General features: G+C 45.7%; 42 protein-coding genes and 1 pseudogene (2 of these 43 running past the window's edge). 36 read left to right on the top strand and 7 right to left on the bottom strand.

Annotated elements, in window-relative coordinates:
- From HP552_RS23460 to HP552_RS23435, 6 genes are all read left to right on the top strand, one after another.
- Positions 1 to 2,125, top strand: the 3' portion of a protein-coding gene (locus HP552_RS23460; RefSeq protein ID WP_175397805.1) for an nSTAND3 domain-containing NTPase. The gene continues 1,634 nt to the left of window position 1, outside the view; the window shows 2,125 of its 3,759 coding nt (coding positions 1,635-3,759); its start codon lies off the left edge, out of view; its stop codon occupies positions 2,123 to 2,125.
- A gap of 1,017 nt (positions 2,126 to 3,142) precedes the next feature.
- A complete protein-coding gene (locus HP552_RS23455; RefSeq protein WP_175397804.1) occupies positions 3,143 to 4,432 on the top strand; it encodes a hypothetical protein in 1,290 nt (429 codons plus the stop codon).
- 454 nt (positions 4,433 to 4,886) lie between these two features.
- Complete coding sequence (locus HP552_RS23450) at positions 4,887 to 6,410, top strand: type I restriction enzyme HsdR N-terminal domain-containing protein (RefSeq protein WP_175397803.1); 1,524 nt, start codon at positions 4,887 to 4,889, stop codon at positions 6,408 to 6,410.
- A 998-nt stretch (positions 6,411 to 7,408) separates the two neighbouring features.
- Positions 7,409 to 11,389, top strand: a complete 3,981-nt coding sequence (locus tag HP552_RS23445) for an endo-1,4-beta-xylanase (RefSeq protein WP_175397802.1) — start codon at positions 7,409 to 7,411, stop codon at positions 11,387 to 11,389.
- 331 nt (positions 11,390 to 11,720) lie between these two features.
- On the top strand, positions 11,721 to 12,620 hold the full coding sequence (gene cysD / locus HP552_RS23440) for a sulfate adenylyltransferase subunit CysD (RefSeq protein ID WP_175397801.1): 900 nt from the start codon (positions 11,721 to 11,723) through the stop codon (positions 12,618 to 12,620).
- 1 nt (position 12,621) lies between these two features.
- Entirely contained in the window at positions 12,622 to 14,295 is a 1,674-nt protein-coding gene (locus HP552_RS23435; protein ID WP_175397800.1) for a GTP-binding protein, read from the top strand.
- Between the two features lie 368 nt (positions 14,296 to 14,663).
- Here HP552_RS23435 and HP552_RS23430 read toward each other — a convergent pair whose 3' ends face one another.
- A complete protein-coding gene (locus HP552_RS23430) occupies positions 14,664 to 14,870 on the bottom strand; it encodes a DUF2536 family protein (protein WP_175397799.1) in 207 nt (68 codons plus the stop codon).
- A gap of 560 nt (positions 14,871 to 15,430) precedes the next feature.
- Between HP552_RS23430 and HP552_RS23425 the strand changes: the two genes are divergently transcribed.
- Complete coding sequence (locus tag HP552_RS23425; protein WP_175397798.1) at positions 15,431 to 16,420, top strand: tRNA dihydrouridine synthase; 990 nt, start codon at positions 15,431 to 15,433, stop codon at positions 16,418 to 16,420.
- 176 nt (positions 16,421 to 16,596) lie between these two features.
- Here the strand turns inward: HP552_RS23425 and HP552_RS23420 are convergent, their stop codons facing one another.
- On the bottom strand, positions 16,597 to 17,652 hold the full coding sequence (locus HP552_RS23420) for an ankyrin repeat domain-containing protein (RefSeq protein ID WP_175397797.1): 1,056 nt from the start codon (positions 17,650 to 17,652) through the stop codon (positions 16,597 to 16,599).
- 227 nt (positions 17,653 to 17,879) lie between these two features.
- On the opposite strand from HP552_RS23420, the gene HP552_RS23415 reads away from it, so the two are divergent.
- Positions 17,880 to 18,449, top strand: coding sequence for an SF0329 family protein (locus HP552_RS23415; RefSeq protein ID WP_175397796.1), 570 nt, complete (start codon positions 17,880 to 17,882; stop codon positions 18,447 to 18,449).
- Between the two features lie 219 nt (positions 18,450 to 18,668).
- Here the strand turns inward: HP552_RS23415 and HP552_RS35825 are convergent.
- Positions 18,669 to 18,740 (bottom strand): annotated as a pseudogene (locus HP552_RS35825) (putative holin-like toxin); the annotation flags it as partial.
- Positions 18,741 to 18,820: 80 nt separating this feature from the next.
- Between HP552_RS35825 and HP552_RS23410 the strand changes: the two are divergent.
- The 15 genes from HP552_RS23410 to HP552_RS23340 all read left to right on the top strand — a co-directional run bounded on the left by HP552_RS23410 (position 18,821) and on the right by HP552_RS23340 (position 38,259).
- The gene (locus HP552_RS23410; protein ID WP_175397795.1) at positions 18,821 to 19,720 is read left to right on the top strand and encodes a DUF5655 domain-containing protein; all 900 of its coding nucleotides are present in this window, start codon (positions 18,821 to 18,823) and stop codon (positions 19,718 to 19,720) included.
- Positions 19,721 to 19,964: 244 nt separating this feature from the next.
- Positions 19,965 to 21,125 (top strand): cobalamin-independent methionine synthase II family protein, encoded by a 1,161-nt coding sequence (locus HP552_RS23405; protein ID WP_175397794.1) that lies wholly within the window; start codon positions 19,965 to 19,967, stop codon positions 21,123 to 21,125.
- Positions 21,126 to 21,464: 339 nt separating this feature from the next.
- Positions 21,465 to 24,839, top strand: a complete 3,375-nt coding sequence (locus HP552_RS23400; RefSeq protein ID WP_246311020.1) for a HEAT repeat domain-containing protein — start codon at positions 21,465 to 21,467, stop codon at positions 24,837 to 24,839.
- A 106-nt stretch (positions 24,840 to 24,945) separates the two neighbouring features.
- On the top strand, positions 24,946 to 25,755 hold the full coding sequence (locus tag HP552_RS23395; RefSeq protein ID WP_175397793.1) for an AAA family ATPase: 810 nt from the start codon (positions 24,946 to 24,948) through the stop codon (positions 25,753 to 25,755).
- 257 nt (positions 25,756 to 26,012) lie between these two features.
- Complete coding sequence (locus tag HP552_RS23390) at positions 26,013 to 26,600, top strand: TetR/AcrR family transcriptional regulator (RefSeq protein ID WP_281366156.1); 588 nt, start codon at positions 26,013 to 26,015, stop codon at positions 26,598 to 26,600.
- A 38-nt stretch (positions 26,601 to 26,638) separates the two neighbouring features.
- Positions 26,639 to 27,928 carry a cytosine permease gene (locus tag HP552_RS23385; RefSeq protein WP_175397792.1) on the top strand — a complete coding sequence of 430 codons (1,290 nt, stop codon included), beginning with the start codon at positions 26,639 to 26,641 and terminating at the stop codon, positions 27,926 to 27,928.
- Between the two features lie 4 nt (positions 27,929 to 27,932).
- On the top strand, positions 27,933 to 29,048 hold the full coding sequence (locus HP552_RS23380) for an S-methyl thiohydantoin desulfurase family protein (RefSeq protein ID WP_175397791.1): 1,116 nt from the start codon (positions 27,933 to 27,935) through the stop codon (positions 29,046 to 29,048).
- Positions 29,045 to 30,634 (top strand): ROK family protein, encoded by a 1,590-nt coding sequence (locus HP552_RS23375; RefSeq protein ID WP_376768980.1) that lies wholly within the window; start codon positions 29,045 to 29,047, stop codon positions 30,632 to 30,634. Before HP552_RS23380 ends, HP552_RS23375 begins: the two co-directional genes overlap by 4 nt.
- Positions 30,635 to 31,156: 522 nt before the next feature.
- A complete protein-coding gene (locus HP552_RS23370) occupies positions 31,157 to 32,335 on the top strand; it encodes a DUF4317 domain-containing protein (protein ID WP_175397790.1) in 1,179 nt (392 codons plus the stop codon).
- Between the two features lie 72 nt (positions 32,336 to 32,407).
- Positions 32,408 to 32,800 carry a hypothetical protein gene (locus HP552_RS23365; protein WP_175397789.1) on the top strand — a complete coding sequence of 131 codons (393 nt, stop codon included), beginning with the start codon at positions 32,408 to 32,410 and terminating at the stop codon, positions 32,798 to 32,800.
- 55 nt (positions 32,801 to 32,855) lie between these two features.
- Positions 32,856 to 33,563: a DNA alkylation repair protein gene (locus HP552_RS23360; RefSeq protein ID WP_175397788.1), complete on the top strand. Its 708-nt coding sequence runs from the start codon at positions 32,856 to 32,858 to the stop codon at positions 33,561 to 33,563.
- A 307-nt stretch (positions 33,564 to 33,870) separates the two neighbouring features.
- Positions 33,871 to 34,680, top strand: coding sequence for an ABC transporter ATP-binding protein (locus tag HP552_RS23355; RefSeq protein ID WP_175397787.1), 810 nt, complete (start codon positions 33,871 to 33,873; stop codon positions 34,678 to 34,680).
- 90 nt (positions 34,681 to 34,770) lie between these two features.
- Positions 34,771 to 35,526, top strand: coding sequence for an ABC transporter permease (locus HP552_RS23350; RefSeq protein WP_312884339.1), 756 nt, complete (start codon positions 34,771 to 34,773; stop codon positions 35,524 to 35,526).
- Between the two features lie 97 nt (positions 35,527 to 35,623).
- A complete protein-coding gene (locus HP552_RS23345) occupies positions 35,624 to 36,631 on the top strand; it encodes an ABC transporter substrate-binding protein (RefSeq protein WP_175397786.1) in 1,008 nt (335 codons plus the stop codon).
- 269 nt (positions 36,632 to 36,900) lie between these two features.
- Positions 36,901 to 38,259: an LLM class flavin-dependent oxidoreductase gene (locus tag HP552_RS23340; RefSeq protein ID WP_175397785.1), complete on the top strand. Its 1,359-nt coding sequence runs from the start codon at positions 36,901 to 36,903 to the stop codon at positions 38,257 to 38,259.
- A gap of 101 nt (positions 38,260 to 38,360) precedes the next feature.
- Here the strand turns inward: HP552_RS23340 and HP552_RS23335 are convergent, their stop codons facing one another.
- On the bottom strand, positions 38,361 to 39,302 hold the full coding sequence (locus HP552_RS23335) for an AraC family transcriptional regulator (RefSeq protein ID WP_175397784.1): 942 nt from the start codon (positions 39,300 to 39,302) through the stop codon (positions 38,361 to 38,363).
- A gap of 391 nt (positions 39,303 to 39,693) precedes the next feature.
- Between HP552_RS23335 and HP552_RS23330 the strand changes: the two genes are divergently transcribed.
- The 8 genes from HP552_RS23330 to HP552_RS23295 all read left to right on the top strand — a co-directional run bounded on the left by HP552_RS23330 (position 39,694) and on the right by HP552_RS23295 (position 48,819).
- Positions 39,694 to 40,713, top strand: a complete 1,020-nt coding sequence (locus HP552_RS23330) for a glycoside hydrolase family 88/105 protein (RefSeq protein ID WP_175397783.1) — start codon at positions 39,694 to 39,696, stop codon at positions 40,711 to 40,713.
- A gap of 12 nt (positions 40,714 to 40,725) precedes the next feature.
- Positions 40,726 to 42,906, top strand: coding sequence for a 1,3-beta-galactosyl-N-acetylhexosamine phosphorylase (gnpA, locus tag HP552_RS23325; RefSeq protein WP_175397782.1), 2,181 nt, complete (start codon positions 40,726 to 40,728; stop codon positions 42,904 to 42,906).
- Between the two features lie 156 nt (positions 42,907 to 43,062).
- Positions 43,063 to 43,737, top strand: coding sequence for a response regulator transcription factor (locus tag HP552_RS23320; RefSeq protein WP_175397781.1), 675 nt, complete (start codon positions 43,063 to 43,065; stop codon positions 43,735 to 43,737).
- On the top strand, positions 43,722 to 44,816 hold the full coding sequence (locus tag HP552_RS23315) for a HAMP domain-containing sensor histidine kinase (RefSeq protein ID WP_175397780.1): 1,095 nt from the start codon (positions 43,722 to 43,724) through the stop codon (positions 44,814 to 44,816). The genes HP552_RS23320 and HP552_RS23315 overlap by 16 nt, the downstream gene beginning before the upstream one ends.
- Before the next feature lie 132 nt (positions 44,817 to 44,948).
- Complete coding sequence (locus HP552_RS23310) at positions 44,949 to 46,355, top strand: serine hydrolase domain-containing protein (RefSeq protein WP_312884337.1); 1,407 nt, start codon at positions 44,949 to 44,951, stop codon at positions 46,353 to 46,355.
- A gap of 150 nt (positions 46,356 to 46,505) precedes the next feature.
- Positions 46,506 to 47,234 (top strand): SMI1/KNR4 family protein, encoded by a 729-nt coding sequence (locus HP552_RS23305; protein ID WP_175397779.1) that lies wholly within the window; start codon positions 46,506 to 46,508, stop codon positions 47,232 to 47,234.
- Positions 47,235 to 47,280: 46 nt separating this feature from the next.
- Complete coding sequence (locus tag HP552_RS23300) at positions 47,281 to 47,799, top strand: RDD family protein (RefSeq protein ID WP_175397778.1); 519 nt, start codon at positions 47,281 to 47,283, stop codon at positions 47,797 to 47,799.
- Between the two features lie 30 nt (positions 47,800 to 47,829).
- Positions 47,830 to 48,819 (top strand): phosphotransferase, encoded by a 990-nt coding sequence (locus tag HP552_RS23295; protein WP_175397777.1) that lies wholly within the window; start codon positions 47,830 to 47,832, stop codon positions 48,817 to 48,819.
- A 109-nt stretch (positions 48,820 to 48,928) separates the two neighbouring features.
- On the opposite strand, the gene HP552_RS23290 is transcribed toward HP552_RS23295, so the two are convergent.
- Positions 48,929 to 49,924 (bottom strand): DUF4003 family protein, encoded by a 996-nt coding sequence (locus HP552_RS23290; protein WP_175397776.1) that lies wholly within the window; start codon positions 49,922 to 49,924, stop codon positions 48,929 to 48,931.
- Positions 49,925 to 50,370: 446 nt separating this feature from the next.
- On the opposite strand from HP552_RS23290, the gene HP552_RS23285 reads away from it, so the two are divergent.
- The 4 genes from HP552_RS23285 (at position 50,371) to HP552_RS23270 (ending at position 54,565) form a co-directional block, all read left to right on the top strand.
- Positions 50,371 to 51,750 carry an amino acid permease gene (locus tag HP552_RS23285; protein ID WP_175397775.1) on the top strand — a complete coding sequence of 460 codons (1,380 nt, stop codon included), beginning with the start codon at positions 50,371 to 50,373 and terminating at the stop codon, positions 51,748 to 51,750.
- 314 nt (positions 51,751 to 52,064) lie between these two features.
- The gene (locus HP552_RS23280) at positions 52,065 to 52,484 is read left to right on the top strand and encodes a hypothetical protein (RefSeq protein WP_175397774.1); all 420 of its coding nucleotides are present in this window, start codon (positions 52,065 to 52,067) and stop codon (positions 52,482 to 52,484) included.
- Between the two features lie 15 nt (positions 52,485 to 52,499).
- Positions 52,500 to 52,847, top strand: a complete 348-nt coding sequence (locus tag HP552_RS23275; protein ID WP_175397773.1) for a hypothetical protein — start codon at positions 52,500 to 52,502, stop codon at positions 52,845 to 52,847.
- 203 nt (positions 52,848 to 53,050) lie between these two features.
- On the top strand, positions 53,051 to 54,565 hold the full coding sequence (locus tag HP552_RS23270) for an alpha/beta hydrolase family protein (RefSeq protein ID WP_175397772.1): 1,515 nt from the start codon (positions 53,051 to 53,053) through the stop codon (positions 54,563 to 54,565).
- A gap of 26 nt (positions 54,566 to 54,591) precedes the next feature.
- On the opposite strand, the gene HP552_RS23265 is transcribed toward HP552_RS23270, so the two are convergent.
- On the bottom strand, positions 54,592 to 55,584 hold the full coding sequence (locus tag HP552_RS23265; protein WP_312884340.1) for a MerR family transcriptional regulator: 993 nt from the start codon (positions 55,582 to 55,584) through the stop codon (positions 54,592 to 54,594).
- A gap of 360 nt (positions 55,585 to 55,944) precedes the next feature.
- Here HP552_RS23265 and HP552_RS23260 point away from each other — a divergent pair, with 360 nt between their 5' ends.
- Entirely contained in the window at positions 55,945 to 56,847 is a 903-nt protein-coding gene (locus HP552_RS23260; protein ID WP_175397771.1) for an SDR family oxidoreductase, read from the top strand.
- A 98-nt stretch (positions 56,848 to 56,945) separates the two neighbouring features.
- Here the strand turns inward: HP552_RS23260 and HP552_RS23255 are convergent, their stop codons facing one another.
- A protein-coding gene (locus HP552_RS23255) for a transglutaminase domain-containing protein (protein ID WP_175397770.1) crosses the window boundary here: on the bottom strand, positions 56,946 to 57,671 show its 3' end. It continues 1,725 nt past the right edge of the window; 726 of the gene's 2,451 nt are visible here — the last part of the coding sequence; its start codon lies beyond the right edge, outside the window — the gene reads right to left on this strand; it ends in the stop codon at positions 56,946 to 56,948.

Raw genomic sequence — 57,671 nt, 5'->3', positions numbered from 1 at the left:
ATCAACACTTTTATTTGTAAGAGACAGTGTGAATGGGCTAGAGCCGGAGGGATTCGATTATAAGGACTTCCATATAAAAAAGGACAATAACATACCTAAACCATCTCTTCTTAGTATATTGAGTGCTTTTATTTCGTCGGAAAAAGAGATGTTCAAAATGGCAAATGAACTTCTTTTATCATTGTTCGATAAACGCTCAAGTCTAGCCTCATATGTGTATACGATATTAACGGAGACATTCGGTTTTGATTTAGATTCCCATTTGTTCGAATATGAACACCAACACATTGTAATAGATGTCTTGTGGAATAAAATTCAAACAAATAAAAATGATGCTTTGATAAAATTATTTGTTAAAATTGCAGATAACTACCTCAAAACAAAATTCGAAAGTACGGATTATCATGGGAAATCAGTACGATTTAGAAATTTTGAGTTATACAATTCAGACGCTCTAAATCAATTAAGAACAAAAATATGGAATTATATATTTGAGTTGTACAAAAATAAGGAACTACGCAGCGAAGTACTTGAAATGATATATAGCTATAGTTCGTCCCGTTTAGACGTTTGCACTACAGAAATAATACAAAATGATTACATCGTTCTCTTTCCATTTGTCGTGAATTCTTTCGATAAAGATAGCTATTTAGAATGCAGCATTTTACAAGAATATTTGGATTTGTTAAAGGATCATAAAATTGAGTTCGATATAAAAATGCAGGAGAAATTTAAAAATGAAACGTATACTCTATCCGAGCTGTTATTTGGGGAACCAGAAGAGTTAGATGGGGAGGAGTTTGACTACAGTAAAATTACTGAGATGAGAAACAAACGAATTAGAGAGCATTTTAGAGAGTATGCACCAGTTGACTATTTAAACTTCATCAGTCACTGTACTGAGATTATAACGAGTGGCTTTTTCAAAAATAGAGAGGAGTATAGATTTTACGAAGGCTTATTTGAGGTTTTTAGGGCACTAATGGATAGGGATTCTGAATTAGGCTTAAAAGTCTTTAATGAATATTTAAATCTAAAAGATCCATTGTCCATAAATCCAATAACTTTTATGGTGATATTCAATTCAAAAGTTGGAGATTACACGTCACTGTTAAGTATTATTCAGAATTCGCAGCTTGAATCGAAAAACAAGTGGTTATTTGGGTACTTATTCCATTTGCCGGATGATTTTATTAAAGAAGAAATTGTTGATTTATTGCTTATTCTTTACAAAGAAGCTAGTCTTGAGCACATGCCATATCAAACCGACTATCTACTAAAGTTTACAGCTATTAATAAGAAACTGATAACTACAGTTACGGCAATACTATTAGAACGAACTAAGGTTAACAAACAATTTGCAGGGGCATTAGAGATGATGTTTAATCCTCATACGGACATCAGTAAGAATTTAGATGTCCTATTCAAGGATGAAGTTCACTTATTGAAACAGGCTTATTTCTCTACACTTGAAAATAGTCATCATCATTTTGATTACGATGGTTCAAATCTGAGTAAAATCCTTAAAATGGACTCTAAATTTATACTTGAATTGGTAAAAAGGTACGAGGCGTTGCAGCATAACCGTTATCATGATCAGAATGATTATTCTTGTGTTTGGTTGCATGAAGAATGTGATGAAATAATGGAAGAAGTAGTGCTCTCTATATTTGAACATGAAAAAACGAGATACTCATATAGAGAACCTCTATTAGATTCTATTTTCTTACGTAACAGAAAGGAAAACGTCCTGGTTATAGAAAGGCAAGATTGTTTTTTGAGGAAGATGATACAGAAATTTAATTCCAACATTGAAATAATGCGAATGGTTTTTCATGTAGCTTCACACTTCTCTGCTAGCAGAAGATTGTCGCTGCTTCAAGAATTTTTATTTTATAATAAAGAGCATAGTCATTTTAGAAAACTATCACTTGAGGAGAGTACACAAAGTTGGTCGGGAAGTGAGGTCCCTCTTCTACAACAAAGAATTGCTTATCTTGAATCGGTATTAGGACTACTGAATTCTGTTGACTTACTTGAACATAAACATGGGATTGAAGGATTTATAAAATATTTGCTTAATAAAATAGAGCAGGAGAAGAAGAGGGAGTTTCTAGACGATTGAGTGCAACGGCTGTTAGAACCCTATTTCCCACCCAGTAGCGAATGTCTGAATATAAACTAATTATTTTATGATGTAACCTATGTTGTGTAGATGATATATTTCTCTAAATGCATGTGGTACAAATTTATTAAGCGAATACTTCCTGATCTGGAATGACAAGTTTCATAAAGCTATATGTTATCACTGTCTACTCGTCATACGTGGAGAGTGTGGCGATATTGGGTTAAGGATATTGTAGCTAACTAATAAACTCCTGATATTCCAATTAAACTCATGTTAATAATCTAATAAAGACGTGATGAAATGGAGGAAGGGATGGATGAACCTGATCCATCCCTTCCTTTGTTGCTCTATCATGACTCTTGTTAATTATTAATCTTGTCTTGATATCGAAAGCTGGGCCAAAATGGGGGGGGACGACTGTTTTGTAGCATGACTTTATTCATTCACCCAACGGTAGAATACGGGTTTGGGGGCTGTTTTTAGCAGGTGTTATCTTACTGAATAAAACGATTAACTGGGCAACTATACATGTGATTAAAAATAGGGATGACAAAAATCAAATGTTATTATAGGTAAGGTATTAGGTTGATGAAAGGATATTTTAAAATGAACCGAATAAAAAAGTAATGAATCGTTTTACCCGTCATCACTTTTTTTGTTCGGTAAGTAAACGAAGTGCGATAGCAAATAATAATTAATTCAGTCCTATCTTCAATGAAGGCCATAAACCCAACCAATCCCATAATTACGAAAATAGGAATGTAAAACTTTTTATTAATTGATTACCAGGAGGAAAATGTCAAGAAAATGTTTTTACAACACTAGTGATCTTGAATGATAAAAGTCTAATCCCTTTGTATTTTTACTGAGGAATTAAGGGGATTTGGTCTTTCACAATCCACTGATTGATAAATCATCTTATTTTATAAGCAACTTGAAAGATGAAAGTAGCTTGATTGAATAACATATTGAAGAATACTAAAAAATGATAGAAAAAGTAGGAAAGAGGATATTATGATTAATTTTGCTAATGTAGAAACTATTGCTAGTTACTATTTAATGAGCCAAACAATTAACTTCAGAGATTTAATAAAAGAACATCAAAATTTAGCTTTGGATAATGTGAATAATGGGGACTTTAGTTTAGATTTTATAGAGTCATTAAAGTTATTTGCCCATGAAGGGTGTCATTTTATTGATCATATTTCTACATTATCAGGATTAAGAATGTTAGAAAAGATTTATAGTGCTATAAACGAGTTTGAATATTTTAACTCCGAGTTAAATGCTGGACGAGAAAGGCCTACTACAGACAATATATTTGCATTTCTGGAATTATTTTGCGAATGGAAGCAGCAACAGCATTCTAAAGTTTTTAACAAACTAAAAAGTAATAATATTAATATAAAGGATTGGGCATTTAATTTTAGTGGAGATAAAGTTTTCAACATTCGCGGTGAAGAAACAATCAAGCCTATTCTAACTGTTACTTTTAAATCTTCAAATATACCTTATGCTAAGGTTCCCTTTACAATGGAATCATTATGGGAAACTAATGCAATTTATGCCGAACTTGACTATCAATATATTGCACTAATGTCCATTGAAGATGATGATCAACGGTTAATAGAAGCTGCTCGAATTGAAAATGCATATAAAAAGTACTTTTATGATCCAGAGCTATTTATATATTCAACTGCAGCGCATTTTACTTCATCTTTTGCTAACTTAGGATCTATTTTTGATGCATTTAAATTAAGTAAGTTACTTTCAGATATCAGTCTTAATTTACCTTTTAAATATTATAATACCCTGAAAAAGACTAAAGGTACCATATTTAGAGGATTAGTAAATAAATTTTTAAAAGAATCAACTGATATGCAACCACCAATTGTATTCATGGCTTTGTTAGAAAACATCGTAGAAGATGAAGACTTTAATATAAGAGAATTTTTAAATAAAGAAATTATTGATATAGACACAATTCTTCAAATAAATAATCTTCCTTCAAAAAACTTTTTGAAAAGTGAGATAATATTAGAAATGCAAAATATAAATCTCCAAGTAGATGATATTCAATCAAAACTATTTCTATATTTTAAAGAATTAGGGGTGGATTTTTTTAATCAACTAGGATTTAACGGTATATATAAAGGTTTTTCACCCTCATATATTAAATTTGTTTGTTTAATGGATAATTGTGTTTTTCAGGGTTGGGATGTAAAAGCATTAATGGAAGAAGAAACTTTAGCATTTATAAGACAGAAACGTTTTAATCAATATTTTAATCTGATGGTTACTTGAAATCTAATGAAAAAAAACTTTTGTTTTTTTTCTATTTCTTGCAAAAATGACTCATTGAAGTTCCCATATTTGTGTCGCCATGCATATGGAAAATGCGTTAAGTCTCTTTATTTTAAGCAAGTTATTTGTTGCATGTCATTGCAATACCTATAATTTATTGAACTAGACTCTTCTTTAGATAGGAAAACTGGTATTTTACATTCCAACTATCTCAGAGTACAATACCCGAGTACTCCTTATAATGAAATTTAGATGTTGTATAACTTTTTATTATCATGATCTTTTTCCACTTCTTAGGAAGCGCAACGATAAAATCAAAATAGATACACTTATTCTTCTGAAGAAATTTTTCTGTGTGAACATTCCTACACAATTTTTAGCATTCCAACATGAGTTTATTTTATAGTGCCCTCCATAATTAAGTACTAGATGTATAAAAGGGAGTTGATTTAATTTGTATAAACTTTTTTTTGATTACTGGAAAACTATTGAGTTCTCTACTTGGAATGAATCAGATATAAGAGAAGAATTTATTGCACCATTACTGAAAATTTTAGGTTATGGGTCAGGAACTATTAATAACATTATTAGAGAAAAAAGCCTTAAGTTAAACTCTCCTTACCATAGAGTAGGTCGTAAACGAGTTCAAATTGACTACATCCCAACAATTCGATTAAAAAGCTTCTGGATTATTGAAGCTAAACCTGGTAATAAAAAAGAAATGGATATGGGTGATTTACTTCAAGCACACCTTTATGCAATACATCCTGAAATACAAGCTAGATTTATTGTTCTAATAAATGGATGGGAAATTAGAATTTTTGATTCATTTAAAGTTTCTAATTGGGATGATTACATAATTTCCTGCAGTCAACAAAGTTCATTTGATGATTTTATGAAGTTTGTAGAGATTTTAAATAGTAAAGATATGTTACGTTTTTTAAGACAACAAATTATGCAACAAATTGAAAATAGTTTTGAGGTTGAACTTGATAAAGCTGAACTTCAATTATTTTACTCCTCTCTTCAACGTAAAGAATATGATTTACAAAAACAAATCCAAAATAATGCCAAAGAGTACAGAAATGCAGCCTGGAAGAGAAGAACTGAAAAATACCAACAGGAGCTTCAAAAATTACCATTAGATCTCTTGTTAGTTAGAATGGATATACCAGTGGATAGATCTTTTGAAACCTCTATAGAATACGCCAGACGAATAATAGAATCAGATAATAATGAGAGAATAAACCTCATAGATAAACTAGCGATGAATTGGAGGAGTGGAAAGCATGCGATTTTTAAAGTACATTCTTTAGATGTTTTGATTAGATTATTAAGTGAAGGAATTGACATTAAACCTTCCTCCTACCAACATGGAATCATCGAATCTATAAATGAGCTTGCTCTACTAAATATAAATTACGGTCTTCCCGATCCTCGAAGGAATGCTCTATGTCACTTAGACAATATAAGTACTCGGCTTGGGTACAAAATAGCTCATAAACTAGGAATGGAGTATCTTACTGAAATAGTTGCTAACGAGAAATTATCTTTATCAATTGAAGATCAGTTAACTAAGGAACCAACTGTTGCTAAAAAAATGCTCTCATTAGTAAATAGGAGTTGTGAAAATTTGTGGAGACTTTTTTCACGTAACGATACCCAAACTATCTGGAATGGAATCTGGTCACTTCAGTACTTTGAGGGAATAATAGATCAGCTACCTTTAAAAAATTATCCTGATGGTGATCAAGATTTACTATTCTTTGAGTCTTATGGAAAGGGAATCGATATGCTTATAATGGGGACATGGGACATCTTAAATTCAAATCTTAATTTAATTGAAACTACAGAAGGAATTTCTTCTGAAGTATTAGAGTTTTCAAGATTATCACGAGATAATTCAATGATTAAAATTCCTAATCCAATATCTCCTCCCCCTGATTGGCAGTTTAATTCGGAGTCTATAACCCTATAAACTTCACTTGAAGTAACGATATTAAGCTCAATATGAAATATATTTTCTTCATATAAAGACAACTAAAGAAGCTAACTGCCTATACATCTATACATATTAGGTAATTAGCTTTTTTACTTTTTTGTCTACCCATACTTTAATCATATCTTTGTTTATTGTTTCCCCTAGTGAAGTACATCTTTCTTAACTCACTCTGTTTCCTTTCCGTAGTTTAAATATTTGATTTTGAACACTTTTTTTTTCCTCCCTCAGAAAAAGTCAAAATCTTCGTTTCACTTTTAGCAATAGGTCCTTTAATTTACAACGGTATAAATCATATAAAATATGAAATGGAACACACAATATCTAATATGCAATGAACAAAAATAAAGAGCTATGAGATTATTACAGACTTTGCTTTTGATTCCTTTAGGTTTAGTTCATGTCCAATAAAACACGATAAGCAGTACGTTATATATTCTATAATGCTCCTTTTTTCTCTCTGAATAGTATTTTAATTTTGGTTTGTCAGATGGTAATAAATTTGATCGTTATCTGTAAGCGCAAAAGGAGATAGACTAATAACACTCCTCACATGTGGAATCGGTTCGATGCTGGTTAAGGATTGATACAGCTGCAGAGAACAAGTCATATCTAAGGGGCTATTGTAAAATTATACTAAATTTGCCGTAAGTCTCTACGCAAAAGAAGACTAACACATTATAAAGAAATGAAAGACGAGGGGAAGGAATTACCTAGCGTCTTTTTTGACAGTTTACTTCTTATCCTAAATTATCGAATTTATTCGCTGCGGACTAAATCAGCGGAACGAAGAGCATGACTATACCCGTTTCAGAATTGGTACAGTTCTGTAAAAAACTAAGATTCCCCTTTAATTTGGAGTAAGAATTCTCTTCCATGAAGTGGTATTATCTGGTGAGAAAGGAGGCTGGTTACAGTAAATTATGTAAGCGCTTTACATGGTTTATAAAAAATTTGGTATGGGGGGAAGGCTTCGAATGAGGAAATCATTTAAGCAGGTCGTTTCCGGGTTACTCGCAGTGGCTCTGCTTCTTCCGGGCGGCTTGACGGCTCAGGCAGTAAGTGCAGCAGATCCAGCAGCATCTAATTCACAGATTGTCTATCAGGAAACATTCCAGAATGGTAAGGGCAAGGCAACTCAATCCGGCGGTGCCCAGCTGGAAGCTGTCACAGGCAAGCCGTTTGAGGGCAATGATGATGGAGCAGCGCTAAAAGTCAGTAACCGATCCAAAAACTATGATGGCGTGGATCTTGCATTCACCGATCTTGGTTTGACCGATGGCCAAGAGTATTCTGTAACCGCTTCCGTTTATGTCGATACGGATTCTAATCCACCTGCAGCTGGGATGGCTGTCCTGGAGGTTGTAACCAATAAGGGCGTGTCTGGATCAGAAGGGTACACCGAAATTAGCTCTTCTGATTTTATTGCGGGCCAAGGCATTACGCTATCTGCCCCTCTCTCCGTGACGAGTGTGGATAAGACAGCTCTGCGAATCAAGTCTGATGAAGCAGGTAAGGGTGTCTCTTTCTATATTGGAGATATCACGATTACCCAGGCAGCAGCACCTGGTGAAAGCGAACCAGAGATTGTGGATAAAACGGGAATTACTGCAGACTTTGAGAGCGGTCTGGATGGATTCAAAGCACGCAATGGCCGCGAAACAGTAGTCCTCTCCCAAGAAGATAATCATACACCTGACGGCAAGCAAAGCTTGCTTGTAACGACTACGGCACAATATGATGCAGCCTTGGTTGATGCTACAGGCAAAATGGCGAAGAATCATGAATATGAGCTGTCTGCGTGGGTGAAAATGGCACCTGGCGAAGCGTCTACAACACTTCGCATTAGTGTTCAATATGCGGACAGTGGCTATGCGAACGTTTCACAAAATGCAACCGTTACAGATCAGGATTGGGTACATCTAACAGGGAAGTATACACTCACGACGACTCCAAGCGTACTCAATGCGTATATTGAAACGGCAAATGACGATGGTGGGAACCGTACCTTCTTCCTGGATGATTTTGCTCTAAAATATGTGGGTCCTGTAACTGCTGCACCTCCGATTCAAGAAGACCTTCCTGATCTGAAGGAGGTTTACAAGGATGATTTCCTGATCGGCAACATTGTTAATCCGGCGACCTTTGACGAGACCCGGCTCAAGCTGCTGACGAAGCATCACAATGTCGTCACTTTTGAGAATGATATGAAGCCGGATTATGCGTATAACGCGGACAGACAATTTGATTTCACCGCAGAAGATGCTCTTGTCCAAAAAGTACAGGATGCAGGCCTTGATCTGCACGGTCACGTGCTCGTATGGCATGCGCAGTCTCCTACATGGCTTCATACGGCAGCAAACGGCGAACCTTTGAGCCGTGAAGAAGCTTTGAAGAACCTGAGGACACATGTTAAAACGGTCGTTGAACATTTTGGTGATAAAGTCATTTCCTGGGACGTTGTCAACGAAGCCATGAACGACAACCCGGCTAATCCCCAGGACTGGAAAAATGCATTGCGTAACTCCGGCTGGTTACAAGCCATCGGCCCTGACTTTCTTGAGGAGGCATACCTTGCAGCCAAAGAAGTCATTGACGAGAATGGCTGGGATATCAAGCTTTACTACAATGATTACAACGATGACAACCAGAATAAATCTACAGCGATCTACAGCATGGTGAAAGAGATCAATGAGAAGTACGCCGCAGATCACCCTGGCGAGAAACTGATTGATGGCATCGGCATGCAGGCCCACTACAATTTGGGCACGAGATTGGACAATGTGAAAATGTCACTCGAACGATTCATTTCCTTGGGTGTGGAGGTCAGTGTCACCGAATTGGACATTATGGCAGGCACCAACTCTGCAATCACTGAGAAAGAAGCGAAGCAGCAGGCCTATCTGTATGCCTCATTGATGGATCTCTATAAGAAGAACAGCGAGCATATTCCGCGTGTGACCTTCTGGGGATTGAATGACAGCACGAGCTGGAGAGCCGAGCAGAATCCAACCTTGTTCGACAAGAATTATCAAGCCAAAGAGGCCTTCTACGGGGTCGTTGATCCGGAGAAGTACCTGGCAGAACATCCACCCGAAGAGCTTGATTACAAGAAATCAACTGCCCTCTATGGGACACCATCGCTTGATGGTTCTGTAGACAGCATATGGAGCAAAGCTCCTGAATTGAAACTGGATACGAAGCAAATGGCGTGGTCCGGTGCAACAGGAACAGCAAGAGTACTGTGGGATGATGACAATCTCTATGTGCTCGTTCAAGTCAGAGACGATCAACTGAACAAGACCAATCCGAATGTATGGGAGCAGGATTCCGTCGAGGTATTCGTCGATGGAAATAACGGCAAAACGTCCAGCTTCCAGGATGATGATGGACAATACCGAGTGAATTTCGAGAACCTTGCTACCTTTAATCCTGCAGAAATCGCAGCAGGTTTCGAATCCAAAGTCGCTGTTTCCGGTACCAACTACACAGTCGAGATGAAAATTCCATTCAAAAAGGTGAAGCCTGCGAATAATGACAAGATCGGCTTCGATGCGCAGATTAACGATGCCAAAGACGGCAACAGAATCAGCGTAAACGCATGGAATGATGCATCCGGTCAAGGTTACCAGGATACGTCCGTATTTGGTGAATTGACGCTCACGGGCAAACCTTCTTCAGGAGGAAACGACGGTGGCGGCAACAACGGTGGAGGCAACAACAGCGGGGGGAACAATGGTGGCAGCAGTGGCGGATCAAATTCCGGGACTGCTCCGCAGCCTCAACCACAGCTTCCAGGCAGCGACTCGGCAATTGTGCCAGTAGTTAAAGTCGAAAATGGGACAGCCACAGCAACCATTTCAAGCGACAGCCTGAATAAAGCGATTGAACAGGCTTCTCCAGGTGCAAATGGCAAGAAGCAGGTTACCATCGAAGTGCCGAAGCAGGCAAATGCCCAATCCTATGTGGTGCAGCTGCCAACTTCAAATCTGCAGAGCAATAATAATGTTGAGTTTGTGCTTAAGACAGACCATGCAGCACTTCAAATTCCGTCCAACATGCTGTCTAATATTACGGAACAAGCGGATCAAGTCTCTATTCAGATTAGCAAAGTCTTGGCAGATCGCTTGAACGCAGAAGTCCGCGCCAAAGTGGGCAGCCGTCCGGTGATCGACCTTAGCATCAAAGCTGGGGACCGTGTGCTGGTTTGGAATAATCCAGCGGCGTCTGTAACGGTATCTGTTTCATACACACCTGCTGGCCAAGAACTTGCCAATGCACATCAATTGGTAATCCTGAATATTGACAGTCAAGGAAAGGCAACAGTTGTACCGAACGGACGATACGATGCTAAATCCGGATCGGTTGTGTTCAAGACAACGGAATTTAGCACGTATGCCGTAGCCTACGTAACCAAGTCTTTTGCCGATGTGCAAAATGTCCTGTGGGCAAAAGAAGCCGTTGAAGCAATGGCTGCACGCGATATTATAAAAGGCATATCGGACGAGAGCTTCGCTCCTGCAGCTTCCATCACGAGAGCTGACTTCATCACCTTGCTGGTGAGAGCCCTTGAATTGAAGGGCCCGGGCGCGAACACGGCAGCCTTCAGCGATGTACAGCCTACTGCTTACTATGCACAGGCCGTGGCCATTGCCAAAGAGCTGGGGATTGCCTCTGGATTTGAAGACAACACGTTCAAACCAGGCAGCAGCATTTCCCGTCAAGACATGATGGTTCTTACGGCGACAGCTCTAAAAGCAGCTGGCAAGCAATCTGCCGGCAGCGGGAATCTGGCTCCTTATTCCGATACTGCAAGCATTTCCGCTTACGCGGTGGATAGTGTAACTTCCCTCGTAGGAAGCGGAATCGTCAACGGAAAAGGTGGCAAAATCGCACCAACTGAATCATTGACCCGCGCTGAAGCAGCAGTGATTCTGTCCCGGATCTGGAACATGTAGTGATTGTATAGGACATTTTGAAAAAACTAGGCAACTATTGAAGCTGCTGTCTGTACTTTACAGGCGGCAGCTTTTCCAAATTCCATGGCCCTCGATCATGATTGTAATATAGATCGTTAACCAACCGATTCCATTTGCAGCTCAGCAAAAATCATTCGTTTAGGCGATTTTATGATAGGAGGGAACCGCTACTCAATGCTGAATATTGTCGATCCAATACATAGACATCATAAATTTTACTTTTTTCCACTTTGCAATAAAGATGGAATCTGATAGGATAAGTTTATAAATACGATGGTTTTAGTGAGGATTAAAAGGAGGCCGCCTTGCCATGCAAGAATTAACACATCTGGATCAACTTGAGGCTGAAGCGATATACATTATCAGAGAAGTAGCAGCGGAGTGCGAGAAACCGGTCATGTTGTATTCCATCGGCAAGGACAGCTCGGTCATGCTGCACTTGGCCCTAAAGGCTTTCTACCCCGAGAAGCCGCCGTTCCCATTCATGCATATCGATACAACCTGGAAATTTAAGGAAATGATTGAGTTCCGTGACCGAAAGGCGAAGGAATTTGGTATCGAGATGATCGTGCACTCTAATGAAGAGGCTATTCAACAAGGAATTAACCCCTTCGACCATGGTTCCGCATATACCGACATTATGAAAACCACAGCCCTGAAACAGGGATTGGACAAATACGGATTCACAGTTGCGTTCGGTGGCGGAAGACGTGATGAGGAGAAGTCGCGTGCGAAGGAGCGGATCTTCTCGTTCCGGAACAAGAACCACTCGTGGGACCCGAAGAACCAACGTCCGGAGATGTGGAAGCTGTTCAACACGCGAATCAACAAGGGAGAGAGCATTCGAGTCTTCCCGCTGTCCAACTGGACTGAGAAGGATATCTGGCAATACATTCGTCGGGAGAACATCGACATCGTTCCGCTTTACTCTGCGGACGTAAGACCGATCGTTAATCGTGACGGGCATATCATCATGGTGGATGACGAGCGGATGAAGATTGAGCCTGGCGAGAAGGTAGAGATGAAGAAGATTCGCTTCCGCACGTTGGGTTGTTACCCGCTCACGGGCGGAGTCGAGTCCGATGCCGTTACGCTGGATGAGATCATTGAGGAGACATTGGGTGCGTTATCTTCCGAACGGACCAGTCGGGTTATCGATCAAGAAGCGGCGGGAAGCATGGAACGACGCAAACGGGAGGGCTATTTCTAACATGAAGAGTCTACTTAAATTCATTACCTGCGGAAGTGTGGATGATGGCAAGTCCACGCTGATCGGACATATGCTCTATGAGGCCAAGCTGCTGTTCGCCGATCAAGAACGCGCGCTTGAGCTCGATAGTCGATTGGGAAGCCGAGGCGGCAAGATCGACTACTCGCTGCTCCTCGATGGTTTGCTGGCCGAACGCGAACAAGGGATTACCATCGATGTGGCTTATCGTTATTTTACGACGTCTCATCGTTCCTTCATCGTGGCGGACACACCGGGACACGAAGAGTATACGCGCAACATGGCTGTAGGCGCTTCCTTTGCCGATCTAGCCATCATTCTGGTGGACGCTACCAAAGGCATCATTACCCAGACCAAACGCCATGCCCGGATCTGCGCCCTGATGGGGATCAAGCATCTCGTATTGGCTGTGAACAAGATGGATCTGGTCGGCTTCGATCAGAGGACGTTCGAGGCGATCAAGGAAGAGTTCATCCAAACGACGGCCGAATTCCAAATCAAGAGCATTCAGGTCATTCCCGTGTCCGCTACGGAAGGGGACAACATCACAACCCAGTCGCCGAATGCCCCCTGGTACGAAGGATTAGCTTTATTGCCGTATTTGGAAAATATAGATGTTCATACTACCGATGATACGAAGCCTTTCATGATGCCGGTTCAGCGTGTAAGCAGACCGGACCATACGTTCCGTGGGTTCCAGGGCCAGATCGAGGCTGGAAAGATTTCGGTCGGAGACGAACTCATGACACTGCCAAGTCGGGAGAAAGCAAAGGTTAAGCGGATTTTGGTGACGGACCAAGTTCAGGATTCGGCTTATGCTGGCCAACCGGTTACGATACAACTGGATCGCGAAGTTGATGTTTCGCGGGGCTGCGTGCTCACGGTGGATAATCAAGTGCAAGAAGCTGACAGCTTCGCTTCAACGATCCTGTGGATGGACGATTCCGTCCTGACTCCGGGCAAGCATTATTGGGTAAAGGTTGGAACGAAGACTCTTCCAGGCACTGTAACGGCGATTACCCATAAAATTGACATTAACACGGGCCATACCGTTCCAGCCGATCAAATTGTTAAGAACGAATTGGCTAAGTGTGAATTCACGCTGTCGGATCAGATCGTCTTCGATTCCTTTGAACACAATAAGAGCATCGGAGGGTTTATCCTCATTGATCGTGTCACCAACATGACGTCCGCTTGCGGAGTCATCGATCAAGCTCTGAAGGGAGATAGCCGATTTGACACGCTGGATACGGGGATCACGAGAGAGGTTCGCGCCCAGCAGAAAGGACAATCTCCGCTCACGGTCTGGTTTGCTGGCTCGGATACGGTAGCTCTCGCCAAGGAAGTGGAGAAGCGACTAATGTCATCCGGTTACCATACGATGCTGCTTGAGAGCGTCAGTGGAGAAACGCTCCGCGGTACGGCGGAGATGGCAAAGGTGTTGAACGACGCCGGCCTGATCTCACTGGTATCCCATGATTCTATCAGTGCGGGCGAACTTGAGACAGCTCGAGAGATCATTGGGGGCAAAGGATTTATCGAAGTAAACGCGGAGGAGATCGGCGGAATGTCCACCCAGGATGCCGCGAAATCCGTGGTTAAACGAGTCGTGCAATCCGTTATCGCTCACAGTCCTTCGAATAACTACGACATTTAATAAGCATGTCAGATGCAGCGGTTGCCGATCAGGCAGCCGCTTGTTTGCTTAAGATTAATGAGCAGTTAAAAATCTTGGGAATTCATATGTAAGAGTCGGTGTAAGAGGGTCAGGGATATCATCTCTTGGCTCCCTAACCTTACATATCAGAAAGCTAGTGGCTCATGGGTGGAATGTAAGCGAACAGATGAGCATTGGTATAGGAGTGACCCTGCTGAAGATATGTTGTAATCATGTAGTTGGGTTAAGTAAATCAAAATTATAAAGCACAAGTTTGAAAAAAGTATGATCACGAAACAAAGCAAAAACCGGATTGAGCATAGATCAATCCGGTTTTTGCTGTTCCCATAAATTTTACCTATGTCTCATCACTCAACGGCAAAATGCACGACTGCACTGTATAACATCTTGTTGCGAAACGGATCGAACGTCACTTGATGCTGTACCTGCTTCACTCGAAGCAGCAGCGCCTTGTTCATTCCGATTCGGTCTTCAATCGCCCGTTCCAGTTCATTGAAGTCATAGGCCTGCAGGCATTCGACTTTGTCTTTGATAATATCCAATGAAATTTCCATGTTAATTTAGGCCACCTTCATGTCACAATTTGCAGGTACAAAAGCCTGCCGAGCTTTAATTGTAGAGGAGCTTGTTCGGTTCGGCAAGAGCGGACAGCGAGAATCATTAGAACGAAGGAGACGGTTTGATTACTATACTTGGGGAGACCAAGCGGGAGTTGAGTTAGGCTTTGAGACATGACGAATAAACTCGTGCTGAAAATCGGCTTGAGACGTGATAAAATTAGAGAAAGGACAAATGGAGGAAGGGGAAACCCGGATCCAAGTTCCATTGGGTAAGTAGCCAAGAGGGGCATCGCCCCTCTTTTTTATGTGAGTCCATAGAAAAGCTTTGCTTCTGTTCAGGTTGTAATGTATTTATTTTGTTGCGCCATTAACATATAATGCTGTTTGAACTACGCTGCGGTAACATGGTATAAGTGAAGATGGTTTAACTGAAGATGGTGTAAGTGAAGAAGTAGCAATGACATGAATATCGAATGATAACAAGCAGACGAATAAATTATTTTACTATTTTCGGGATAGCGAACTGTCCCGGTATATATAGAGGAGTTTTTAAGATGAAAGACAATTTTTGGCGTGATTTGCCACGACCATTTTTTATATTGGCACCAATGGAAGATGTGACGGATGTTGTGTTTCGCCATGTCGTAAGTGCAGCGGCCAGACCGGATGTGTTTTTTACGGAGTTTGCAAATACAGAGAGTTATTGTCACCCGGAGGGGAACAAAAGTGTTCGTGGGCGGTTGACGTTTACAGAGGATGAACAGCCCATGGTGGCTCATATCTGGGGAGACAAGCCGGAATTCTTCCGTGAAATGAGCATCGGTATGGCGAAAGAAGGCTTTAAAGGGATCGACATTAATATGGGTTGTCCTGTAGCCAATGTAGCGGAGAACGGGAAGGGGAGCGGGCTGATCTGCCGTCCCGAAACGGCTGCGGAAATAATCCAGGCCGCGAAAGCTGGTGGATTGCCCGTAAGTGTCAAAACACGTCTTGGTTTCACTGAAGTAGACGAATGGCGCGATTGGTTGACCCATATTTTGAAACAAGACATCGTGAATCTGTCCATTCATCTGCGCACAAGAGAAGAAATGAGCAAGGTAGATGCTCACTGGGAACTGATTCCGGAAATTAAAAAACTTCGTGATGAGGTAGCACCCAATACGCTGCTGACCATTAATGGGGATATCCCTGATCGTCAGACTGGGTTAAAGCTCGCTGAGGAATATGGCGTGGATGGCATTATGATTGGGCGTGGCATTTTCCAGAACCCGTTTGCTTTTGAAAAAGAGCCGAAGGAACACACCAGTGAAGAATTGCTGGATCTGCTGCGGCTTCATCTGGATATCTATGATCAGTATTCGGCACAGGAGCCGCGTTCGTTTAGCCCGCTTGCCCGCTTCTTCAAAATCTATGTTCGTGGATTCCGCGGGGCAAGTGAACTCAGAAACAGCTTAATGAACGCCAAATCCACAAGTGAAGTGCGTACATTGCTGGATGAGTTTGGAAGCAAGAATCATGATGAGGCAGAGGAACACGGAAATTAAATTGCCAAGTTTCGACTAATAGTTGAGATGTATTGGCGGGTTACAAGAAAAGAAGCGGGAAATATTCCGCTTCTTTTTTTAGCTGCTGTACTTCTATTTTTACCCGTAACACATTCATTGCCCAATCTGTCCACGAATGGGACTAAGCAACTCCAAAGCCATCTATCCTAGGAAAATTAACGAGAATATTCCGGTTGTGCCATCGTTACGGGTTGAGGATTGTTAAGCACCCATAACACCGCCAATTCGCATAATCTAGCAGGCGCATCATAATCCGATCCATTGCGAAGCCTGCCGGCCAAGTCGGTTGCCTCTTGCAGAAGTGCCGGAGCTAATGGCGTACCGGTACCCAGGTACCGGACCAGCGCATCCAGCATCTTGAGGTATTGGGCATCCCAGTTTCCCCCGCCATTATCTAATACTTCATGAGACACGCGCCCGGTGATGCGGATGACCTCTCCCTGTACCGTTTGCGCATGACCTTTGGGCGGAATGAGATATTCCCACAGCTCTTGGTGCTGCTTGGGCCAAGTGGTTGCGGTTACCTGAATGGGGGCAGTCCCATCATGCATGATTCGATTCGCTACCGGCTCGACATCAAATAGTCGATACAGCTTGAGAAGCGCGTCCGACACTTCGTCAACGCTGTCTTGATTGAACTTTTCCCGGACGAATTCAAAATCCTTGCCAATTCGCTTTACCGACTCTTTCATAGCAGGGGTGACCGATGCTCCGGCATCCAGCAAAATCGCGGAGATTTCAGACATACTGACAATATCGCTATTCCGGCAATTGACTAATCCTTTAGCGAGCGGGGTGTTCCCCTGTTTATTCTCTGCGTTGATATCAGCACCTCGGGTTACTAACTCTTGCACCACTGTGGTTCTATACGAATTGACTGCTGAATGCAGCGGTGTTTCATTGGTATAATCAACCGCGTCCAGCTCTGCACCCAATTCGAGGAGCAAGGCTACATTTCCTGACCAGTGCGCAGCATGGGCATGCAATGGCGTACGCTGGTACTTGTCCCGGGCGTTAATATCAGCTCCTTGCTCTACCAGCCAGCGAACGACTTCATCCGAAATCTGCCGGAAACTGAGGGCCGTACCTTTGCTGTAACCCCCGCGGGCATCCCATTCGCATTGCTCAAAGACCTCTTTTACAGCAGTGATATCATTATTTTTAATGAGTTGCTCCATATGGGCGGGTAATGTTGTTTTCTTCTTAGCCATTAACGTCTTCCTCTCCTTTGTGAATAGCAACGTAGTATTCCATGATCGGCAATGACAGTTTAATAGAAAGTAGATAATTTCCAGCAATTTTATCACATAGGGAAAGTAAAATCCAAAAATAGGAATTCCCCCGTCTGAAGTGCTTCATATCCTGTATCAACCTAAGATGGCAATTCGGTATGCTGTGTTATAATTAAGGTAGTAGGCTTTTGAGAATAGGAGGATTTATGTCCTGGAGCAAATTGAAGCAGCAACTGGAGAGTTTCCTTAGCCCGGCGTTAGTCGGAAGAGTTGAATACCGCGCAACAAGCTACCGTTATGCACTTGATAAATCAGGAAGCTGTTACCTTGCCGTAGATAAAAAGAACCTGCTCAATATGAGTGACACAACAACCCCCATCCGGTGGTATCAGACGGAGCAGGAGATCAAGAACGATCCGAATATTGAAATTCCTGTAGACAACGAAGAGATTGAAGCCATTCGAAAAGAGACCAAAGGGACCGTTCCGGAGGACCGCCTTCACGTCATTGCACGAAGCAGAAAAAGCTCAGTGCTTGCCAAGGAGCTATTGTCAGCACAGTCAGCATTAAGCAAATCCAATTTTACGGTTGCAGCGACTACGTTTCTATCAAGACCTATAGAGGAAAGTCTGGAGAGTCAGGATATCTTGCTGAACATTCTGGCTTTGGTAGACAGACGGGTTGGCAAAAAGCGGATTTTGAACATGTCCGAGAAAATTAAGTTAAAGCACCCAGCCGTGCAGTATTTTTATGAATTACGGCGTAGGACGTTGTGAATTAGTTGAGAGTTAGATGTTTATCGTTTTTATTCTACGCTTGTTAAGCCTTGAATTGAATTCCTCATTTGTCATGTTATAATAAGGGCATGAACAGCTTATATTGCAAAGAGAGTCGTGCGACAACACGACTCTCGGAGCAATAGCCGCTTTTAAGGGCGGTGGGCTTAACAAGAGGATAGACGTCAAGTAGACCGCAACCTTTGCATGGGGAGCGGTCTACTTGTGTTTATTGGACAGCAGCGCTACAATCAGCGAACCGAAGGTAAGCATAATTGCTTCAAACACCGATGCATTTGAAAATAATAAAAATTACTTGAAACTATGAAGAGAAGTCTTCTGGTGATCAAGTTTTAGAAAGTGAGACATACATGTCCGATACTAAGCTGTTTCATATAACGGGAGAAGTTAAAGAGTTGCCAGCCAGTTCTGTTCTACTTGAGAGAGAATTACAAGTATTAATTGAAAAGAATATGCCTGTTTTTTTTGGAGTAACTTTTCTGAAAAGCGAATATACGACATCGAACGGTGGTAGAATTGACAGTTTAGGGTTAGATGAAAACAACTGTCCTGTCATTTTTGAATATAAAAGAACCAGTAACGAGAACGTGATTAACCAAGGATTATTTTATCTCGACTGGCTACTTGATCATAAAGCAGAATTTGAGTTGTTAGTGATGAAGAATCTAGGAAAAGAGTGTTCGGATAAGTTAGATTGGAGTATGCCCAGACTTATTTGTGTAGCAGGAGATTTCACAAAATATGATAAATATGCAGTTAAACAGATCAATAGAAACATTGATCTTGTTCGTTACAAAAAGTTTGGAACAGATTTACTTATGATGGAGCTAGTAAATTCAAGTACGGTGAGACCTTACAATATTCAGGAACAGGGAGATAAATGGACTAAGCCATCATCAGACAAGACTTTTCAAGAACAACTTCAGTCAACAACGCCAGCGCTCAGAGAACTGTATTATTCCATTAGAGCCTATATACTTGCACTCGGTGATGACGTTACAGAAAATCAGCTCAAGTTGTATACAGCGTTCAAAAAGATGAAAAATATCATTTGTGCAGAAGTCTACCAGAAGCAGATACTACTACACATGAGATTAAATCCTGGTGATTTTGAACTTGAGGATGGATTTACTAGAGATATGCGTAATGTAGGGCATTTTGGGACTGGTGATTTACAAATTATCATTAAATCCCCTGAAGATTTTAAAAGAGCAGAACCATTAATTGATAAAGCTTATAATTTAAACTAGCATAGATAAACAACTAGCGCTTTAGACCAACGATAGAAAAAGTGGAAAATAATAAAATGGAATATCTAATCATAGATTGTGAAAGCAGATAAACCCAGTTAACCCCATTAAGGGGAATCATTTTGATAATCCACTTTTATTTCTTGCTATAGCTTTTAGCTATAACTAGTTATCTTCTTTTGATTATTCTTCGAACTCCACTCGGCGTGCTATGATACTCGTATACAACGAGGGGGTTATTTACATGACTGATAAGTTCCAGATCGTAGGAAGTTTGTTGCGGCCCGAAGAGCTGCTGAAATATAAAACGCAAATTGAACATCGTGATGATATCCAGTATCCGTTCTATGAAAACTTCGAAGGGTATGCCGAGTGTGAGACTGAGGCAATCAAACAGGTTGTTAAAAAGGAAATCGAGCATAACCTTTCAGTTGTTACAGACGGCGAGTTCTCCAAGTCGATGTGGCACCTGGATTTTGTCTGGGGCTTTGACGGAGTGGAGCGTTATATCGCGGACCACGGCTACTTTTTCCGGGATGTGGACGGAACATCCAAATATGAGACTCGCAAAGATATCGGATTGCGCATTACGGGCGAACTGAGCGGTAAGAATCATCACTTTATTACCCTGTTCAAACAGCTGCAAGATACGGCAGGCGATCAGCAGACGAAACTTTGCGTACCATCTCCTTCCCATATCTTCGGTGAGCTTTCCTGGTCGGATAATATTGGCGGGAAGGATGCCGTTTATCAGAACAAACAGGAGCTCAAAGCGGGTCTTGTGAAGGCATATAAGGAATTTGTGGCGGAATTCGCTGCGGCTGGCGGCAAAATCCTGCAATTCGATGACTGCCTGTGGGAGCTGTTTGCAGACGACAACCCGAACTCTCCGTTTACCGGCGAGCATATTGATCAAGCAGAAGTAGCGGGTCTTGCCACCGAATTTATTGATATTAACAATACGGTGATTGACTTCGGTCATAGCCTGGGCTTGAAAATGTGGACACATAACTGCCGCGGCAACTACGATTCCCGCAACATGGGCGGCGGCTCTTATGCGAAAATCGCCAACCTGTTCCTGAAACAATTGAAATATGACCGCTTCTTCCTGGAGTGGGATGATGATCGTGCGGGTTCGATTGAAGCACTGGAAGTATTCAAGGACAGACCGGAAACGGAGATTGTTCTGGGCCTGCTGTCTTCCAAAACAAATACACTGGATGATGAAGCACGCGTCATTCGTCTGCTTGACGAAGCATCCAAAATCATTGATAAGGATCGTCTGCTGCTCTCGCATCAATGCGGCTTTGCCTCCTGCGATGGCGGTAATGAGCTAAGCGAAGCCGAGCAGTGGGCGAAAATCGACCAAGGTCAACAGATTGCGAAGCAGTACTGGAATAACTAAATTCAGATAAGCAACAACTTAGATAAAAGGGATGACTCAAAGGGCCGTTTATGGTGCCCGGCGAGGCATCCCTTTTTGTTTGCAGCGGTTTGTCCCGTTCAAACGCAGAAGCAGCGAATCCGGACGTGACTTTTGAAATGTATAACTAGTTCCACCATACATGAATCAGGCAGCAAAAGCCCGATCATATCGGCTAAGTTGGTCTGAAATGCCGCATTGAAAAGGAGAAGCTATTGCTGATGAAGAAGTTATACTATTCCAGGATTACCCTGTGAAGTATGGTTGTGGATTTGTTTTGATCGGTATAAAGAGCTTATTAGAGACATGAGGGGAGAGGAAATGATGACAGATAGCAAGGATCTGATAAATAAAGAGCAGTTGCTCGTGGAGCTGGATTCGCTGGGTTACTCGGACAGGATGAAGCGGATGGCACTTCTGGGACGCCATCATACAGGAGATGCGAATTATTCCGCGCTGCTTGTATCCTTACTGGAAAGAGGCACCGCCTATGAGGCGCATCTGGCTTTGACTGGTGCGGGTGTAGTGAATGATGCTCGTGCGGTTATACTGGCCCTGCAGCATCCCAAGGCAGGAGTTAGGGGCCGGGCGGCTCGGCTGCTCCCAAAAGTAGTGACCGACCCGGACTTTTCAATTGAAACCGAAATCGCTCTGATGTCATACCATTGCCGCCGCCAATTGCTGCGGAGCATCGTGAATACATACCGTCAGGATTGGGCGGAACGGCTGCTGCCGCTTGTGCTTAACCGTTGGGGCGCACAAGAAGCCTCCTTATTGTTGGCTGCGTGCAGCGAAGAGACGGTACGCCTCAGGCTTCCAGAGCTGGGATATGCGTTACTTAATTGGCGGCTCTTAACGAAGTACCACCCCGATCTGGTGGGAGCGTACTTCAAGAATGCTTTGCAGCATGCAACGCACCGGGAAAAGACCAATGTATGGTGGACGCTCTCATCCGCGGTTGAAATACTGAGTGTTTCAAGGCCAGCAACTGTTCTGGAATGTGCGTTGAAGTTTGGGCCAACGGATACGATTCATCCTGTACTCAAGCAGCAATTAGGAATTCTGATTCAGGCCAGCCCAGAGGATGTATTTGAGCTGCTGACACGTGAGGAGACCCGGGGGTATCTTTTGAGTCAGGGCGTTCCAGCAGGTGTGTTGAAAAAGAGAAAATGGTTCACCACAGCGCAGTGGACGACCTTGGCTGCTCTGCTCGCAGATCAGCCAGTGCACCTAGCCAAGGTGCTGGATACCCTTGCGCCGTCGAACCGCGAAGCGATCTTTGATGCGGCTTATAAGGAAGATGAGCGGAAGACACGCATTTTCCCTATGACACTCTTGGATGTACTGCCACACCGACTGCGTGACAAGGAAGCGGCCCGCATGCTCGAACTGCGCGACATTCGTGATCACCGGGACAACAAGCTCGAAACGACAGCCCGCCGCTTCATTGTGAATGCCAGAGAGCAGCTGGAGCAAGCCGTTCAGGTATCTAATAGCGATGAACGTGCTGCGGCCTATGCTCACCTCGTTCGAAGTACAGCACTTTCTCGCCGTGGAATGGATGAGACGCTGCGCTTCCTGACCCGAATCAAGAACGACCAGGATCCGATACGCTTCGTGGTTATGGCTGAGCTCTCCAACTGTCCTGCTCCCATGTTCAAGAAAGAGCACATGGACGATCTGACGGTACTGGTGGATAGCGTGATCGAAGCCAGAGACACATCATATGGGACAAGGTCCGCCACGGAGAGACTGGCTTTTGCCATACTGCGTCAACATGCATTGGAGCCGAAGGGCGAGTTATTCAAGTTCGCTCTGAGAACGTTTGGAAGACTGACGATGCGGGACGGACAGTTTGCATTGTACTCGATGGATTGGGACAGCATACCGAGTTCTGCACTGGAAGCGTTATTCGATGAGATCTATGCCTTTGGTGTAGAAGCGAACAAGCGCGAAAACACGAGCGTGATTCTGCGCATGGCAGATTTGTTCGGAAAAGCCGTGGATCGGCTGCCGAAGCTCCAGCTTCTGCTGGGGGAACTGCTGCAGGCCAAAACGGTATCCCCACAGGCGATCCATTATTGGCTTCTTCCCTATAAGACGCGAGATGCGAGGGTTAGAGAACTGCTGGACAGAGACCCATCCTTCATCTCATTTCACGATGTATTTATGCATCTACATCTGAAGCGTCAGGAGTGGCTGGACCCGTTTATCTCGGGGAAAATCATCAAAGGCAAGCATTTATCAGGAAAAACAATTTATGTTGTGCCTGCGCATAACGGGTTTCATCGGTGGCTGCCGCGTCAGCAAAAGGCATTTGCTTCCCTTCTGGAACGGGTGGCCTTGGATGGCAAACGAAGCTTCCATGAACGTGCATCCGCGATGCGCAGCTTGGCCAGCATGCCCGATTATTGTTCCGATCAGCTGGAAGTTCTGCTGCAGGACGAGGAAGTGCATGTCGTGGAGGCAGCACTTTACGCGTATTCGTTATGGGAAGAGCCGGAGAGGGCACTCCCTGTATTGCTTAACAACCTGGATGGAGACCGTGCTCGGGTAGCCATGTACTCGATCCCCAGATGCATGCGCAGGGTGAATCCGGTGATGTTGACATCCATGCTTTCAGATCTGTTAGATCGGGAAAAACTGAAGATCACGGTCAGAAAAGAAGCCATCCGGCTGCTTGGAGCTTATAAAAGCGAGGAGAGCATGGCGCTTCTCATCCGTGAATACGAAAAACCGAATGTACACAAAGACGTGATGATCGCCATAGGCCACGCTGCCAGACAATGGCTTGATGATGAACGCAGCTGGGCCATGATGCGTGCCATGGCTGCTTCCCCGCAGCGCGATATCGCAAGAAGCCTGCTTAACCAGTATTCTGGTGGGATTCCCGTGGATTCCCGGCCAAGGTATTTGGACTTGATTATCGAGATTGCAGGACATGCCGATCCGGTTGTGGCAAGAGAGGCATTCCAAGCCATGAGATTTTGGGTGAATGGAAGTGAGGAGAAGGTGGCCGCTTCTGCCAGCAAAACGATTCTAGATCTGGAGGACAACGCCAGATGGAGGAGTGCGTTGAATACGCTCATTGTGGCTTGTCGTGATGGAAAGGTGAATGATCGGGTCATCAGCATTTGCACACAATTGGCCGAGACGGAGACGAAGGCCGAATGGAATGCTGCCCCGGAGAGAGACCTACCAGAGCGGCAGCGTCTGGTGGCATTGATTGACGAGCTGACCTCATTGCCCCCACATGTAAGGCGGGTACTCGTTCCTCTATATGCGGGCATGATCAATGTCCTTCAATCCCAAGAAACCTTGAAACGAGCCGTGATCAAGCTATATTTGGCATCTGTTGAATGGAACCAGGCGGATCAGACAGCTCTGCAATTGGACCCTGTGACTCAAATGGTGGACACCCATCCATATCTATTGGATTACGCCTACAGACAGGTCGCCCGTGCAGCCAATGCCAGTCAGGAATATTGGAGACCAGAGGCGATTCTGGATCTGGTGGATCATTTGAGAGGTCGGCAGTCGTTTACAGCCCAATATCTCGGACTTTCTCTGCTGAAGATTGCGGGAACATCCTTACTGTGGAACCAGACTTGTACCGAACGTTTGAGAGCATACCGGAATCATGAGCATGAGGCCATTCGTTTGGCTGCACTGGATATTTGGACGGTGCTTGAATAGAAAGGTTTTTGTGTCGGATGGATGCATTAATAGAATGGTAAAGTATAGATATCAGGTATGAATATCAAACATGGATTATTTCATTTTCCAAGAGGGGAGTGAGACGATGCTATATCTAAGTAACTTCAAACTCTCTTCTACCATTTCCAGCAACCCGAATATATACCCCGATCATGTGTTCAGGCACATGGCAGGGGAGGTTCTGCTGTTTGATCGTATCACGGTATTATACGGCAGTAATGGTTCAGGCAAATCCACTTTGCTGAATCTAATCGCCAACAAATTGGGAATGGCGGGCGCTGAGCGAATGGCAACTTATGGACACAGCATCTATGTTCAGCGGTTTATCGAGGAGAGCAGCTATCAACTTGGGCATGATGATCAGGAGCGTCCGATATATAAGCTTCCCGGTGGGAGCCGGTACATCAAGTCAGAGGATCTGTTGTATGAAATCAAGAAAATACAGCAGGAAAGCGTGCTTCGCGAAGGGCTGCTTCATGAGCAATTCGTGCAGGGGAAGAGCAAGGCTGAGGTAGAAGAGCTGGAGCAGTCATATGAATTAAAAAAGAAGATGGATATCATCCAATTCTCGCAGGAGAAATATTCGAACGGGGAAAGCTCGATGCAGTTTTTTGAGGAACATTTGCTTCCCGGGCAGCTGTATTTATTGGATGAACCGGAAACGTCCCTGTCTCCGGCGAATCAAATCAAACTGGCCGAACAAATGAACGATCTGGCGCGCTATTTTGATAGTCAATTCATTATTGCCACGCACTCTCCCTTTGTTCTGGGCACACTTCATGCGAAGATCTACAATCTCGATGCGAGCATGCTGCAAACGGCAGAATGGTTTGAACTGGACAATGTACAATTCTTTTATCAATTCTTTCATAAACATCAAAGGTTGTTTGAATGAATAGGTTCGAGCTTCCTGAAGAGGTATCCTTGGCGTAAGGATATCTCTTTTTCGTATTGGCATCTTATCGACCTCACCGTGGCACCCTTTTTAATTCATAGGATAGATTATTAACGACCTTATAGAAAAGCCCTACTTGAGGTTTGAAACGTATAAAGTTTGAAAGATTATGCAGCATACCTGACAAATCCATTGATTTTTATGCAGATAATTGTATAATCTACTTAATTAACGTTAATTAGAATGGAGAAAAGGGGATGACCATGACCAGAACGAAGCTGAAGGAAGCCGCGCTGAGATTATTCGGGCAGAAGGGCTACGACGGGACGGCATTATCGGAAATCGCGAAGGCGGTCGGTGTCAAAACACCGGCAATTTACGCCTTTTTTGAAAGCAAGGAAGATCTGTTCATGACGGTCTTCGAAGAATCGATGAGCGCCTATAACGAATATATCCAAGCGATGGCGGAAACCAGCAAAGGAATGAGCACAGAGAAAAAGCTGCATGCGCTGCTGCTTCGCCAATACGATTTTCATCGGAATAAAACGGAGCTTGCCACATTTGCCTTCCGGTATTTGATTTTCCCGCCGGATTTTTTGCTCGATCGGATGCAAGAGGCATTCGGGCGTTTCGATACGCTGCTGAGCAGCATTATTGATGAGATCATGCAGGAAGGTCTGGATCGCGGCGAATTGGCCGCCGTTTCAATGGAGACGATGGTGGATTCATTCCTTACCTTAATGGACGGACTGGGCATGCAATATTACTACTATAAATCGCCGGAGCTGTTTGAACGGAAACTGCAGCACGCATTTGAGATGTTCTGGAGATCCGTCAAAGCATAGGCAAACAACAAGACTGGACAGAAAGCAGAGGGTGGAACATGAGCAACGATACGAAAATAGAAGATTACGAACGGGAGCCCGTACCCCAGCATTTACGGAAATCATGGCTCTCGATGGCATTTGTCTGGATTGCGATCGGCATTGATCTGTCCGCCATGTTCTTGGGTGCGCAGCTCGGGGCGGGCATGAGCATCGGCGACTCGCTAACTGCGGTTATCGTCGGTTCTGTTATCTTGGGCATCATTGGTGGTGTCTGCGCCTATGTCGGGGCCAAAACCGGTTTGTCGACGGCCATGATTAGCAGGTTTCTTTTCGGAAATAAAGGGGCGTTAATCGTCTCTGTTATCCTCGGTATTTCTTCGCTGGGCTGGTTCGGCGTTCAGGTCGGCTTCTTCGCTTCCAACTTCCAAACCGCTTTAGGTGAGCTATGGGGTTGGCATTGGTCGCTCTGGGTACTGTCGATCATTGGTGGACTTCTCATGATGTCCACGGCGATCTGGGGTTACCGGGCGATTGAAAAGTTAAGCGTCTGGTCGGTACCGCTGCTCGTCGTGTTTATTATCATCGCTCTGGTCTTGGCGCTTAACGGGGAAGGCGGAAGCAACGTCTGGTCACCATTCGAGGGTGATGCCCTACCGATGGGGACGGCGATTTCGCTCGTCATCGGTATCTTTATTCTTGGAACGGCGCTGTCTCCTGACATTGCGCGCTGGGCCAAAACGCCAAAGCATGCTGTTACCGCGGCGTTTATCGGCTTCTTTGTCGGCAACAGCTTCATGACCATCATTGCGATCTTTTTGTCGCGTGCGATGGATTCCGACGATCTAACGGGCATTCTTCTGACGCTCGGAATCGGTATTCCGGCGATTATCGTGCTGACACTGGCACAATGGACGACCAATACGAACAATTTATATTCTGCGGGGCTGGGTTTCTCCGTCGTATTCAAACGGGTGCCTAAGTCCGTTATCACGATCATTGCAGGTTTAATTGCGACGGCACTTGCCTGCTTCGGTATATATGACCGTTTCATGACGTTCCTGACTTACATTACGATGCTTGTCGCACCGCTGGGCGGAATATACACGGCTGAGTATTTGTTGGTTAGCAAAAAGAGATTCTCGTTTGACGGGCTGGACAGCAACAGGAGCTGGATTCCCCGCTCCATCATCGTTTGGATAATTGCTACGTTCTTCGGATTGATGACAACGATGGCACCAGATGGACTTGGTTGGTTCCAGGTGACGCAGGTTCCGGCACTGGACAGCTTCTTGGTGGCATTTATCGTACAAGCAGTAATAGGCAAATGGGTAGTAAAGAAGGGATGAAAGCATGAACAAGGCAACCAGATTAACAACGTTGGATGAACAGGCAATTGAATATATCGCGATAGGAGCTGCGGTGCTGGGCACAGGAGGCGGAGGCGACCCTCATGTCGGAAAATTGATGGCCATGGAGGCGATCCGCAAGTATGGTCCGGTCCGAATCGCGCAGCTTGATGAGCTCGATGATGAAGGGCTTATCGTGCCGGTATCGATGATTGGAGCGCCGACGGTGATGCTGGAGAAAATACCTTCCGCAGAACAGCTGACCAAACCGCTTGATCTGATGGAAAGAGAACTTGGCCGCAAGGTGGATGCTGTCATGCCGATCGAGGTCGGCGGCGGCAACTCGCTCGTTCCTGTCATTGCGGCAGCACAGCGCGGAATTCCGCTCGTCGATGCCGATGCGATGGGGCGTGCATTTCCCGAATCACAGATGGTGACGTTCCATCTGGAAGGCATCCCGTGCAGCCCGGTGGCGATGGCGGACGAGCGCGGCAATAGCGCGCTGATGCATACGATTGACGGCGTGTGGGAAGAACGGATGGCGCGTGCGCTGACGGTAGAGATGGGTGGTTCTGCCTCTATCTGCGATTATCCGGTATCTGGCGCACAGGCGAAACAGAGCGCCATCGGCGGCACGCTGACGCTCGCCTATGAGATCGGGCGGACGCTGTTTGAAGCGAAGCAGCAGAAGCTGAATCCGGTGCGTGAACTGCTCACGAAGCTGAATGGCCATGCCTTGTTCCATGGCAAGGCCGTGGATATCCGCCGCCGCATGGACGGCGGTTTTACGCGCGGCGAAGCAGTGTTCGAAGGTACTGGCGAGAACAAGGGTAAAACGATGCGACTGTTCTTCCAGAACGAGTTTTTGCTCGCTACCGTTGATGACCAACCACTGGCGATTACGCCTGATCTGATCACACTGTTGGATCAGGATACAGGCATGCCGGTAACGACGGAAAACTTGAAGTATGGAGCCCGGGTCACAGTGGCAGGCTTGCCATGCGATGACAAATGGCGCACGCCAAAAGGCATCGAGACGGCAGGGCCGAGATACTTCGGTTATGACTTTGATTATGTGCCGATTGAAACGTTGGCTTCGAAGAGAGGTGCTGCGAAATGAAGGACAACTTGAACCATGTTTCAACGGCAGACGCAAACCCAATTTACCGCATCGGTATTGATGTGGGTGGAACCAATACGGACGCCGCGCTGCTGGATTCCGACTTGCGCTGCGTACACAAGGTGAAGGTGCATACGACTGCCGATGTGAACGAAGGCATTGTAGAAGCCGTTCGTAGGCTGCTGCAGGAAAGCGGCGTGAATGGCGCAGACATCCGCTATGCGATGCTTGGCACCACGCATTGTACCAATGCCATCGTGGAGCGCAAACATCTCGGCCGGGTTGGCCTTATTCGGATCGGTGCTCCGGCAACGACGGCTGTTCCGCCGCTTGCTGGGTGGGACGAATCGCTGCGCGCTGCAGTTGGGCCGCATAGCTATATCGCCTCTGGCGGATATGAGTATGACGGCCGCAAAATTGCGAATCTGGACGAAGAGCAGATCGTCGAACTGTGCCGCGGAATGAGCGGTGAAGTTGACACAGTGGCGGTGTGCGGCGTATTTGCTCCTGTAAATCGTGAGCAGGAGAAGCGGGTCGGAGACATCGTACGCGAGGTGTTGGGTTCGGACATGCCGGTCACGTTTTCCAGCGAGATTGGCAGCATTGGACTGCTCGAGCGGGAGAACGCCTCCGTGCTGAACGCGGCGCTGCTGCAAGTCATTGCGGGCGTGGTGCGCGGCTTCGAAGAAGCGCTGAACGGCTTCGGCATCAATGCACAGTTGTACATTTGCCAGAATGACGGCACGTTGATGAAGAGTGAATATGCGCTCCGTTATCCAATTCTGACGATTGCCTGCGGACCGACGAATTCCATTCGGGGTGCTGCGCACTTGTCCGGGCTGAGTGACGCGCTGGTCGTTGACATCGGCGGCACGACGACGGATATCGGCGTACTCGTGCAAGGTTTCCCGCGCCAGTCATCGGCAGCGGTGGATATCGGCGGTATTCGCACGAATTTCCGGATGCCGGACATTTTGTCCATTGGCCTCGGCGGCGGTACAATCGTCCGCTTGGATGACGAAGGCGGCGTAACGGTTGGCCCGGACAGCGTTGGCTATGAGCTGACGACACGGGCCCGCATCTTCGGTGGTGATATACTGACGACGACGGACGTGGCTGTGAAGCTGGGCCGGGCCGCATGGCCAGGTACAAACGCGGATGCGGTGGACGAAGCCGTTTGCCGCAAGGTGGATGCAGTCATGCAGCAGAGTTTGGAAGATGCCATTGACCGAATGAAAACGAGTGCCGATCCCGTCGATGTCATCTTAGTGGGCGGAGGCAGTCTGTTGGTACCTGATATGCTGGCGGGGGCAAGCCGCATTATCCGTCCGGATAATTATGATGCGGCAAACGCGATCGGCGCTGCGCTGGGAGAAGTTAGCGGCGAGTCGGAGCGGATCTATTCGCTGGACGACTGGAGTTATGACGACGTGATCCGCGATGCGAAGCAGAGTGCCATGAACGAGGCAGCGGCTGCTGGCGCGAACCCGGGGACGGTACAGATTGTGTCCGTCGAGGACATTCCGATTGCCTATCTGCCAGGCAATGCACTGCTTGTAAAAGTGAAAGCTGCAGGCAAGCTGTAACAGCGCAAGACATGTGAGTTTGCTAGACTGTACTGGAGACAACTTAGAAGTGTGCGTATAGACATTGAGCAATCGTAATCGCATCGTATTGCATTGCTCGGTGGCGAACGGCGCAGAAACACTTCAGAATAAAAAATGGCAGTACGGGATGCTACCCGTACTGCCATTTTTCATGCTGTGAACAGGGCTTTCGTGCCAAGCTTGGATCAAGACGAGCAGGAGCGCCTTTTTTTATGATGCAACGGAAATGATCGAAGAAGCACCTTCTTTGCAGGGCCTCCTTTTATAATATCTCCAACGGTGCGGGTCCGGGAAAAAAGGGAAATTCACACAGTGAAGTAAGATGTTTTTTCATGGAAATGTCCTCGACTCAGGTATTCAAATATGCCACAATAGAGGATCAGGGCATAGGAGAATTAACCCTAAGCACAGCATTGCAAGCTGCAAGATTGCTAACAAATTTGCGTTCAATAATTTATACTAAATAAGCCAGAATATATCTAAGGAGCTGCCGAATCCGATATGAACAAAAAAGAAGTCGCTAATATACGCAAGCAATTTAAAATGGATCACGATTTACTGAACATTTACGATATTCTCAATGTCTATATTACGAAGGAAACGAATGAAGTCTATCACTGGGAACGGCATCCGTTCGAACTGGTGGATCGGGAGAAGCAGGAGTTATACATGGGGAATTTCAAAAAACTGCTGACCGGGGAACTGGATCAAAAATTGTTCGAGTTGAAGTTTCAGGAGCAAGCGGAGGAACCGGCGCAGGTGCTGCTTCACCAAGCTTTGGTGTCAGGTGATCCCGAAGAATGGCAGGACCTGATGCTGGTGCTCGTGGATCGAATGTTGGCGGATGCCAAGTATGAGCGGGATATGGTGGTCACGTTCGTTCGAGGACAGTATTATTTGCCGACCAAGGCGAGAAATGATGAAGCGGAAGAGAGCGAGAAGAACGAGGTGTTCGCCCATCCCTTCATTCTATGCAGCGTGAATTCGACGGAAAAACAACGGAAAACGCTCTTGTTCGATTATGTGGAGCGGGAGTTCAAATACAATGTCATTGTCGATCCGATTATCAAATTAAGCACGCCGGAGCAAGGATTCCTGTACCCGAGTGTGACGGACAACTATTCCGATGTGAATCGCATTTTGTATTGTACGGGCAAATCGAATTTCCCGGATCCGCATTTTGTCGAACAGGTCCTGAACGGAGAAAGATCCGTGACGGCACTGGAAGAACGAGCGATCTTCGAAGATATCGTCAAGGAAGTGGCCGGCGAGGAGCTCGATTCAGCCACGATTGCACAGGTGTACGAGGAGATTAACCGAGTGATCGAAATCAACGAAGAGACAAAGGAGGAAGAACCTCCGAAGCTGGATTATAAAGATCTGGAGCGCGTACTGAATGCAAGCGGCGTGGAAGACGTGACGACCGAGAAGGTAGAACGTGCATTTGAAACGATCGTGGATAACAAGAACTATGAGATGAAAGCGACCAGCGTTATGCCTAAGTTTACTTCCAAATCCATCAAAATTGAGACCAAGGTTGCTACGATTTCGGTTAGCCCTCAGGATTTGAGGTATGTTAAACAGGTGAATTTTCAGGGTAAACGCTGCATCATGATTGAAGTGGACGAAGATGTTGCGATCGAAGGATTCACGTTAGCTTCTGAGACGCTCATAAATTAATCACGTTTAATTGCAGGACAACGATCAGGAATTTACCAAAAGAAGCACTGAAGCAGCAGGAGATGACTTAAGGTGAACAAAATGCTTTTGATCTTGATTGCAGCCGCAACGATGCTGACGGCTTGCGATTCGAACCAGACCAATCCCGTCAACGATGCGGGCAGTAATGAGCATTCCGCACCGACCGAGACGGCGCAGCAAGATAAGGATCAAGCAGAGGAAAGTCCGGACCACGGTGAGTGGTCTTCACTTCCCGAATATGACGTAATTGTTCGGACTATTGATTCGCAGGATTATACTTTTCGAACGGTAACCGATAACGAAAACGAACGCATTCTTCTTCTCGCAAACCAGGATAGTGAGGAGAAATACAAGACCATTTTTATCAAAAACACGAGTCGCCTTAAAATCATTGATGTCGATGGTGGTGGGCAACTTTTCAATGATGTTTTGGAAAACAGCTGAGGTCTGCAGCAGATGAAACACCCCAATTCCAATATAAATCAAGGAGTGTTGCGAAATGAATTTGGAAGAAGTGATGCAGGAGCTTGAGGCGCTCGGCAAGGAACGCACGAAAAAAATATACATGTCCAATGGTGCACATGAACCACTATTCGGTGTGGCTACGGGAGCGATGAAACCGATCGCCCGAAAAATCAAAAAGGATCAGGCCTTGGCTGAGCAGCTGTACGCCACCGGGAATTACGATGCAATGTATTTTGCGGGAGTCATTGCCGATCCGAAAGCGATGACGGAAGCGGATTTTGACCGGTGGATCGAGGACGCCTATTTTTACATGATCTCCGATTTCATCGTTGCCGTCACGCTGTCCGAAACGGATATCGCCCAGCAGGTGGCGGATAAATGGATTGCCAGCGGCGAAGAGCTGAAAATGTCGGCAGGTTGGAGCTGTTACTGCTGGCTGCTTGGCAATCGAAAGGATACCGAGTTCTCCGAGGAGAAGCTGAGCAAGATGTTGGAAGACGTGCAAGCGAGGATCCACCAATCTCCTGAACGGACCCAATATTCGATGAACAGTTTCGTATACACCGTGGGCGTGTCCTACGTTCCGCTGCATGACAAGGCCGTTGAAACAGCGAAGGCCATCGGTCCCGTCGAAGTTCAAAAGGACAAGCCCAAGAGCAAGTTTCTGAATGCTTCCGAAACCATTCAAAATGCCGTAGATAAAAATCGGATTGGTTTCAAACGTAAGTATGTAAGATGTTAAAGGAAGGCAGCACGGGTTGTGAGTAAACCGTAATGTTATCCAAGGTTTAGCCCTTATGTGCATTGCCTTCGACTGAAGTGGAATGGAGTTCCCATGATGAAATTACATTATTTTGAAGTAGTTGTTGACAATCCTGTGGGACTAAAATATAGTAAACACATCAGATTAATGAAGTTTTGAAATATTTAAGTTTTAGTTAATTGAATGTAAGCTGACTGGTTCATCCAGAGGCTCAGGTGGCAACGATTGTCGTTGTCGCCTGAGCCTTTTTTGTTACTCTCCCAATATAATTGAAGAGGTGAAGTCAATGGTTGCTGCTGAAAAAATCAGATTTGAGAGTGTCACCAAAACGTTCAGTGTGCGCGATCCTAAGCAAAAGGAGGCAACACAAGCCTTTACAGCGGTAAAAGACCTGGACTTTTCGGTAAGAAAAGGCGAACTCATAACTATAGTGGGCCCGAGTGGCTGTGGAAAATCAACCTTGCTGGATATGATTAGCGGTTTATCCTCACCTACACACGGACGCATTTTAATTGATGGCCAAACCATTACTGGCCCAGGGCTTGATCGAGGCATTGTATTTCAGCAATATGCATTATTTCCGTGGAAGACTGCGCGCGGCAATATTGAATTTGGTTTGGAAGCCAAGGGCATCCCGAAGCAGGAGCGTAGAGAGCAAGTGGAGCATTATCTTGCGTTAGTCGGGCTTACGCATTTCGGAGACCGTTATCCGCACGAGCTGTCCGGAGGGATGAAGCAGCGTGTGGCGATTGCCAGAAGCCTTGCATTTAACCCAGATGTCTTATTAATGGATGAGCCTTTTGCCGCATTGGACGCTCAAACACGGGAATCCCTACAAAGTGAACTTTTGCGTATTTGGCAGCAAACCCAAAAGACCATCATTTTTATTACACATGGCATTGATGAGGCCGTTTATCTTGGAGAGCGAGTCGTCGTGTTGACACCAGGGCCCGGTATGGTGAGACAAATCGTGGATATTCCGCTCCAATCGCGACTCGAAGATGCGGACATTCGCTCCCATCCTGATTTTGTGAAGGCTCGCCATGAAGTATGGAGTCTACTGCATGAACCCGAATATCGCGGTGCTTATATCTAATGGATAAAGGAGTGTATTTCTATCGAAAACGTAAAAACGGCTCGTTCAACCCTACAGCTTGGTAAACGAAGCCCTGTTGCCTTTTCCGGTGTGCTTAAGTTGTTCAAACAGTCTGTCGTGTTAATTGCATTGATCTTGCTATGGGAAATTGCACCAAGGACGGGCTTGGTAGATGCAGCATTTTTCCCTGCCTTTTCCGAAGTCATCAGGGCGTTGTGGAGTTTGATCATTTCAGGCGAACTTTTCACTCACTTTCTGGCGAGCATCATTCGTTCATTCAGTGGATTCGCCTTAGCCTTAATTATTGCGATCCCGTTAGGGTTACTGATTGGCTGGTATCCATTAGCCAGACAGTTGTTAAATCCCGTGTTGGAACTGTTTCGAAATACTGCCGCATTAGCATTGCTTCCGGTATTCATGCTGCTGCTCGGAATCGGGGAAACATCCAAGATCGCCATCGTCCTGTTTGCCTGCACATGGCCCATTCTTCTGAATACGATTGCTGCTGTTGGTAACGTGGATCCCTTACTTATTAAAGCAGCAAGATCCATGAATATTAAGTCGTTTACATTATTCCTGAAGGTGATCCTACCAGCATCCGTACCAACCATTTTTACCGGTATTCGCATGGCAGGCACAGGGGCGATATTAGTGTTAATTGCTGCAGAAATGGTAGGAGCCAAAGAAGGCTTGGGTTATCTGATTACGTATTCCCAATATAACTTTCAGATCCCGCAAATGTATGCTGGCATATTAACCATTGCCTTGCTGGGCTTAATCATCAACCAAGGCTTGAGTATGCTTGAACGTAAATTTTCCAAATGGAAGCAGCAAGTGAATGAATAGTACGGATTATGAATTGATTTTTTTTAAGGCTAATTCTTACTAAATCGATGTAATTAATGAGTTATGGAAAGAAATCGTTTGGAGGAGGAGAAACGAGATGAAGCGAACATTAGGAATCCTTGTACTTGTAGGCTTGGTAGGTGGTGTTTTATCAGGCTGCTCATATCCCAAGACCTCCGCGAAAAGCGGTGAAGATCAAATCCTGCAATATCAGTCTTCACCTGGAAGTGTTTCTTTTCCGGAACTGGCTGCGGATTTGGGTTATTTAGGGGATTTGAAGTTGGAATCTATAGGGGACAGTGTTGGGGGACCGGAAAGTATTCAATTAACCGCGACAAAACAAATTGACTTTGGTTCAGCATTTAATGGGGCCATTATCAAATCCTACTCCCAAAACGTGAAAATAAAATCCGTCATCGGTTCATACGGCAGTGATGAACATACGTACATCGGAGCATATGCACTCGAAGGGGCGCCAATCAAGTCCGCTAAAGACTTTATCGGGAAAAAGGTAGGGGTGAATATTCTCGGTGCCCATCTGGAGTTTGTGCTCAAAGACTATTTACGACAAGGCAACCTGACTGAGAAAGAAATCGAACAGGTCACTTTGGTGACGGTTCCGAGTTCGAGCGCGGAGCAGGTTCTGCGTAATCAACAGATTGATGTAGTGTTACTAAGCGGAATCGGCCGGGACAGGGCTTTGGCAACAGGCGGGATCACTGAAATTTTTAGAGATATCGATGTGTTTGGAACGGAGTTTACTGCGGGCGATTATTTCTTCAGTGAAGCGTATATCCGGGAGAATCCGAACACGGTGAAGCAATTTGTAGACGGGGTTGCGAAAGCCATTGATTGGGCCCAAACCACACCCAGGGAAGAAGTCATCAAGCGGTTTGAGGACATTGTAAATAAGCGTGAACGAAAGGAAACGACAGAAAATCTGAAATATTGGAAGAGTACGGGCATTTCGGAAAAGGGGGGCGTGATTACTCCATCGGAATATGGGGTTTGGATCGATTGGCTTGTGAATAATGGCGAGCTAAAAGAAGGTCAATTAAAACCGGAAGATTTATATACGAACGAGTATAATCCATTTGCTAAATAATCTTTTATATAAACCGCAAAAACATACACACGTTAACGGAAAGGCAGTACCAATCTGGAGAAGCGAAGCGCTCGCCTGAAAGCTTTCTGAATGAAAGCTGCATCGGAAGCATAGGCTTATCACCGGATTTTCCCCTTAGAAAAGGGGAACCAAAAAATCTGGGGATAACAGCGATCGGAAGATGGTACTGTACTTGCAGTGTCCTTGTGTGATTGAGTAGTTCGGTTTATATAGATTAGTTTTTAATATGAGATAAGGGAGTGGTTCGTATGACAAGAAAACAAATGAAATTGGGAGCTTTCATTAATCTGCCCGGCCATCATGTCGCAAGCTGGCGTCACCCTTCTTCAGGTGCAGGTCGCGCATTTGATTTGGACTATTTAACGGAAATTGCACAGACGGCTGAACGTGGCAAATTCGATATGGTGTTTTTTGCCGATGTATTGGGTCAGAGGCTTTCCGGGAATGCACAATCCTCATTGAAGCTGGACCCCGTTATTATTATTTCAGCACTTGCAGCGGTGACGAAACATATTGGATTAACGGCCACGTTGACGACGACCTATAACGACCCTTACCATGTGGCGCGTAAATTCGCAGCCATTGATCATCTGTCCAAAGGACGTGCCGCCTGGAATGTAGTCACATCCGCCAACGATGGAGAAGCTCTCCTGTTTGGTAAGGATAAGCATTTGCAGCATGCACTCCGTTATGAACGCGCCGAGGAATTCGTGGACGTTGTCAAACAACTCTGGTTGTCCATAGAAGATGAGGCGCTTGTCATCGACAAGGAAAAAGGACGGTATTTAGATGTAGAGAAGGTACATCCCGTTAACCATGAGGGTGCCTGGTTTAAGGTGCAGGGCTCGCTTGATTCCCCGACAACACCGCAAGGACATCCCGTGATTGTTCAGGCCGGATCTTCTGAATCAGGAAAAGAGTTAGCAGCGAAGACGGCGGAAGTTATTTTTACAGCATGGCAAACCCTTGAAGAGGCACAAGTCTTTTATCGGGATGTTAAAGGGCGACTGGCTAAATACGGGCGTAAACCGGATGACCTGAAAATCATGCCTGGTGTGTTTATTACGGTTGCCAAAACAGAGGCAGAAGCCTTATTGAAACAGCAGCAATTAAACAGCTATATATTGCCTGAAGTAGGATTGGCGTATTTGTCCGCTTTTACCAATATTGATCTGTCGGGGTATGATGTCGATGAACCACTGCCGGAAGCGAGCTCCATTGAAGATGAGACGAATCCGCGAATCCGCTACAATATCATTCGCGAAATTGCGAAACGGGAGAATCTGCAATCGATACGTGCAATCTATGAACGAATTGCAGGAGCGCGCGGCCATCGGGAAATTGTCGGCACCCCGGAACAAATCGCGGATCAATTGGAAGAATGGTTCTTGAATGAAGGTGCAGATGGCTTTAATATTATGCCACCGCATTTCCCGGAGGGTTTTAATGATATCATTGAATTGGTGATACCGGAATTACAGCGGAGGGGCTTATTCCGTACAGAATATGAAAGCAGCACCCTTCGAGGGAATCTGGGGTTATCTGTGCCTGCGGTAAAAACACGCGAAAAGGCATTAACCGGCGCGAACACTGGAGAGAACGTGTAAGGGATGAACATTAACGCAACCTTTCGGGGTTGCGTTTTTTACATTAGGGAACTGGAGTTTACCCATTTAGAGGAGGATACCAGCCGCCTTCTGTTTAGTAATTACACCCACCCCGTAAACTCCAATATGGACGCTTTCGCGGATTGCACTTCGGATTGTGCGCCTTTGCGCCATGCTTTGGGCGACTTCCCCATCAGCTTGGAGAAGCAGCGATTGAAGCTGGAAATGGAGTGGAAACCAACTTGCTCAGAGATCGATAGAATGGAGTTGTCCGTGCTTTTCAACTGCTTGCAGGCCTCTTCAATCCGGGTGCTGTTGATAAAATCGAGAGGCGTCGTACCCATAATTTCATGAAATTTTCTGCGGAAATGTGTTGTACTCAAGTGGCATAGATCGGCCAAAAAAGCGATGGTAATGGGGGTCATATAATTTTTGGTGATGTACTCCAGCACCGGTGAAATAACAAGATCGCCTTTCAGACTATGGTCTTGACCCTGTTCTGCCAGGGGCTGATTCCTGGAATGAATCCGCAGGAGTTCGATATACAGGGACAGCATCAGGCCATAGGCACTTTCCTGGTAGTAGGGGTTCTGTTGTTTCAACTCCTCAACGATCGATGTGGCAAGGGTATACACCTTGGGATGCTGCTCCTTGCTTAGCACACAGTTCGTTCCCTGCACAGCCCATAAATTCGGCTCAAAGTCACGGTATGTACTTTTCAATGAATGCTGAAACAGGTCCTCTGGCGAAAAGAAAATATAAGCCCACAGGCTGGCTGTATTAGGCGTGCTGTATGTTGTGTGGGGAAGATATCTGGGAATGAAGGTTACATCGCCGGCCTGAAAGGGAACGGATTCTCCCTTGATTTCCATGATGCCGCTATCCGAATAACAGATGCCAATCTCCAGATGGTTATGAAAATGAAGATGTTCGCTCTTGATATCGGATATTTTCCAACGTTCACCGCTTAACAGCAGCACAGGAAAGTGAATGGGCAGGCTGTAATGGCGATATTCAATGACAGGCTTCTTTTTTTTAGGCATCTACGATCCCCCTATTTGTTAATTGGAGTCCATTTTTATTAGAAACTACAGTAAAGGTAACTATGAAATTCTACAATTAAACGGTAACGGAGAGGGCAGAACAAATCTGGAGAAGCAGAGTGTTCGCCTTTATCACCTGATTTTCCCATAGAAAAGGAATCAAAAAAATCTGGGGATAACAGCGATCGGAAGATTGTTCTGACAGCGGAGTGACTTAGTGTAAACCTTAGATATTATTCATAAATGGTTGAAATTGCGCAGTTTTGTTGTGAATATGCTTAGATTGACACTATTTTACTGCGTAGAATGGGATAAGTAAAGCGTTTACAATAATGGACGGACACCTCTCAGGGCGCACTTGGGGGCGTGTGCGCAGGAGAGGGGAATACCAATGCTTCAAGTGAAATATGACAGGGAAGAGATTTTAAAGGTCATCGATATCGTCACCCAAAAAACGCTGGCCATGGATCTAACGTGGGATTGGCCTTGCGGCGTGGCCTATTATGGTGTAACCAGAGCTTATCAAACGACGGGGAACAAGGAGGTTTTGGACAGGCTGGTTCAGTGGGCGGATGAGTACATTGAGCTCGGTCTGCCAAGCTGGACGGTTAACACCTGTGCCATGGGCCATATGCTGATTACCTTGTATGAAGAAACAGGGGATCAGAAGTATTGGGATATTGCCTTGAGCAAGGTGGACTATCTCCAGAACCATGCGCTCCGCTTCGGAGACAACGTGCTGCAGCATACCGTATCCGTTGCCAATGATTTTCCGGAACAAGCCTGGGCGGATACCTTGTTTATGGCTGCATTTTTCCTGCTGCGCGTGGGCAGCAAACTAAAAGATGAGGCCATGATTCAAGATGCCTTGAATCAGTATTACTGGCATATCAAATACCTGCAGGACCCGAGCACGAGTCTCTGGTATCACGGCTATAACAACGTTAACAAGGACCACATGTCCGGATTTTACTGGGGCAGAGCGAACGCCTGGGGCGCCTATACGATGTCACAGGTGAAACCGCAATTGAAGGACTGGTATTTGTATCCGCAATGCATGGACGTCGAGTGTTCGCTTCGGGATCAACTGGCAGCACTGAAGCTGGTACAGACGGAGAACGGCCTGTGGCGGACAGTTTTGGACGACGAGGAGTCCTATGAAGAAGTATCGGCATCTTGCGGGATAGCGGCAGCTATGATCAATAACGGCAATCCGCTGCATACCAAATATGTACAAAAGGCTTTGGATGGCGTTCTGAAAAACATCACTGAAGACGGGCGCGTACTGGGTGTATCCGGCGGCACGGCTGTAATGAAGGATCGTGAAGGATATCGTAATATCCCCAAAGACTGGATTCAGGGCTGGGGTCAAGGCCTGGCACTCGCTTTTCTGTCCGACATGTTGAGATAGGAGGAGATCCACGTGTCCAAAAAATCAACGGGAGCCTTTACCCTTCCTGGAGAATCGGGTTATGAGGCGCTGACATTGGAACTTGCTGAACGGTGGGGTGCCGATGTCATTCGTGACAGTGACGGTACCAAATTGTCGGATGAGATTATCAATGCAGGTTACGGTATTTATTCGACGATCTGTATTATCCGGGATCACAACGAGTGGGCTTCCCGCAATACGGATAAGCTGCAGCAGTGTTTCCTGATTACGAACCCCAAGGTGGCCGTGCAGGATTACCTATCCATCTACCTGATGGAGGATTTCTTCGCTGAACAGTTCCGGGTTAACGATTCCCGGGAAGCGTTCAAGTATTGGCAGGTCTATGACCGGACGACGGGGAAAGAAGTGCCGAGAGAACAATGGAATTATGAGCGGGAATCCGGCAATGTGGTCATTACCGGCATTGTTCCGTGGCATAAATACACCGTCAGCTTCATGGTTTACCGGATATGGGAAGAGATCTCCATGTACAACCACACGACCAATGACTGGGACAAAGAACACCTGATGCAGATTGATCCCATCTATCCAGAAACTCAAGCATACTTGCTGAACTGGATGGAAAATTGGTGTCAGGAGCACAAGGAAACGACCGTTGTCCGGTTTACTTCACTGTTCTATAATTTCGCCTGGATCTGGGGCAGCAGTGAGCGGAACCGTCATCTGTTCTCGGACTGGGGTTCATATGATTTTACGGTAAGTTCAAGAGCACTTGATCTGTTTGCCAAAAAGGTCGGCTATTCCCTCACGGCTGAGGATTTCGTGAATGGCGGGAAATATCAGGTCAGTCATATCCCTGCGGATCAGCGGAAGCTTGACTGGATGGCATTCATCAATGATTTCGTGATTGAATTCGGCAAAAAGCTGATTGATATTGTACACAAACATAACAAGCTGGCCTATGTCTTCTACGATGACAGTTGGGTCGGCATGGAACCTTATAATGACCGTTTCCAAGAGTTTGGATTCGATGGCATGATCAAATGCGTATTCTCCGGGTATGAGGCAAGGATGTGTTCGGGGATCGACGTGGACACGCATGAAATCCGGCTGCACCCATACCTGTTCCCGGTTGGTTTAGGCGGCCTCCCTACTTTCAAGGAGGGCGGCGACCCAACGCTGGATGCCAAGAAATACTGGATTAATATCCGGCGTGCCCTGCTCAGGGAGCCGATTGACCGGATCGGACTGGGCGGTTATTTGCACCTGGTCGAGCCTTACCCGGATTTTGTGGATTACATTGAGAAGATTGCGAATGAATTCAGGGAAATGAAAGAGCTGCACCAGGCTGGCAAACCTTATCAGATCAAGACCAAGGCAGCTGTTCTGCATAGCTGGGGCAAACTGAGATCGTGGACGTTGTCCGGGCATTTCCATGAAACCTATATGCATGACTTGATTCATGTCAATGAAGCCTTATCCGGATTGCCGGTTGAAGTGCGGTTCATTGATTTTGAAGACATTCGTCAGGGCGTACTGCAAGATTGCGATGTCGTGATCAATGCCGGTTCTGCCGGTTCCGCATGGAGCGGTGGAGACCACTGGAATGATCACAAATGTGTGGATTTACTGACGCAATGGGTGCATGAGGGTGGTACCTTTATCGGCATCAATCAGCCTTCGGCGATCGAGGGATACGACAACTTTTTCAGAATGGCACATGTTCTTGGGGTGGATGAGGATACTGGTTCCAGAGTCGTTCATGGAAGATGGTCTTATGAGGTTCAGGATAAGCATGGATTAGTACCGGATGAGGCCAGCATTACGCCTAAGAACGGTATTTATCTCACGGATGGAACAGCTGAGGTACTGCACGAAACGGATGGCCGCATTACGCTGTCTTCACATGCCTTCGGCAAAGGAAAAGGAATCTATCTTCCTGCATTCGCATTCAACTGGGAGAATACCAGATTGCTGCTGAATCTGATTCGTTTTGCAGGCAACGAGTACGATGAAACGAAGTATATCCCGGATAACCTGTATACCGAGTGTGCTTACTATCCGGAAAGTAACATATTGGTTGTCATCAACAATAGTGACCAACTGCAAGAAACAACGATCGATACAGAGCATGGAAAACAAACGCTGGAACTGGCCCCGTATGATACGGTTATCACCAAACTTGGTGTAAACAAATCGGTGTCCTCATAAAATATCTTCTTCATAGACCGTTTCCCTGACTAGGGAGCGGTCTATTTTAGCTGAACAGGATTTTCTCCATGAATATGTTGTTGGATTCCCTTCTTTATGAGCCAGCTCATTTTTGCTATGCTAAATTCAAATATCTGGATACGGGAGAGAGCATGGATGCCTAAAATACTGATCGTTGACGATGAAGCGGATCTGCTCAAGCTGCTGACCGAATATTTTGAAATCAATGGATATACCGTTATGACGGCCAAGAACAGCCGGGAGGCGCTACGGAAAGTGGAACAACAACCCGATCTCGTTTTGCTAGATATCAACATGCCTGAGCAGAACGGTCTTCAATTATGCGAGCAAATCCGAGACTTTGTCTCTTGCCCGATTGTATTTTTAACGGCTCGAATCGAAGATGCTGATAAAATAGCCGGATTTCAGGCTGGAGGCGATGACTACATTCTGAAACCTTTCAGCATTCATGAGCTGGGGGCCAGGGTCGAAGCGCATTTGCGCAGGGAACGGCGAATCCAGACTAAATCCTCGGTGAGGTTTAACGATGATCTGGTCATTGATTATACGGCCCGGGAGCTCTACTACCGGGATGAGCGAATTCCTCTGGCCAAAAAAGAGTTCGCTATTATTGAACTGCTGTCAATGCATCCAGGTATGGTGTTCGAAAAGGAGCGCATATACGAAAAGATATGGGGCTTGGACAATGAAGGTGACAGCAGTGTGATGGCGGAGCATATCCGGCGAATTCGCTCCAAATTTAAGGAGTTTGGTTGCTCTAACCGAATCGAGACCGTTTGGGGAGTAGGATATAAATGGCCAAGTTTATGAACAGGCTGCTGCTGAAGCCGTTTACCTTGCTGCAATCTTTTATCCTGTTATGCGTGGTCACGCTCATTGCCGTGCTGGCCGTCATAACCCTGGAGTTCGCTTGGGCGGAGAACCTGCGGCTGCGTTATGGAGAAACGGATTGGGTACTGCCTTCCCTCGTCGCGGCGGTGCTGCTAACCGTGGCCGCCGGGATTGTCACCATGGCCGTTTTATTTTACAGATTGAAACTAAAACGTCCGTTGGAGCTGTTAAAGCGAGCATCCGAGAACATTTCGGCCAACGATCTGGGCTTCCGTATCTCCTATGACAGCCGGGACGAAATGGGAGAGCTGGTCAGGGCCTTTGAAAGCATGCGTACACAATTGGAGAAAAACGTAAAGACACTCTGGCGTTCGGTAGAGGAGCGCAAGCAGCTCAATGCAATTTTTGCCCATGACCTTAGAACACCGCTGGCGGTGTTGAAAGGAAACGCCGAGCTTCTCTCCACCTATCTGCCGGAGAAGAAATTGTCGGAAGAAAAGGTGCTGGACCTGATCCATACCATGAACCTTCACATTGTACGTCTGGAGAGCTATGTGGAGGCGATGAACTCGATACAGAAGCTGGAGGATGTCCCGGTACATCGCCAGTCGACGGATGTAATCTCATTGACGGCTTTGCTGAATGACAGCGGCGAACAAATCGCAAGGAAATTCGGCAAACGCTTTGTCTCTTCCATGGAATGTGATCATACTGCAATTAACGTGGATCCTTATATCATCATGCAGATTTTCGAGAATGTGGTGGCCAATGGGGGACGATACGCAGTCAGTCAAGTGAACGTTCGTTACATCGTACAGGAAGGCTCTATGAAGATTACTGTCTCAGACGACGGGCCGGGCTTCTCGGACGAAGCCTTGCACAAGGCCGATCTCCCTTTTTACCGCGATGAGGTGTGGGATGCTACCGAACATCGCGGGCTGGGCCTTTACGTTTGCAAAGTTTTTTGCAAGAAACATGGAGGGAGCCTGCATGTTGAAAACGGACCTCGCGGTGGCGGAACTGTGACAGCAAGTTTGGGGTTTGGGGACCCGAGTTGATAAATAGTTGAAAATGACATGATAGCATTTCCTTATCTTGATTTAAGGAGTGTTATGATGCCAAAACTGAAAAAAAGTATTTTTTTCGTAATAAGCTGCTTACTGTTGTTATGTTCCATGTGGGTGAACCCTGTGTCCGCCACGGAAGCCCGAGACAAGACAGAAGTCATGAGGGACATCGACGAATTTATGACTCAGAGCATGAAAGCCAATCATATCAAGGCTGCATCACTGGCAATTGCCAATAACGATGAGGTCTTCTACGCAAAAGGCTATGGAACATTTGAAAATGGCCAAAACGTTACGGGCGGAACTCCTTTTCCCATTGCTTCGCTAAGCAAGTCCTTTACCGCATTGGCTGTTCTGCAGCTCGCGGACAACGGTCAGATTGACCTGGATGCGGCTTACGCTTCCTATTTTCCCGGGCTTTCCCCACGAGATCCTCATTTTCGTGATATTACGGTCCGCCATCTATTGAATCAGACCAGTGGTCTCAATGACAAAATAAATCCCGATATGACGAGGACTCCGCAATTCCAATCCCTGGACGAGGCAAGCCGGTTAATATCCGAGGTTCAATTGGCCCATAACCCCGGAAATGCCTACAGCTATCATAATCCCAATTACGTGCTGCTGGCGAACCTTGTGGAGAGCGTCAGCGGAGAGCGCTTTTCGGATTACCTGAAAAGGCACATTTTTGAACCGCTAGGAATGAATCATACCTTCAGTGTCAGCACGACGCTGCAAATCGATGGGAATGAAGCTGTTCCGTCAGGACATTACTCGAGTTTGGGACGTTCTGTAAGTCAATCGGAACCACTGTGGTTTATTGAGGGCCCTGCAGGCATCGTATCAACCGCTGAGGACATGTCGCTGTGGATGCTTGCCCAATATCACGGCCGCCTGCTTTCCCCCGATCTGATGAAACAATATCATGAAGCCGGAGCCATCGGGCCGTACGGCATGGGATGGCTTGCAGATCCCCAAGATGAATCCGGGGGGCGAACGATCTCCCATAGCGGTATTTTCTGGACATACAAGTCGGAAGAAACGGTATATTTGGATGAGCAGCTGGGCATCGCGGTGATGTTTAATTCGGGTATAAATGCTTTTGTGAACTACTCGGCTTTTATCGATGGAATCGCGGATATTATGAGGGGGGAGAAGCCCGAAGCCTCTTTTGTGAACGGCCGAAACATGGAAATTATCATGATTGCGCTCATCCTCGCTACGCTTGTATGGGGCGTCTATGCCTATTCTCGCATCCGTCGGAAGAACCAACGTCTCACAATCAGCAGATTGATTCTGATCACGGTCGGCAGGCTGATCCCAATCCTGATTCTCTTGTTCCTGTCTCCATTAATGACGTTTATCGGCGGAGGGCGCGTGCTGCCCTGGTTCGGCATCTGGACTACCCTGTCGTCTCCAATCATATGGCTTGTTGCATGGTCGCTTGTCAATATAGGGCATTTGGCTAGTTATTATTACATTTATGTTCAGAATACAAAGAAAGGCCGAATATCCAAAACCATGAGGTGAATAGATGATACGTATGGCTGTGGGCGCGGTCATCCAAAAGGGTGACGAATTACTGTTTGTTCACAAGGTGAAGGGAGCACAGGGAAGAATCCAAGGAACATGGGATTTTGTTCTTTGAAAAATACGTTCTCGAGAGGGGAGGAGAGTAAGGTGAATGCGGAATTCAAATTATTGACGGAGTTCTTGCAAGGTCATGATGAAGTAAGTGATTCCATTTCAGAGGAGGACATTCAGGAGCAGGAGCGTCGTCTAGGTAAGCCGTTTCCAGCCGCTCTGTGTGAATACTATAAGAGGTTTGGGCGGTCCCAATATATTACGCAGAATTGCAACAATCAGTATGAGCCGATGACCCTGCATGATATATTCGTGCCTGATCCCGATTTCTTTACAACGGACAAGGGGTTTCTGGTGTTCTATCAGTGTGAAGAGTCGGTGATCTATTGTGGTATTCGTTTTAGCGACCTGAAGAAGGAAGACCCGCCAGTGTATCTGTGCGCATGGAACAATCCCGACTGGTCGCTGGAGAACGAATCGCTTACCAACTTCTTGGTAAGCAAGGCATTGATTCAGCTTGGGGTGGAGGACAGGCTGCCCTATTGGGTTATTTTTGACGAGAGTATGTGGGGTTTATCGGATTACCTAACGTATTGGGGATTGAGTGACTTACAGTATGAGATCCAGGAGACGTCATCTCTTCAGGCTTGGCGAATATTTTGTAAGGACGGTGTCATTTTTCTCTTTGAAATGGCTATTGGGGAAAATGAAGATGATATTTTGGCCGTATATCTGGCGTCATTCAATAGAGAGAGTATAGCGAGCTTGTTGGAACGTACAACGCAAGATCGTCAACTGCCCGACTACAGAACCAATCTTGGTTGATTGTTAAAAGGAGAGCCTTATATGAGATGAAATGGAGGTCACTCGCATGTATGCCACATTTCTACTTCGAATCAAAGCCTTTTTGTTGGATTACATTCTGATGTTTGGTTATTTGGTCTTGTTATTGGTTGAGAACGTGTTCATCTTTCCTTCCTTGCAAGAGCTTTTTAATGGATCCCTTGCTGTAGCTCAGCTTACCGGTTTTATAATGGTAACTCTACCGATCTCCGTATATTTTGTGATTAGTGACTCAACAGTGGGTGGACAGTCGTTTGGGAAAAGGAAGACGGCCATTCAGGTTGTTAATCAAAATGGAAATGCTTTGTCAGTACCGCATGCTATATTCAGAACGATTCTGAAGTTCCTGCCTTGGGAGCTCTCGCATTATCTGGTGTACCGGCTGGTCCATGTGGGAGAAGGTGCTGTTCCTGTCCAGTATTATGTAATAGGCGGGCTAATCTACGCCCTGATGTTCACGTATATTTTTACCGCAATATTTACGAAGAGAAAGCAGTCCTTGTACGACCTTCTAGCAAAAACACAGGTGGTTAAGCGGGCTGGCTGAAGCTTATTACTAAACTGAAGGAGCATATATATGCAGAAATTTGATCAACCAACTGCTTTGCGATCCGTTTTAAGTCCGAAATACTTGGAATTTGCTCTAAGTGATCAATATGACATCGGGCAATGGAAAGAATGTTTATTTTGGCTGCGGGGATTGAATGATACATATCGGGTAAAAACGTCCACGGGCATGTATATCCTTCGGGTTTACCGTACAGAGGTTGGAGAAGAAGAGGTAGGCGCGGAGTTATCGGTGCTGTCTCAATTGAAAGCGATATTGAATTCTTCAGCGTGCGCTGATGTAGGAGAGCATCTCAATAAGAAAGATAACAGTGGATACACTGTTCTGGATGCGCCGGAGGGTAAACGGATGGCCGTGATGTTCCGTTACATCAATGGAATCGAGAATAATTTGCAGGATGAAGAGTCCTGTTATGCTTTTGGTCAATCTGCTGCGGAGCTGCATAAGGCTATGGATCAGGTGGTCCTGGAGCAGCCTCGTTATGAGCTGAATACACCATTTCTGATCGATCAGCCGTTGGAACGGATTGTGGCGTATATCGGGGAATCGCATGAAGCAGTGCCATTTTTGCATACGTTTACTCAGGAGTTGAAGAAGCGTATTACCGCATCCAGCGATGGTCTGGAATGGGGATTGTGCCATGGCGATATGCATGGAAACAATAATGCTTTTCAGCAGGAAAACTCGTTTACTCACTATGATTTTGAGTGGGCGGCTAATGGCTGGCGTGCGTATGATCTGGCTCAGGTGAAAGCTAGGAAGAGACAGTCTGCTGAGCAAAAAGAAGCATTATGGAAGGCACTCATGGCGGGTTATCGTTCGATACGAAGGTTCTCTCCAGAGGACGAACAAGCCGTCGACCTGTTCATTGTCGCTCGCAGATTTTGGGTCATGGGTCTGGATGCTGCATTTATCGAAAGTGATATGGGTGCGCTGGATTATGGCGATGATTGGCTGGACAGTTTTATGGAGGAGTTTCGTGAAACGGGAATCGTATAGTTTCGGAAAAAAGTTTTATTATTTTGATACTGAATTAAATAAATCTAAGACCCATCTGAGTGACTCAGATGGGCCTTTTGGTCTCGTGATAAATCTGCCTTGTCAAACATTAGCTTGATGAAGATGATGAAGCGGCAGCAGCGGCCGATGCCGCGGCAGCAGAGGCCATGGCAGCTTGCTGTGCGATGATAATGTTCGAGATACTTGTTGAGAGAGTGGTGGTCAGAACGCCATTTCTCAAATTCTCAACATGCTGAACCGCCACAAGGGCAGATGAAAATAACAGCAATTCCTGTTTGGTGATCGACCATGCCCCGAAGCCCTTTTGATCACGCAGCCAGTCATACGTTTCCTGGACCTGATCCACAAGTGTTTCCTGGTCCACAGGCAGTAAAGAGAGTACACCCAGGGAAGATAAGGTATACGTTTTATCCAGTCGGATGCTGCGTTTGCGGAACGCCTCTTGTAATCTCAACACGCGATGACTCGATTCCGGACTGTCGTCCCCAAGAACCAATACTTGTGTTAATGCCTGTACGCTGTTGCCAGAAGAAAACTCCGGCTTCAATTCACGATAGAGCTGTTCCATGCGGGCCACACCGGAATCCACATCCAGATCGGAGAGAGCCAGCATGGCTGCAAAAATATAGTCATCCTGTGCAGTAAGGAAGCGGTGGTTTGCTTTCATCTGATCGTAAAAAGCCTTAGTGCGTTCTACCGTATACTGAAATTGATCAGGCGCTGCCTGGACAGCAATCTGATAAGCAGCAACCGCGAGAAAATCGGAAGAGCGGAATTTGATCTCTTTCATCAGGTCGTAGACATGCAAAGTTTCCGCCAGCTTCGTTTCCTGATCCGTTGTGAGGGAGAGCATGGCTGCGATACTGATGGCCGAATTGCCCCTGAATGCAGAAAAGAGACCTGTATTATGTTTCATCAGATCATGACTCTGACGAATGGCCTCGCCATCCGCAGTTTTATTGTCCGCTGCATAGAGAAGGGCACTAAGGCGGTGCATCATCGGATTTTGCCACTTGAACGACTTCTTGATGATTTGGGTGTTGGAAACGAATAATTCAACTCGTGCTGCGTGTTGCTGCTCCATATGCAGACCTCCCGAATGTTATTACATGGTTTGGGTCGTGGTCTAACATCGACCGATCTCGTTTATAATATCAATTGAATGAGAAAATATAGGAACTATAACCAGTACCCCATATGTGATCTTCTGAAATACAATACGGGGATAGTCCTGAGGGAGTTCCACTAAACTAAGGGTAGAGGTAACAAAAGAACCTTCTCTCTGGTTTAAGAGGTTCCTTTTTGGAGGGGATTAAACCCCTCCTTATCCAAAGTGAAAGCCAGAAAAGTGATTGTTATATATCATTATAAATGATGATAATTCTCATTTAAAACGCTTCCTTACATTCCTTGTTGTATTTCTGCGGCACAACTCGTACAATTTGGTGATGCAATTCTGCATTGCGTTAATGTGAGTATAAAAATGAAATCTACAACACGAAGCTGCACACAAGAAAAGGGGAGAATCGTTTGGAATCGAAGCAACTATCTAGAGGGCTTAAGCCCCGGCATGTAGAGCTGATTGCACTCGGGGGTACAATCGGCGTCGGATTGTTCATGGGATCGGCAAGTACGATCAAATGGGCAGGTCCTTCGGTACTGCTGGCCTATTTGCTGGCCGGAATCATTATCTTTTTTGTCATGCGTATTATGGGTGAAATGTTGATCCAGGAGCCTGTCACCGGTTCATTTGCCACATTTGCTCACAAATATATCAGTCCGCTCGCCGGATTCCTAACTGCCTGGAGTTACTGGTTCCTCTGGGTAACGGTTGGGATGGCGGAAGTTACGGCAATCGGCATTTATGTCGGTTATTGGTTTCCGGACATTCCACAGTGGCTGCCTGCACTCGCTGGGGTACTCATTATTGCGGCAGCGAATCTCGCTGCGGTTAAATTTTACGGTGAGTTCGAATTCTGGTTCGCCATGATTAAGGTAACAGCCATTGTCTTCATGGTCGTAATCGGAACCGGATTAATCTTCTTCGGTCTTGGTAACGGCGGAGAGCCGATTGGACTATCGAATCTGGTAAGTCATGGGGGATTTTTCCCTGGAGGGATCAAAGGATTTTTATTCGCCCTATGTATTGTAACGGCTGCCTATCAGGGTGTTGAAATGGTCGGCATTACGGCAGGGGAAGCAGAGAATCCGAAGCAGACGCTGCGTAAAGCAATCAAAAATATCGTATGGCGTATCCTGATCTTTTACGTAGGTGCCATCTTTGTTATCGTAACGCTGTACCCATGGAATGAAGTCGGACAGACGGGAAGCCCGTTTGTACTGACGTTTGCCAAGGTTGGTATCGTAGCTGCTGCGGGGATTATCAACTTCGTGGTGCTTACGGCGGCAATGTCGGGATGCAACAGCGGAATCTATAGTGCGGGCCGTATGTTATACACGCTTGCGGAGAATGGACAGGCACCTGCCTTTTTTAAAAAGTTGTCCAAAGGCGGAGTTCCCCGCAACAGTATCATTGTCACCATTTCCTTGCTGTTGATTGGTGTTATACTGAACTACCTGATGCCGGACTCCAAACTGTTCCTGTATATCTATAGTGCAAGTGTTCTTCCGGGGATGGTACCGTGGTTCGCACTGGCATTCAGCCAGTTCCGATTCAGAAAGCGTTGGGGTAGTGAGATGGCTGATCACAACTTCAAGTCCAAATGGTTCCCGATCAGCAACTACATTATCATCGTGTATCTGATCCTCGTCATCATCGGCATGGCGTTTAACCCGGATACACGCTTACCCCTGGTTGTTGGTGCCACATTTATGGCGATCGTGGTGATCGGATATTACGTATTTGGCATAGACAAGAGACAGCGGGTAGATGGCGGAGAAGGACAATAATCTTTTATATGAACTTCTGAATTTGAAATTCCATTTCATGCATTCCTTGAATACATCGGAGAACCTTTAAGGGGTTCACATGTCATTCAGGGAGTGCATTTTTATTTGTTTTATAGGGGAAGAACGTGTTATATACAAGCAAAATTCCCTTAAACTATGGAAATCCGTAGAAGGGAGAAGCGAAGATTGCAGTAATGCCCTTTTATTTGTAAAAAAGCGTCGAAATAACAACGTAATTTATTGCTCAGCATGGAGGCTTACCTTATAATCAAGAGGATTGAAGAATTTGTAAAACATACTGGGGGAGTTTGCTAATGTTAGTAGGAAAAGGCGCAGTACGTGAGATGTCCAATGATATCGACAAGGTAATCAGAGAAATCGACCAGATCACTCAATCCAAAATTGACCGGGTGTCGGACAAGATTGATTCCGAATTGAACTCTTGTGGTCGTGAGCTTGCCAATGCAGCTACTACGCTATCTCAAATCAAACCTCTGATTGACAGACTGGTCGCACAGGTTGGACAAGATGCTCCCGATCATGTACAGGTACTTGTGACATCGATTGCACAAGAAGTGATGTCCAAAGTAATTGCTACTAGTGGCAACATTGACGAAGTTCAGAAGAACATTAAAGATGTGGACAAATTAACCAACGAAATTGATAGTCTCACGGACGAGATCGACAAGTTGACAGACAAGATTGATGAAATTACTGATAAGTATCAGAAATAGGGAGGTTCGGTCTCTATGAGCGATTACACACCACCTGTAGGTCAACCCAACTACATATCGGGTGGCTGGGGCAACAAACAAGCAAAAGAAACGGCTCTAAAAATAGATCATATCGCAGACAAGGCCAAGTTTGGCATTGAGATGCTGGGTGCAGGATTGGACGGCATAGATGCTATTGAAAAAGAACTGATTGAAATCTCCCATGCGCCTCAGCCTCCTACACAAGAACAGGTTCGATCCATGGCCCACCGTCTCGATGCACATCAAAAGCAGCTTCAACTGGCATTGGATCGGATTAAAGATATGATGACAGATATCGAAAAAGAAACAGATGCAATTCAAAAACCGCGTACATCATGGTAATATTACGTTGTTTTCGAAATTAAGATATGTGGAAGGAGAGGGGAATCCCTCTCTTTTTTTTGTTTTAAAGTAGTTTAGGTTCGTTTTCTTAAAAAATCCCCCTTGAATCTCCTGTTACTGGAGGTTTTATGATTGCAACTAGAAGAACTGCTGTACAGCTTGCAATTCGAAACGCAGCAAACAGACAAGGGGGAACTAGTATCATGAGGACAGTAGAATGGATCTATCTTATTTTCAACGTCGTAATGCTGGTGTGGTTGATCGGAGGGCGGAATAAGCCGCAGAAAGGGGTATGGGGAGGGCTCGTCATATCGGGTGTGCTGCTGCTGATTCATGGATGGGTAGAGGGCATGCGTTGGCCGATGATTCCAGCGTACCTGCTCACATTGGTTCCACTGATTGGGATAATGGCAGATGCAAGAAGACAGCAGCGCTCAGTGACGACAGTGGGCAAACATGCTGCAGCATCGTCTTCCAGCACGTCTGCCGTACAAAAAACTGGACGTGTTCGAATCATTGCAACATCTATGTTGGTGTTGGTATACGCTGCCGTAACCGTTGGGCTACCGCTGCTTTTTCCGGTATTTTCATTTGAAAAGCTTACAGGTCCCTACGGAATCGGAACAGTATCCTATGACTGGACAGACAATAGTCGGGAGGAATTACTGACAAGTACAGCCGGGGACAAACGGGAACTGATGGTGCAGATCTGGTATCCCACAGATCCAGATGCCAAGGGAACAACAGCCCCTTATGTAAACGATCCAGCCGTATATGCAGCAGCCTTCAATGAAGTGCTGCAGCTGCCGAAGCTGTTATTTTCAAGTTTGGACCAAGTCAAAGCACATGCGATTCAGGAAGCTTCATTATCAGATGCGGAAGCGCAATACCCGGTAATCCTTTTCTCTCATGGTCTGCATGGCTATGAAAATCAGAATACGTTCCAGGTGGAGCAGCTGGTTAGTCAAGGTTACATTGTTGTTGGCATTAATCACACGTATAGCAGTCTGGTATCTGTATTTCCGGATGGACGTGTGGCCCAGTTTGAATCGGAGGGGAAAGAAGGCTTCGAACAGCTGCAATTCAGTTATATGGACAAGCTCAACGAGACATGGGTGAAGGACGCGCAGTTTGTACTGGATGAGGTGAAGAAATTAGCCGCAGGAGATCCAAACGGGCGTTTTACCGGACATATGGATCTGGACAACATCGGCATGTTTGGACATTCATTTGGCGGGGCGACAACGGTACAGATGTTAATGGATGATCCGCGTGTCAAAGCAGGGATGAACATGGATGGTGTATTGTTTGGAGAGAAGCGCATTCCCGCTGAAGGGGTAGGCAAACCGTTTCTGATGATGAGTGCGGACACAACGGTCGCAGGTACAAGTGTAATGAGTGACGAAGAGATCGCGGCCATGGGCACGACCCGTCCGGAAGCCGAGAAATACTACGAGGAAGTATATGCCCGATATGAGCCAGTGACCGTAGGAGGGAACTTCTGGATGGAACTGAGCAACACCAAACATCTGAGTTTCTCGGATCTCTATCTGATATCTCCCATTCTGGAATGGTCACAGGGTGTAGACGCACGTGGGGCACAACAATTGATAAACGATACAACGATCGACTTCTTCAATCACTATTTAAAAGGGCAATCGCTCCGTATGGATAGTGAAGTGGGGGAACATGCATCCTATTCGTTAAAAAAGGGCTAAAACGAAAAATGGAAGGAGACTGACGTTCAGTCTTCTTCCATTTGTTTTAACCGCAGCCTCATGCCTTCCTGAAGCAGGTTAATACCGTTAACAATTTCGCTCCATTCGGGGTTCAGCACCATACACAGTCTATTAAAACGAAGGATGCGCTCTGTAACGAAGTCCAGCATGTACCGGGCTTGTTTGCTGAAAAAGGCTTCTGGGTCTCCGGTATGTTCATTGCTGGCGTACATCATTACAAAATCCCAAACCATAGCCTGAACCGCAGGGCTGTCTGGTGGCCATTGCTTGGTCAGAGCCTCGGTGGTACGAATACGGATTTCCTCCATTTTTCTCACCCAGGCGTCAGCCTCAACCTGTGGATGGTTTGCCATGGTGAAGAAGGGCAGTTCGAGACGGGCCAGATCGGCAATATAGGCCGGATCATTAATGATCTCCTGAATTTCCTTCCAGGCCATTGTTTGTTTGGCAGATAATTTCGTATCTTTCATCAGGTATTTATCAAAAAAGTGCAAAAACGAGACTCTCCATTCCTGCGGGATCTCGTCCAGGAGATGAGATTCTTCCATCTTGGCGGAGACAAATTGCTTCCGTTTCTTGGCATGGGCCGTTAGTGAATCCACCAGGCTGGATACATAGGTGAGAGACTGACCGGAATTCAGTGAAGCTTCCGCTTCATGCTGTTTGGCTTGCTGCAAAATGGAGAGCATGGTGCTCATGGTGCTGATCTGGGTTTCCAGAGCTTCAATCTGCAGGTCCAGCGCCTGTGACATGCCCAGTTCACCGGACATGAGCCTGCGAATATCCGGTATGCCGAAATTCAGATAGCGCAGCGTAGTGATAAGCTCCAGCCGCCACAGGTCCTGCGGTGTATAGAGACGGTGCCCGCCTTCCGTATAAAGCGAGGGATGGACCAGTCCGATTTCGTCGTAATAACGAATGGTTTTAACGGTTGAACCGATCATTTTGGCAGCTTCACCGATCGAATATGTATCTTGGTTTAAATTCAATGAGATCACCTCATGATTGATTATATAACCTCCAGTCACTGGAGATTCAATGCGGAACAATGGCTATATGGAATTGAGCAGGCCCAGTTTAAATTTGGCCCATCTCGGTTACAAAGAAAAGAGTGCAACTTTTATGAAAACAACAATAAATAAATTTAAATTTGCATGGTCACGAAGAGAACAGAAATAACCTGGAGAAACGAAGTGCTCGCTTAAAAGCTTTCTGCAAGAAAGCTGCATCGGAAGCATACGCTATCCCTGGATTTTCCCCTTAATAAAAGGGAGAAAAAAAATCTGGGGATAACAGCAATCGTAAGGTTGTTCTGTGATCGTAGTGATCATCTGTAAATGACCGAGGAGGAATTGAACATGGCTAATCAAGACCAGCATACTGTACAAGATCCGACGACACAATATCCGAAGGCAACACCCGAGTGGAAGCAGCAGCAGGAAGAGCCTGGACTTCAGCGCGAGATGACACCTGTACCTGATGCAGGGGAAAAGAGCTACAAAGGCAGCGGACGTCTGACTGGACGCAAAGCCGTAGTCACCGGGGCGGACAGCGGGATTGGCCGTGCGGCAGCGATTGCTTTTGCCCGTGAAGGCGCGGATGTTGTGCTGTCCTACCTTCCGGAGGAAGAAGCCGACGCCAAAGAAGTGGTGCAGCTGATTGAAGAAGCAGGCCGCAAGGCTGTTGCGATTCCAGGTGACCTGAAGGATGAGAAATATTGCGAGCAGCTCATTGAATCTGCCGTAAAAGAGCTTGGCGGGATTGATATCCTTGCGAACGTGGCAGGTAAACAGCAGTTTGTTGAACAGATCGCCGATCTGACGACAGAACAATTCGATGCGACATTTAAGACGAATGTGTATTCTCTGTTCTGGCTCTGCAAAGCGGCTATAAAACATATGAAACCAGGCAGCTCCATCATCAATACGTCCTCCATCCAGGCGTACAGTCCTTCGCCAATCCTGCTGGACTATGCAACGACGAAGGCGGCCATTAACACGTTCAGCAAAGCACTCGCCCAGCAGGTCGGTAGCAAAGGCATTCGTGTGAATGTCGTTGCGCCAGGTCCGGTATGGACACCGCTTCAGATCGTAGGCGGACAACCCGTGGAGAAGCTTGCTAGTTTTGGCTCCAATACACCACTTGGTCGGGCAGGACAGCCTGCCGAGATGGCGCCTGCGTTTGTATTCCTGGCAAGTCAGGAATCCAGCTATGTGAGCGGCGAGACATTGAATGCCAATGGCGGTACAGTTAGTCCGTAAACATGAGATAACAGGCATCCATGATTGAAATAGTCGGTTAAACAAAGAACTCCATTCCCTGTTCATGGGAGATGGAGTTCTTTATTCTTTTTAGGGCATTAGTTTTGTTCCGGATTCGGCTCCAGAATTGCGTAACTGCCCAGTGTAGCCAATTGTGCCGTGTTCAAAAGGGCTTCATCCACCGCAGCAAGGGCTTCGCCTGCTGCTGTCATCAGTTCATCCGAGTTAACGGGCGAGGCAAATCTTAGAATAACCTGCTTCTCACCGTTTCTTAGTTCACTTTCAGCCTTCGTTTTGTATTCACTTAGCGAAGCGACTTCAAGATCGTTTTGCACATAATAGTCGTTTGCATCACTTTCGCCATTAAACAAAGTAAGTTCGGAATCGAGCCAATAATCTTTATCCGCTACCGTTTCCTGACTTGCAGCCGTTTCATCGTTTGCATTGTACAGGAAGTAGGGGATACCGGAGTTGGTTAGATTATTGGTGGCATCCACATGCAACCATTCACTTCCAATTTTGACCTTGTTCCACGCATGAGGGACACCACTGGAAGTTCCGGTGACAACAATGCTTTCCAGTCCGGACAGATCGGAGAGCAGTTTGTATACAGAAGCATAGCTGGCACATACACCAACACCTTTGACCAGAATGCCGTAGGTGGTGAATGAGTCATTATATTGTGGATCGGTGGTTTTGAAGTTGTTCTGCTCCGCACTTTCCAGCGCGGCATCATCATACTTCGCATTATCGTTCAGGTAATCATAAATCGCTTTGCGTTTCTCATCCTCGTTCATGCCATCCTTGATAATGGAAGCAACAAC

The organism is Paenibacillus xylanilyticus (assembly GCF_013359935.1).
Lineage (GTDB): Bacteria > Bacillota > Bacilli > Paenibacillales > Paenibacillaceae > Paenibacillus > Paenibacillus xylanilyticus.
This window is presented reverse-complemented; position numbering and strand designations above follow the sequence as displayed.

Bases quoted from the DNA above. Each gene is read 5' to 3' on its own strand.
- HP552_RS23280 (WP_175397774.1), top strand. From the start codon at position 52,065: ATGTTAGTAGGAAAAGGCGCAGTACGTGAGATGTCCAATGATATCGAC.
- HP552_RS23345 (WP_175397786.1), top strand. From the start codon at position 35,624: ATGAAGCGAACATTAGGAATCCTTGTACTTGTAGGCTTGGTAGGTGGT.
- HP552_RS23425 (WP_175397798.1), top strand. From the start codon at position 15,431: ATGAAAGACAATTTTTGGCGTGATTTGCCACGACCATTTTTTATATTG.
- HP552_RS23360 (WP_175397788.1), top strand. From the start codon at position 32,856: ATGAATTTGGAAGAAGTGATGCAGGAGCTTGAGGCGCTCGGCAAGGAA.
- HP552_RS23445 (WP_175397802.1), top strand. From the start codon at position 7,409: ATGAGGAAATCATTTAAGCAGGTCGTTTCCGGGTTACTCGCAGTGGCT.
- HP552_RS23270 (WP_175397772.1), top strand. From the start codon at position 53,051: ATGAGGACAGTAGAATGGATCTATCTTATTTTCAACGTCGTAATGCTG.
- HP552_RS23370 (WP_175397790.1), top strand. From the start codon at position 31,157: ATGAACAAAAAAGAAGTCGCTAATATACGCAAGCAATTTAAAATGGAT.
- HP552_RS23385 (WP_175397792.1), top strand. From the start codon at position 26,639: ATGAGCAACGATACGAAAATAGAAGATTACGAACGGGAGCCCGTACCC.
- HP552_RS23420 (WP_175397797.1), bottom strand. From the start codon at position 17,652: ATGGCTAAGAAGAAAACAACATTACCCGCCCATATGGAGCAACTCATT.
- cysD (WP_175397801.1), top strand. From the start codon at position 11,721: ATGCAAGAATTAACACATCTGGATCAACTTGAGGCTGAAGCGATATAC.
- HP552_RS23315 (WP_175397780.1), top strand. From the start codon at position 43,722: ATGGCCAAGTTTATGAACAGGCTGCTGCTGAAGCCGTTTACCTTGCTG.
- HP552_RS23410 (WP_175397795.1), top strand. From the start codon at position 18,821: ATGTCCGATACTAAGCTGTTTCATATAACGGGAGAAGTTAAAGAGTTG.
- HP552_RS23375 (WP_376768980.1), top strand. From the start codon at position 29,045: ATGAAGGACAACTTGAACCATGTTTCAACGGCAGACGCAAACCCAATT.
- HP552_RS23415 (WP_175397796.1), top strand. From the start codon at position 17,880: ATGTCCTGGAGCAAATTGAAGCAGCAACTGGAGAGTTTCCTTAGCCCG.
- HP552_RS23455 (WP_175397804.1), top strand. From the start codon at position 3,143: ATGATTAATTTTGCTAATGTAGAAACTATTGCTAGTTACTATTTAATG.
- HP552_RS23430 (WP_175397799.1), bottom strand. From the start codon at position 14,870: ATGGAAATTTCATTGGATATTATCAAAGACAAAGTCGAATGCCTGCAG.
- HP552_RS23390 (WP_281366156.1), top strand. From the start codon at position 26,013: ATGACCATGACCAGAACGAAGCTGAAGGAAGCCGCGCTGAGATTATTC.
- HP552_RS23300 (WP_175397778.1), top strand. From the start codon at position 47,281: ATGTATGCCACATTTCTACTTCGAATCAAAGCCTTTTTGTTGGATTAC.
- HP552_RS23320 (WP_175397781.1), top strand. From the start codon at position 43,063: ATGCCTAAAATACTGATCGTTGACGATGAAGCGGATCTGCTCAAGCTG.
- HP552_RS23355 (WP_175397787.1), top strand. From the start codon at position 33,871: ATGGTTGCTGCTGAAAAAATCAGATTTGAGAGTGTCACCAAAACGTTC.
- HP552_RS23335 (WP_175397784.1), bottom strand. From the start codon at position 39,302: ATGCCTAAAAAAAAGAAGCCTGTCATTGAATATCGCCATTACAGCCTG.
- HP552_RS23380 (WP_175397791.1), top strand. From the start codon at position 27,933: ATGAACAAGGCAACCAGATTAACAACGTTGGATGAACAGGCAATTGAA.
- HP552_RS23395 (WP_175397793.1), top strand. From the start codon at position 24,946: ATGCTATATCTAAGTAACTTCAAACTCTCTTCTACCATTTCCAGCAAC.
- HP552_RS23330 (WP_175397783.1), top strand. From the start codon at position 39,694: ATGCTTCAAGTGAAATATGACAGGGAAGAGATTTTAAAGGTCATCGAT.
- HP552_RS23260 (WP_175397771.1), top strand. From the start codon at position 55,945: ATGGCTAATCAAGACCAGCATACTGTACAAGATCCGACGACACAATAT.
- HP552_RS23290 (WP_175397776.1), bottom strand. From the start codon at position 49,924: ATGGAGCAGCAACACGCAGCACGAGTTGAATTATTCGTTTCCAACACC.
- HP552_RS23400 (WP_246311020.1), top strand. From the start codon at position 21,465: ATGATGACAGATAGCAAGGATCTGATAAATAAAGAGCAGTTGCTCGTG.
- HP552_RS23435 (WP_175397800.1), top strand. From the start codon at position 12,622: ATGAAGAGTCTACTTAAATTCATTACCTGCGGAAGTGTGGATGATGGC.
- HP552_RS23405 (WP_175397794.1), top strand. From the start codon at position 19,965: ATGACTGATAAGTTCCAGATCGTAGGAAGTTTGTTGCGGCCCGAAGAG.
- HP552_RS23275 (WP_175397773.1), top strand. From the start codon at position 52,500: ATGAGCGATTACACACCACCTGTAGGTCAACCCAACTACATATCGGGT.
- HP552_RS23295 (WP_175397777.1), top strand. From the start codon at position 47,830: ATGCAGAAATTTGATCAACCAACTGCTTTGCGATCCGTTTTAAGTCCG.
- HP552_RS23340 (WP_175397785.1), top strand. From the start codon at position 36,901: ATGACAAGAAAACAAATGAAATTGGGAGCTTTCATTAATCTGCCCGGC.